Source organism: Thalassorhabdus alkalitolerans (assembly GCF_042656525.1).
Lineage (GTDB): Bacteria > Bacillota > Bacilli > Bacillales > Marinococcaceae > Thalassorhabdus > Thalassorhabdus alkalitolerans.
On record NZ_JBHSOZ010000005.1, the window covers coordinates 285,897 to 341,773 of the forward strand.

The window sequence follows — 55,877 nt, forward strand, 5'->3', positions numbered from 1 at the left end:
TGATTTCTCATTTTCAATGGAAAGAGCTGCGCAACAATTTAGTTAGAAGAGAATGGGCCTTTTCTTTCTATTATAAAGGTACTTTTTATAAAGGCACGTATTATAAAGACGGCACAATTGAATGGACACTAAAAGAACCTGAAAACGAGAAAGAAAAAGTCGAACAACAAATTCATGACCTTATGCTGTATCACATTTACGAAGACCATAACCCCATTTCTTAAAATATAAACATAATTACCTCCCTGTCTGACATACTAAGCCTATCTAATTCTAGGGGGCTTTTTTATGGACAAAAAACAAAAAGGGCAAGTACAAGGAAAAAACTATTCAATAGATGTTGACCGAATGATTAGTGAGGGCATGGCAGGAGGAGTAGTAAAGACGGACCACGACTTCCCGCAAATTGAAGGGGCTCGTGAATTAGACAAAGAAGAGAAACCTGGTGAAAATTAATCTCATACTGGCAGAAAGGCCAGAGTAATTCTTGAGGGATTCCCCCGGTTTGAAAGAAGTCGGGAGAGCATTCAGCTCGTTTTTTTCATAAGAATTGTTGCAGCAGGTGCTTCCAAGCTACCTGCTTTTTAGTGCTGAGATCGCTCACACAACGAGGCAGAGAAGAGCAAAGCCAGTCCCCTTAAAATAACTTACTACTCCAATCTTCATTATAATTTCCAAAGAAACAGGCTGCTGAGAATTCTTTCTCAACAGCCTGTTGCCAGCAAAGTCGTTTTATTTTTCTTTTATATAAATAATGGTTTCACGTTTACATTCAGGGCAAAAAAGAAGGTGAGGACAAATATGATTCACTAGATCATCCTTGATCCCATCTGATTTTTTTTGCATGTCAATATCTTCATATGGACTGTAATCGTCAAAACGGTCTATCACTTTGCCAATATCGTTCATTACATGAAAACAGCTCGGGCAATTTATTTTTTCTAATGGTTTTAATCCGTTGCACACAGGACATAATGACATAAGAAAAGAATGGCAAACAGCAAAATGATCAAAAGAAGAGACAGCTAATGCTGTCTCTCTCTAGCCATATTATTTAATTATTGCTGTTGGAAGCCGCCCATTTGCTGTTCAGCCATTTGAACAAGACGCTTAGTGATTTCTCCCCCAACAGAACCGTTTGCACGAGAAGTTGAGTCAGCTCCAAGATCTACTCCAAATTCTTGAGCAATCTCATACTTCATTTGATCTAGAGCCTGCTGTACTCCAGGTACAAGTAACTGGTTAGAGTTGCCGTTGTTGTTGCTTGCCATGGTTGTCACCTCCTCTTTCTTTGTACTCCTAGTTTGCATCGAAATTGCAACTCTATTCTTACCAATTTCAGTCAAATCGTCCAAAATAAAAAACCTCCGTTAAGGGAGGCTTTTATAATTGTTTCCCAAGTTTTCTTATCTCCTCTACTGCTGATGGATTCTCAAGTGAAGATAAATCTCCTGCTTCTTTATTTAGAAATGCAGCCTTAATCGCTCGACGCATCACTTTGGCATTTCTTGTTTTGGGAAGGTCACTGACAGAGAATATTAATTTAGGGCGCAGTGCTTTTCCAAGCTTCTCTCCGGCTAAAGCAACCAATTCTTTTGAAAGTTCATTAGTAAGCTCAGTTCCTTTTGTTAACACTACAAAGCAGACAGCGGATTCTCCCTTAATATCATCAGGTATGCCGATTGTGCCCGCTTCCACTACTGCCGGATGATCTACAAGCACTGATTCCATTTCAGCCGGACCAAGCCGTTTCCCGGCTACATTTAAAATATCATCCGAACGTCCAGTAATGGTCCAAAATCCTTCTTTGTCTTTCATTACCCAATCACCATGTACCCAGACATTCTCCCATCTGGACCAGTATGTGTCTTCATAACGCTGCGGTTCTTTCCAAAAGCCTTGCGTCATTCCGACCCATGGCTTTGTCAACACCAATTCTCCGACTTCTTCGGCTATGGGCTGTCCTTTTTCATCATATACATAGGCAGCCATTCCCGGAAGAGCAGAATTAAAGGTCACAGGACCAATAGGCTTAATAAGAACGTTCCCTAAAATGCCTCCTGAAATTTCTGTTCCGCCGGAATAGTTAAATATAGGGATTTGCTTCTTTCCGACCTTTTCAAAGAGCCATGTCCAGGGCTCAGGATTCCAAGGTTCACCGGTAGAACCAATCACGCGAAGGGTTGCTAAGCTGTGCTTGCTAACCCACTCTTCCCCTAACTTCATAAAAGAACGAATTAACGTGGGAGAGATACCTAGATGTGTAACTGAGTGATCCGCCACCAATTTCCATAAACGGTCAGGCTCAGGGAAATCTGGCGTTCCTTCATACATAACCATGGAAGCACCATTGATTAAAGCTCCATATACAAGAAAAGGCCCCATCATCCAACCCATATCGGTAAACCAGAAAAGTGTTTCTTTTTTCTTCAGGTCCATTCCGATTCCAGCATCAAAAGCTGCTTTAACCGGAAACCCAGAATGAGTATGGACGGCTCCCTTTGGTTTACCTGTTGTACCTGAGGTATATAAAATCATTAAAGGATCTGAGCTTTCCATTCTTACTGTTTCGGTAATGGGAGGAGCTTTTAGCATGTCTCCCCACTCAACATCCTGATTCATATTCCAATTTACCTCACGGTTTAATCTCTTTATAACAATTACCTTTTCCACTGACGGGCATAATTCCACTGCTTTATCGGCTTCCTCCTTCATAGGAACCTCTTTGCCCCTGCGTAGAAAACCATCAGCAGTGATCAGGAATTTAGATTCGGCCGCATTCATGCGAATGGCTACTGCATCAGCCCCGTATCCCGAAAAAGTTGGTGAATAAATTCCCCCCAGTTTTGATATAGCCATCATGGCGATAACTGTTTCTGGAACCATCGGCATGTATATGGAAACTATATCGCCTTTTTTCAGTCCAAGATTACGAAGGCCCCCGGCAGCACGAGCCACTTCCTCCGCAAATTCTTTGTAAGTATAATTTATGACTTCCCCGGTTTCACTTTCCCATATTAAGGCTTTTTGCCCTGCCATATCAGGATCCTTAGCCCATTTTTCGATGGAGAGGTGAACAGCGTTCACTTCTCCATCAACAAACCACCGAGGCCACTTTGTTCCTTTTGAATCATCCAGAACCTTTGAATAATTAGAATACCAGTCTAAATCCAATGCCTTTTCTGCTTCTCCCCAAAACCAGCTGACATTATCAGTAGAATCTTTTAGGAATGTGTCATAATCTTCATATCCTAATTTTTTTATCCATTGATACAACCGCGTTGCTTCTATTTGAGATTTTTCCGGAAACCACACTGCGTCTGAAGACATGGATTCACTCTCCCTTCTTATACCGGATACACTGGATGCTTTCTCTCTGAAAATACCATATACTTACTCATATAAGCTTCAAGGCGAACGGAAAGCTCTTGGCGCAAATCATTTCCGCGAACAATATCATCAATCACCATCTCTGAAGCAAGTCGGTAAATATCGATATTTTCCTTGTATTCTTTTCGTTTTTCTTCAATAAAAGCTGGCCTTTCTTCTTCTGGCAGCTCAGCAATCTTATTTGCGTACACAGCATTCACTGCAGCTTCAGGTCCCATTACTGCAATTTGCGCACTAGGCAGTGCCAGGCAGCAATCAGGTTCAAATGCGGGACCGGCCATAGCATATAACCCAGCTCCGTATGCTTTTCTCACTACAACAGACATCTTTGGCACAGTTGCCGAAGACATTGCTGCAATCATTTTTGCTCCGTGCCTGATTATTCCGGCTTTTTCTACTCTCGTTCCAATCATGAATCCAGGAATATCAGCCAAAAATAATAATGGAATATTAAAGGCATCACACAATGTAATAAAACGTGCTGCTTTATCGGCTGAATCATGGAATAGAACGCCGCCTTTTGCTCGAGGCTGATTAGCAATAATCCCCACAGCCTGGCCTTGCAGTCTGGCAAATCCTGTGATCAATTCAGGAGCAAACAGCTTTTTCATCTCAAAGAAGCTGTCTTTGTCAATTACCTGCTCAATAAACGTATACATGTCAAAGGGTGCATTTTGGTTGGCAGGTATTAGTTCCTCAATTGTTTTTTCAAACGTCTCTGGTTCAAGGGGGAGGTTCTCCGGAGGCAGCTCACGGTAATTGGCCGGGAAGTATGAGAGGTATTCCCTTGCCTTTTGAATCGCCTCTTTTTCACCTTCAGCAAGAATATCTCCGCAGCCCGAGACGGAGCAATGCATTTTTGCCCCACCCATTTCCTCAAGTGAAACTTTTTCTCCTATAACCATTTCAGCCATCCGAGGAGAACCTAAATACATTGAAGCATTTCCGTCAACCATAATTACTACATCACAAAAGGAAGGGATGTAAGCACCTCCTGCTGCCGAAGGTCCAAATAAGAGACAAACTTGTGGCACCCTTCCCGAAAGCTTCACCTGGTTATAAAAAATTCTACCGGCTCCTCTTCGTCCTGGAAACATTTCAACCTGATCTGTAATTCGAGCTCCAGCTGAATCGACAAGATAAAGCATGGGGACGGCAAGCTTATCTGCCGTTTCTTGTATTCGTATAATTTTTTCCACTGTTCTAGCTCCCCAGGACCCAGCTTTAATGGTCGAGTCGTTTGCCATAAAGCATACAGTCTGCCCATTCACTTTGCCGGTCCCAGTTACCACTCCATCTGCTGGAAGCCCCTCGGCATTACAATTTGCAAACTTTCCGTCTTCAAATTTCACTCCATCGTCAAACAGAAGCTCAAGACGCTTCCTGACAAACATCTTTCCTTTTCCTTCATTACTAACATGGTATTTTGGTGCACCGCCTTTTTCTATCTTTTCCATTCGATCCTTCAATTCCGCTTCCCAAGTCATAATCCTTCCTCCCTTATTTCCCAGAGTATTGTGGCTTGCGCTTTTCCTTGAACGCTTTCAGTCCTTCCAACCTGTCTTCTGTTGGGATGATTACCTCGTAACACTTTTCTTCTAAAGTAAGCCCTGTATTAAGGTCCGTTTCAAGACCTGCATTTACAGCTTTTTTTGCCTGCTTTAAGGCCACCGGACCATTCTCTGCTATTTTCCCCGCTATCTCTTGAGCTACAGATAGGACTTCTGCAGATTGGGCACTGCAGGATACCAAACCTATTTGCTCTGCTTCCCGCCCTGAAATTTTTTTGGAAGTAAAAATTAGTTCTTTAGCTTTTTCTGCTCCTATCAACCTTGGAAGTCTTTGGGTCCCACCGGCCCCTGGAATAATCGCAAGGGAAGTTTCGGGCAATCCGTATTTTCCGTCTTCTGCTGCCACTCGAATATCACAAGCGAGCGCCAGTTCCAGTCCTCCTCCCAAAGCACTGCCGTTCATGGCAGCAATCACTGGCTGTGGAAGCTTTTCTACAGCCTCGACTGTTTTCCGGATAAGAGCGACCGTCTTTTTAACTTGCACTGGATCCATCCCCGCTCTTTCCTTTAAGTCAGCGCCTGCACAAAAGACCTTGTCTCCCGCTCCAGTAAGAATAAGAGTACGGACTGAATCATCAAATGAGAGATCCTGAAAATAATGATTCAGTTCTTGAAGCATTTGCAAAGAGAGTGCATTAGCTGCCCTTGGGCGGTTCAGTGTAATGATTGCTACATTGCCCTTCTTTTCTAAGGTCACCTGGTTTTCCATTTTTCTAACCTCCTTAAGTCAATGGCTTTCTTCTCCTTTTCTTGCCTGCAGGACCCTGCTCGGCAAATTTTTGCCTAATTTTTCTTCAATAAACAAGGAAGCATGGAGAAGCTTATCCTCCTCTACTCCTGTCTCAATTCCCATCCCATGAAGCATATATAATAAATCTTCAGTAGAGACATTTCCTGAAGCACCTGGTGCATAGGGGCAGCCTCCAAGACCTCCGCAGGCACTGTCAAAAGTAGTAATTCCTGCCTGTAAGGAGGCCAGTACATTAGCAAGAGCAGTACCACGGGTATCGTGGAAGTGCATGGCCAGCTTATCTTTAGGAAGGTTTGCAACCAGGTGACCTAAGACATCCTGAACCTGCTTAGGATTAGCTACACCAATTGTGTCACCAAGAGACAGCTCTTCAATTCCCATGTCAAACAGAGTATGAGCCACTTTTAATACTTGTTCTGTTTCAACCATTCCTTCATATGGGCATCCAAACACCGTCGAAAGGTAGCCTCTTACAGACTTTCCTGCACGCTCTCCTTCTTTTACGACTTCTTGTAATACCGTAAATGTTTCGTCTATGGATTTATTGATGTTTTTCCTGTTATGTGTTTCGCTGGCTGACATAAAAATTGAAATTTCATCAATATTTGTTTCAAGCGCCCCTTCCAGTCCTTTCATATTTGGTACCAGCGCAGCATAGGTAACTTCTTTCTTTCTCTTAATGCCTTTTGCCACTTCTTTTGCATCGGCTAATGCTGGTACCCACTTTGGATGTACAAATGAAGAAATCTCTATATAAGATAGTCCGCTTTCTGTCAATTGATTGATCCATGAAATCTTATCTTCAGTGTTAACAAAAGAAGATTCATTTTGCAGGCCGTCTCTTGGTCCGACTTCTTTTATTTGAACCTTTTCAGACAACATCCTCACCTCCTCTTTCTCTTTTGTCTATTCAAATATCAGGAGGTCTTCGCCTTCATTAACAAAGTCTCCTTCCTGCTTAAGGATAGTCTTCACACTTCCTCCCTGTTCAGCCGTTAACGGGATCTCCATTTTCATAGATTCCAAGATCATAATATCCTCACCCGCGTTAACTATATCTCCTTCTTTCACTAAAATCTTCCAAATATTCCCTGCCATATTTGCCGAAATCTTACTCATCACAAGCCTCCTGAACTTTTATTGTTTAGTTCGAGCAGAAACACCCTTTGTTTCCGCTCGAACTGAGCTCTCTGTTATACCGAAGGTGCTCGCAGCACATCTTGAATAAAAGCGGTTGTTGCTTCTCCTTTTATAAATGATGGATGTTTCACTACCTCTAAAAGCATGGAAATGTTTGTTTTGATTCCTTCTATGCGGTAATTTTCCAAGGCTTTTTGAAGTTGTTCAATCGCTTCATCTCTATTTGTACCGGTAACAATTAACTTTGCAAGCATTGGATCATAAAAAGGAGTCACTACTGAACCCTCGCTCACTCCGCATTCGTGCCTTACAGCTTTTCCTGAAGGCATTTCAAAGACTGTGATTGTTCCAGGGGATGGGAAAAATGTCTTTGGATCTTCAGCGTATATCCTTACTTCTATCGCATGGCCACTTAAGCTGATTTCCTGTTGGGTTAAAGGAAGCGGCTGTCCTGCTGCTACTGCTAGCTGCCATTCAACAAGATCAGTTCCAGTTACTTCTTCGGTTACTGGGTGCTCTACTTGCAATCGAGTATTCATCTCTAAAAAATAGAAGTTCTTTTCCTCATCTACTAAAAACTCAATAGTACCTGCGTTCTGATATCCCAGTGCTTTCGCAGCTTTTACTGCTGTTTCTCCCATCTCTTTTCTTAAGGAATCACTGACAAAAGGAGATGGAGATTCTTCAACAACTTTTTGGTTTCTCCTTTGCACAGAACAATCCCTTTCACCTAAATGAACGCAGTTTCCTTGTTTATCGGCAAACACTTGAATTTCAATGTGCCGTGGATTTTCTACAACTTTTTCCAAATACATGGCTCCATTGCCAAAGAAACTTATAGCCCTTTTTTGGTTTCCTTCATATACCTTTCGCAGTTCTTCTTCTGTCTCAGCTCTCTGCATCCCTATTCCACCGCCTCCTGCCGAGGCTTTGAGCATGACAGGGTAACCAATTCTTTTCGCTGTTTCAGCCGCCTCATCTACATTCTCAATCGGGCTGCTCACACCTGGTACCACCGGGACTCCTGCTTTTTCCATTTCAAGGCGAGCTTCGATTTTACTTCCCATCTTTTCCATTACCTCAGGAGTCGGGCCAATAAATGTAATGCCTTCGGCTTCGCATTTGCGGGCAAAATCACCGTTTTCTGAAAGGAGGCCGTATCCCGGGTGAATCGCATCCACTCCCGAATCCTTGGCCGCTTGAAGGATAGCATCTATATTCAAATAGCTTTCATTCACTTTTGGAGGGCCGATGAAATGAGATTCATCAGCCATCCCTGCATGAAGAGCATTCTTGTCTGCTTCTGAATAAACGGCAACCGTTTTAACCCCTAAATTCCGGCACGTTCTTATCACCCGGCAGGCAATTTCTCCACGATTTGCAATCAGTACTTTTTTGAACATACAGCCACCTCTATTCCTCTTTATATTTCAAATGATGACAACGCTTTCAAAATCATTATCAGCTAGACGTAGAAAATGTGTCTTTTGCCTGTTCCCTCAGTTTAAACTTTTGAATTTTTCCTGATGCAGTCATTGGATATTCATCAACAAATGTAATGTAGCGAGGAATTTTAAAACGTGAAATTTGTCCTTCACAATAATTACGTATTTCTTCAGGAGTGCAGCTTTCTCCTTCTTTTAATCTAATCCATGCTGATACTTCTTCTCCGTATTTCTGATCAGGTATTCCTACAACCTGCACGTCTAACACTTTAGGGTGCTGGTATAAAAACTCTTCTATTTCTCGTGGGTAGATGTTTTCTCCACCGCGAATAATCATATCTTTTAATCTTCCTGTAATCCGGCAGTATCCATGTTCGTCCATCACTGCAAGGTCCCCGGTGTGAAGCCACCCGTCTTCTGTCAGCACTTCTTTAGTGGCTGCTTGATTATTATAATAGCCCTTCATTACATGGTAGCCCCTCGTGCACAATTCTCCTTGCGTACCTGGCTCCACTTCCTTGTCCGTCCCAGGCTCGACTATTTTCACCTCGACATTCGGCAAGGCTCTTCCTACTGTTTCAACCTTTCGTTCAATGGAGTCATCTACTCTTGTCTGGGTTATCACAGGGGAAGATTCAGTCTGACCATAAGCAATGGTTATTTCTTCTGCTCCCATTTTGTTCATTACATTCCTCATTACTTCTATAGGGCAGTTTGTTCCTGCCATAATACCCGTTCTCAGACTTGAAAGGTTATACTTATTAAAGTTTGGATGATTCAGCTCAGCTATGAACATTGTCGGCACACCGTGCAGAGCTGTGCACTTTTCCTGTTCTACTGCCTGGAGAACTTTTTCAGGGTCAAACTCCTCTACTGGAACCATGGTTGCCCCTGTGGTTACACAAGCCATTGTACCTAGAACACAGCCAAAGCAGTGAAAGAAAGGGACCGGGATACATAATCTGTCTTTACTTGATAGATTCATACATTCACCAATGTTAAGACCATTGTTTGTTATATTATAATGAGTCAGCATGACCCCTTTTGGAAAGCCAGTGGTCCCTGATGTATACTGCATGTTAATCACATCATGGGGATCCAGACTTGCCAGCCTTTTATCGAGGGCTTCGTCTGTTACTTGATCGCCTTTTTCCATAACATCCTGCCATGTATACATTCCAGGCAGCCGCTCTTCCCCAAGAAATATGACATTTTTCAAATGAGGAAGTGTTTCAGACTTTAGGTTTCCAGGCTCTGCATCTTTAAGTTCAGGCACAATTTCATAAAGCATCTCCACATAGGAAGATCCTTTAAAGCTTTCTTGAAGAATGACAGTTGAGGATTCTGATTGCTTTAATAAATATTCCAGCTCTGATGTCCGGTAATTCGTGTTAACCGTAACAAGAACCCCTCCCATTTTCCCTGTGGAAAATTGAGAAATAAGCCACTCTGGTTTGTTAGTGCCCCAAATTGCCATGTGGTCTCCTTTTTCAATTCCAAGGCTCATAAACCCTTTTGCAGCCTGGCGGCACACCTCTTCAAATTGAGCATACGTATAACGGAGGTCTCTGTCAGGATAAACGACGGCCTCAACTTCCGGCTGTGTCTTTGAGACATTCTTTAAAAGCTCCCCCACCGTCACGTTAAGAATATCTGCCATGGTTCTTCCCCCTTATTAATAAAGTTAGAATTAACAGCCAAGTTCCCTGGCAATGACAAGACGCTGAACTTCAGAAGTTCCTTCTCCGATTTCCATAAGCTTTGTATCGCGAAGCATGCGCTCAACTTCATACTCTCTCATGTATCCATAACCGCCATGGATTTGTATCGCTTGATTACACGCTCTCGTGGACATCTCTGAAGCAAACAGCTTTGCAAAGGATGCTTCTTTTTTGAATGGTTTGCCTTGATCCTTCAGCCAGGCAGCTTTTAACACCATTGTCCGTGCCAGATCAATTTCCATCGCCATATCTGCAAGCTTAAATTGAATTGCCTGGAAGCTGGAAATCGTTTTGCCGAACTGCTTTCTTTCTTTTGAATATTGAAGAGCTCTTTCGAATGCTCCTTGTGCAATACCTACTGCTAAAGCAGCAATAGAGATTCTTCCACCGTCAAGAGTATATAAAAATTGCTTAAAGCCGCCTTTCGGGTCTCCTAAGATATTTTCCTTTGGTACTCTTACATCCTCAAGAATTAACTCTGATGTATTAGAACCTCTCACTCCCATTTTTTCGTAAGGACTTGTAATGGTAAAACCTTCAGCATCAGTTGGAACAATAAAAGCTGAAATAATATTTTTTCCTCTTTCATCTTTGCCTGTCACCGCAGTCACCGTTACTGTTCTTGCATACTGGGCATTAGTTATCCAGCATTTTTCACCGTTAATTACATATTCGTCTCCATCAAGAACTGCTCTTGTCTGGGTTCCGCCGGCATCTGAACCAGCATTCGGTTCAGTTAGACCAAAAGAAGCTAATGATTTACCAGAAGCCAAAGGAATTAGATGTTCCTGCTTTTGTTGTTCAGTCCCAAAATAATAGAGGGGACTTGCTCCCAGAGATACAGCTGCAGCATAACTCAATCCTGTGCTTCCGCAAGCTTTCCCAATTTCTTCTACCGCCAGGGCATAAGAGATGGTATCTCCCCCAGATCCTCCATATTCTTCAGGAAAGGGGATACCTAACAAGCCCAATTCTCCCATCTTTTTAAATGTTTCCTCAGGGAACCTTGCTTCACGGTCGACTTCTTCTGCTTTCGGGGCTACCTCTTGTTTAGCAAAATCCCTTACCATATTTCTTATCATTGTTTGTTCCTTAGTCAATTCAAAGTTCATTCTTTATTCCTCCTTTATTTATAGCAGCGTGTACACTGAGCAAATGCTCAGAATTCATAAGAAAAATGATCCTAGATAAGGAGTGGTCCCTCCTAGGAATATATGCGGGGAAGCGTCCCACTACACCGGACGCTTCTTTTGTCTGTAAGTTTTTGTGTTTCGGTAATTGTTTCTCCCATTACTTCCTCCGCCTAAGTACAAATCTTTCACTTCGTCGTTATCAAGCAGTTGAGCTACCTTTCCTTGGAGAACAATACGGCCGTTTTCCATGATATAGCCGTAATCAGCAATGGAGAGTGCTACATTGGCATTTTGTTCAACAACCAGAATAGAGGTCCCTTCTTCCTTATTGATTTCTTTAATATTGTGGAAAATTTCTTTGACTAACAAAGGAGCTATACCTAAAGATGGCTCATCAAGCAACAGAACTTTTGGTTTAGCCATGATTCCCCTGCCAATGGCAAGCATCTGCTGCTCCCCGCCAGAAAGGAATCCTGCAGCTCTTCCTTTCAAGGCTTTAAGCTTCGGGAAATAGTGATACACTCTTTCCAGGTCTGGTTTCAACTGGTTACGGTCTTTTCTTGTATAGGCTCCAGCCAGCAAATTTTCTTCTACTGTTAAATGCTTAAACACCCTTCTTCCTTCAATACATTGAAAGATTCCTTTGCTTACTACTTGATCAGGCGTCAGTCCATTGAGTGACTCATTGTTAAAAGAAATGGAACCATTGACTATCTGTCCCCCTTCACCTTTAAGGAGACCAGAAATCGACTTTAGGGTTGTGGATTTTCCGGCACCGTTGCTTCCCATCAACGCCACAATTTTCCCTTCTGGTACCTCAAGAGACACCCCTTTTAAAGATACTATTATCTTTGAGTAGACCGTTTCTAAATTATGAACGCGAAGCATATCAACACTCCGTTCTTTAAGTAAGATAGATGATAAAGACATGAGGAACACAGTAAGTTATCCCTATGTTCCTCTGCCGATATTCTATTCGTAATCTTCGTGACTGAAGTAGTCTTCAATAATCTCAAACTGACCATCTTTCACTTGAGCCAGCCTGATATCCTTCGTTCCCGCATGATCATCAGCTGAGAAACTCACCGGTGCTGCCAAACCGTTAAGATCCAAATCACTAATCTGTTCAATTCCTTCTTTAATGCCGTCTCCTGTTAAGTCAGGGGCATTGCGGATTCCTTCTGCCATTATGCTTGCAGTTACCCATCCCTGGACAAATTTCTGGTCAATATCTTCTAATGTTTTTCCTTGAGTTTCTAAATATTCTTCAATTTCGCCCAATCCTTCCAGGTCCTCATATGGAAAGGCATGAGTTACTACTCCAATCATCCCTTCAGCAGCATCCCCTGCAATATCAATGACACCTTCACCTGTAGCCCAGTTTAATCCGATAAATTGTGTATCAATTCCAAGTGTCTGTGCTTCACGAAGTATAGTTGATGTTGCTCCCCAGGTTTGTTGGATAATAGCATAATCGGGGTCTTTACTCTGCATATTAAGCATTTGAGATTGTGCCTCTGTGGCTGCTACATCAATGACCTGCTCATCCACAACCTCTACACCATGCTCGGCAGCATATTCCTTAATATCTTCAACCGGAGAGCGACCAAAAGCTGTATCGTTATATAATAGTGCTAATGTAGGATCACCGTCTCCTTCATGGTTTTCTTTAATCCATTGGACAACTGCTCTTCCTTGATCAGAGTAAGTAGCTGCAGTTAAGAAATTATAAGGGCTTTCATCCATATCTTTTAAATTTTCTGAATAAGCAGCTGAGAAGTATGGCAATTGATCATTAGCAACCTGCTGCCTAAGTGCTTCTGTATCAGCTGTTCCCCATCCTAATACGGCGGCTACTTCGTGGCGGTCTCTCAGGGTTTGATAAATCCTTTGTCCCTCTGAAATATCATAAGCGTAATCCTCGCCAATTAACTCCACCGTAACACCATCAATACCGCCGTTTTCATTTAGCCATTCCACATATGCCTCCTCGCCGTCAGCGTATGGAGAACCAACATCTCCTGTTCCTCCAGTAATATCGTAAAGAGCACCGATTTTCACTGTATCGCCGGCTTCTGCTACGTCAGCTTCTCCTTCAGCGTCCTGAGTACTGCTGGCTCCTTCCTCACCGCCTCCACATGCTGACAGTGCTCCTGCTAATAGCATGCCTGTACCTGCTGCCCCAACCCATCTTTTCCACTTTATTGTCATTTGATCTCCCCCATGTTTTCTTTTATCAGGAACAGACAAAACGTCTGGTATCCTCATTAATAGGTAAACGGCCAAAGCTTGAAGTAATTTCTTATATTGCTCCAGATATGGGCAAGCCCTCCTGGTTCAAAAATAAGAAACAAAATAATGACTGCCCCAAAAGCAATTTCCTGAATCGCTGCTAACTGGTGGCCGGCATTAGGCAGAAACACAGATAAAACTTCAGTGAAATAGGAAAGGCCAACGGGCATCAATGTGATAAAAAAGGCGCCTAGAATTGCTCCTAGAATGCTCCCAAGTCCGCCGACCAGGATCATTGCTAAGTACTGAATTGAAACATCAATACTGTAAAGCTCAGGACTAACAATCATGGTGTAATGTCCCATTAAAGCCCCTGCAATTCCAACGAAGAAAGAACTGATGGCAAAAGCAATTACTTTATAGTTGAATAAATTAATTCCCATAATTTGAGCAGCAACATCCTGGTCTCTGACCGCCATGAAAGCCCGGCCTGTTCTTGTCCTAAATAGATTGAGAGAAAAGATGGTAGTAAACAGCAGGATGACCAGGCAGAGATAGTAATAACTGGAGGCCGACATTAAGGTATACCCGCCAATTGAGGGGCGTTGCAGCACCATACCGGAAGTTCCTCCTGTTAATCCGTCCCATCTGCTGATGACAAAAAGAATAATTACTTGAGCTGCAAGTGTGGCGATGGCAAGATATAAACCTTTCAGCCTAAGTGACGGAATTCCAAATATTCCTCCGACAAAGGCTGTAACAAGTCCTGCGGCTGGAACCGCCAGCCAGAAACTTAGACCAAGACTCGTTGTTAAAATAGCCGACGTATATCCCCCTACCCCTAGAAAAGCCCCCACTCCGATGGAGATTTGGCCAGTAAACCCAGTTAAGATGTTAAGACCGATTGCCCCTATGGAGGCAATTAAACAAAGGGTCGCCAAACCTACTACGTAATTTGATGTAAACAGCGGCACTAAGGCAAAAAGGGCAATAAGCAAAATCATTCTCATCTTCACTCTCGGTATCGTGAAGAGTGCCATATCATGATTGTATTTTGTTTTATAATTACCGCATTCCATGACAAAAGGATTTCTCATTTTCTCCCATCACACCCTTTCTATACCGCCCTTACCGAACAATCCATGTGGTCTAAGCATTAAAATGAAAACTACAAGGATAAACGGGACTACTTCTTTTAACCCTCCTCCAACCATTGGATCCAGGTATCCACCCGCCATGCTTTGGAAAATCCCGATTGTAAAGCCGCCAACTATAGCTCCCGGAATACTGTCAAGTCCACCTAATATGACAACTGGCAAGACAGTCAGGCCAATAATAGCCATGGTTGCATTTACACCATTGATGTTTCCTAACAAGACTCCCCCTACAGCAGCTACGATAGAAGCAATGGCCCAGGTTACAGCAAAGACCTTTTTCACACTTATCCCCATAGACTGTGCAGCCATTTGGTCATCGGCAACAGCCCTCATCGCAAGGCCCATCTTTGAGTATTTGAAAAACAGCGTAAAAAGAAGAAGCAGTGTCATAACAATGACAAAGGACCAGAGATACACCGGGGTAATGACTAAATCCCCGGCTCTAATTGGTGTGGCTGGAAAGATTTGCGGATACGTTCTTGTTTGATGTCCCCAAATCAGGTGAACAATCCCCCCGAGTAAACTTGCAAGTCCTATGGTTGCCATTATCACTGAAATAACTGGAGCATTCTGTAATGGCCGAAGAACGGTCTTCTCAACTCCCAGCCCTATAACGGCGTTTACCGCCAAGGTAATGGCTAATGCGAGTAGAAACGGGATTTGAAAAATAGTGATAAGAGTTAAACATACATATGCCCCGATTAAGACAAACTCACCGTTGGCCAGGTTCAAAGCATCACTAGCCTTATAAATTAGAACAAATCCTAAAGCTACCAGCGCATAAATACTGCCGACTACGATGCCGCTAACCAGCATTTGCATAAAAAACGTCACCTAGGCAACCTCCCTCTTTTCACCTAATGAAATAACAGGAATGATTTGTTCGTTTACATTTCCTTTTGTAAATGAAACCCTTTCATCAGAGGAATATAAAGAATCAAGCAACTGTTTATATTTTTGTTCTACGTAAGGCCGCCTAAGCTTGTACGTTGGAGTCATTTCATCTTCTGAAGCATTAAGCTCCTTTGGAAGAATAATGAATTTCTTAAAATCAATGCTTTCTGGCAAGAGAGCGGTGATCTGAGATACTTCTTCATGTATCAGCTGGATAACATCCGGATTCGTAGACAAATCCTCATAGGTAGTGTAGGAAAGCTGCTTTTTGTCAGCCCATCTCCCTACATTTTCCATACTGATATTAATTAAGCCAACCATATAAGGCTGCTGTTTTCCATAAAGCAAAGCTTCTTGAATATAAGGACTCATCTTCAGCTTGCTCTCTATCGAGCTTGGAGCAACTGCTTGACCTTGTACTCCAGTAATGACTTCTTCTTTCCTTCCAGTCAGACGAACCTGGCCGTCTTCCAGCTTTTCCCCTGTATCTCCCAGGTTTATATATCCGTCTTGATCAAGGTTCAGTGCTTCCCCATTAAGATAACCAAGACACTTTCCAGCGGATTTTATAAGGATCTCTTTATCCTCTGTAATCTTAAGGTCTACATGGGGCAGAGGTTCTCCCACACTTTCTGCATCTAGCTTTCCGTCTCTTTGAACAAGAGAAATACCAGAAAGCTCAGTGGCTCCATATGTTTGTTTCACATTTACTCCAATGGAATGAAAGAAATGCATCCCCTCATTACCTAAAGAAGCTCCATTTATATAAGCCCTTTTGATTCTTGCTAATCCCAGGTGATCTCTTATTGCACTAAACACTAAGTAGTCGCCAAATTTGTAGATGACTTTCTCTTTTAAAGATAGAGGTTTTCCTCCAAAGTCTGCTTCTGCTTTTCGTTTTCCATAGCGGTTGAAAAAATTGTACACTTTCTTCTTGAAGGACGAGGTATCATTGATGCGGAGATTGAATCTAGCTATGATATTTTCGTAGGTTCTTGGAGTTGCCATCAAGAGATGGGGACCTATTTCCCTTAAGTCCTGCAAGGCTGTTGATGGTTCTTCTGGGAAATTAATTGTTAATTTTTGCTGGAATGATAATGACAATACAATCAATTGTTCAGACGCCCATGCCAAAGGCAAGAATGATAGATAGTCATCTTTAGAAGAGACCGGGTCCACTTCTTGAAGAGCTGTACCAGTAGCCAGTAAATTATAATGGGATAATAAGATTCCTTTAGGATGTCCCATGGTTCCCGGAGAGTAACACAGGAAGGCTGGATCTTCACCATTCCCCTGTTCAATTTCTTTAACGATGTTTATTTCGCTGCTCTCATTTGCAGCTTTTTGAACATCATCCCAAAAAATGAGCCGGTGATCAGAATAGTTTTTTAATCCTTTTGGGTTAATAAAAATAATTGTTTCCACTAAAGGAAGATGGTCTATGATCTTTAACACTTTATCTACCTGTTCCTGGTCTTCTGCTACTATAATCTTAGCTTTACAATCGTTGATCAAGTGATCAAGCTGTTCAGGAGTGCTTTCTTGAAACAGCCCCGTTGAGACCCCCCCAAGACTTTGACAAGCAAGCTCAGCATAGATCCACTCCGGCCTATTGTCACTTAAGATGACCATCCGGTCACCTTTTTGAAATTCAAATAAGTGCTTTATAGCAAGAGCGAAAGATTCAACGTTATCTTTGACTTCTTTCCATGAAATTTCTTTCCAAATGCCAAGGCTTTTTTTTCTGAAAGCCGTCCTTTCTGGCTCACTTTCTGCAAGTTCTAACAGAAGCTTTGGAAATGTGTCTTTTCCCATTTATAAGAATCCTCCCCTTGTCAGCTTACTTCTTCATCTTCTTCCTCTCCTAAATAAGCACTGATCACCGCTTCATTTTCTTTTATCTCTTCAGGTGTACCAAAGCCTATAAGCTTTCCAAAATCAAGTACGGCTATATGGTCGGATAAATCCATTACCACACCCATATCATGTTCAATCAGCACTACCGTCATGTCCTGGAGAGCATTCATATCAAGGATAAAACGAGCCATGTCTTGCTTCTCTGAGCTGTTCATACCAGCCATGGGCTCATCAAGGAGAATAAGCTCAGGCTGTAATGCCAGGGCCCGTCCTACTTCTACTCTTTTTTGCAGCCCGTAAGGAAGCCTTCCTACTGGAGTATGGCGAATATCCTTAAGCTCTAAAAAGTCAATAACTTCCTCCACAGCTTTTCTGTGAGCTACTTCTTCTTTTTGAGCAGCTCCCCAATAGAATCCCCCAGACAAAAGTCCTGACTTCATTTTTGTGTGCCGGCCCAGCTTTAAATTATCAAGCACAGACATTTGTGAAAATAAAGCTATGTTCTGGAAAGCTCGGGAAATTCCTAAGTTTGTTCTTTTATGGGGTTTCATGTTGATAATATCCTTCCCCATAAATTTAATTGAGCCTTGAGACGGACTATACAATCCGCTAATGCAGTTCAGCATACTTGTTTTCCCTGCACCATTAGGCCCAATAAGAGAAAAGATTTCTCCTTTTTCAATATGATAAGTAACGTCTACCAAAGCCTTAACTCCCCCAAATTGAAGTGAAACGTTTTCCACTTCTAATGCTGGCATCCTCTTCCCTCCTCTGATGTAAGCGCTATCATCTTTCTAAGATTGATTATAAGGATGAGCTATCACTCAAGTCAACAAAATTTTGATAATTTTTAGAAAATTATCAAAATTATTGTTGGTTTGTCTTTTGTAAGTAATATGGAAATTTTTTAAAGAACAAGAGATCAGAAGGAATAGGAAATAAGATACTCGATGAGACCAGTCAGAAAGACACAATTTTCATGAATTGCAGGTAATTTTATTTCAAGTATAGAAAAACAATTACAGCCTTCTAAATCAATATTTGATGTAAGGATATGCTTTTATGACAAAAGCACTGTTTCCTGAAGCCAGTCGACCTTCTTTCTATATGGAAGGGCGTAACCTTTCACTCTTATTTACGTTCCAAATTTATTTAAAGATTCCAAATATTTGTCAGGAAACCATGATATAATGACTTATAGGCTATTGCTATAAGGATTAGACAACATTAAGAAGTCACACTAAAGGGGTGTTATGTCCATTGACTTTTGCCATTATATTAGGTGTCATACTTGTCGTTTCGATCATTTCCTGGATCATCGGCTATAACAGTCTAATTAAGTGCTTAAATTGGGTGGAAGAATCATGGGCCCAAATTGACGTGCAATTAAAGAGAAGATATGAGTTGATACCAACTCTCGTAGAGACGGTAAAAGGATATGCAGCCCATGAAAAAGAAACGTTAGAAAAGGTCATAGAATTACGAAATCAAATCACAGCACCTTCAAATGATAGAGCTGAACAAATGGAGGCAAACGATCAATTGAGCGGAATGCTTGAAAACTTATTTGCCTTGGGAGAGGATTACCCGGAATTAAAGGCAAATGAAAATTTTAAAGCTTTGCAGGAAGAATTAATCCAAACGGAAAACAAGATTGCCGATGCTCGTCAACTATACAATGATACCGTTAAAAAGTATAACTCACGCATCCAATCTATCCCTACCAACTTTGTAGCAAACATCCATAATTTTAACAGACGAGACTTTTTAGAGACTCCGGCAGCAGAACAAGAAAACGTTCAGGTATCTTTTTAAGCAGGAGCATAAAAGGAGGTACGACTGCTCCTCTTTATTTTTCTGATCGGTTAAGAAAGAAAGTTTCAAGCCTCCCGGTCCTGAGCAACCACCCGCTTTTACGAAAGAATCCACAGTATATCAGTAATGTAACGATACCTATAACAATTTACGATTTCTTCACTTTTAAAAAAATTCTTAGAGTTATATATAATGACCAATTGCCAATAAGAAAAGAAATAAAGGAGTTTATTTTTCTCTCATTCCATGTAACAAGAAACGAAGAAATATTACGAATTTGATATAGTAGTGACAGAGGGAGGCGCTTTGGTTCTATTCCAAACAGCAAGAGATATCCTTTTTCGACAATTTTAGATCATCTCAACCTGCCTCTGATACGTACGATACCATTTTGGGTGGCTGCATGCCGCCTCTTTTTTTTGTCTTTTTTATTTAACATATACCGGCAGACTTTCACCTAATTGAACGTGTTCCAGTGTCAGTATACAGCGTCTCCCCAGCAATGTTACTCCTCTTTCTTTTGCATCAAGAAGAGCTTTTGCAAAAGCAGGATCGATATGGTCTGCAGGACTGATAGACATTACGTCATTTCGCTGAGCCACAAATAAAACACTGGTTTCTATATTTTCTCTCTCTTGAAAATGAGATAACTCTTGTACATGGCGTGCTCCTCTTTTAGTTACAGCGTCTGGAAACAGGCCCCGTTCACCTTTTGCAAGTGTCACACTTTTCACTTCTAATAACATCTTTTTATTGTCCTTGCTTTCAAGGAGAAAATCCCACCGGGAATCACCGAACTTATACTCTGCACGCTTAAATTCCCAGTCACATAATTCCTCTATTTTTTTCTCTTTTAAGGCTGTTTCAATTAAACGATTGGGCAAAGTGGTATTAATTGAAACAAGCTGTCCTTCAGAAGAAGAGGCTAAAACTGCGCTCCATTGTGTTTTTCTTGCAGGCTTATTTATGTACTGCAACCACACTTTTCTCCCAGGTATGAGCAACTCCTTTAACCTGCCTGGATCAGGAAGATGAACGGTAACCACCTCACCTGTCGGCTTGTTTAGTTCTTTATTAATAAGCTGGCAGTGAATAATAAACCGATTGGTCCTTTCGACAAAAATAGCTGGGTGCAATGGTTCACCATAGTAAATCACTGGCTTGTCAGACATTTTCTTTCTCACCCTTCACCAGGAAATGAACTAATGACTGGGGTTCAGCAAAAACAATAATTCTGTCAGCCACTTGTTCTGATAAAAAACCTTCTTTCACCATATGTTTTATGAGTGTAAGTAAAGGATCATAATAATGATCAGTATTAAGAAGTGCACAATACTTTTCATGCTGCCCTATTGCATACCAGGTGAGAACCTCTACAAATTCCTCCAGCGTTCCTATGCCCCCAGGAAGAGCAATAAATGCATCAGCATACTCATACATTTTTGCCTTTCTTTCATGCATTGTCTTTACGGTGATCAATTCTGTTACATGCTGATGAGCGATTTCTATATCCTTTAACGTTTCAGGCACAATCCCAATCACTTCTCCTTGCCTTCCTAACGCCCCATCTGCCACAGCTCCCATCAACCCGCTGCTTCCTCCTCCATAGACAGTGATGACCTTATTTTTGGCCAGCTCCTCTCCAAGCTTTTTAGCTTCTTGAAGGTAGAGGGAACGATTTCCATTTCTTGAACCGCAAAAAACTGTGATATGCTTCATTCAATCAGCCATTCCTTTCATTGAATCTTTGGATTAAAGCATCAACTTGAAGTTCACGAGTGGAATCAACAAACCAATCTGCTTCTCTCGCAGCTTGTTCTTCTCCGACGCCAACGGAAAAGATACCAGCCGCTTGAAGGGCCCTGATTCCTGCCTCACTATCTTCAATTCCTGCACATTCTTTTGGACTTACCCCCGCCATTTCCGCCCCCTTTAAAAATATTTCAGGATCAGGCTTGCGATTGGAAATGGTATGTACATCAACAATGTGGTCAAAATAGTTTTTAATCCCGACATTGGAAATGACCGTTCTTGCATTAGTACTTGAAGAGGTTAATACTGCTTTGAAATCGGCAGCTCTGGTCTGTTCTAGAAAATCTTTGACGCCAGGTAACAAGTCTTCCGGGCTAAGGTCCTCTATTAAAGCCTGGTAATATGTATTTCTCTGCTCTCCAAGCTTTAGCTTTTCGTCGTAAGAATAGCTCCCTTCCTTTTGTTTCAAAAGAGCTTCTATGGCATCCATACGGCTTCTTCCCTGGAGTTTCATGTTCATTTCATGGTCAAAAAAGACACCAAGATCTTCAGCGAGCATTTTGTTCGCCTTGTAATGAAGAGGAACTGTATTGGTAAGGACTCCATCAAGGTCAAATAAAACAGCTTTTAAACTAGAATTCAAAAAAAAACCTCCTTTTATGCTTTATTATTTTATCACACCTCCTTTCACTCTAGGGTCAGCAAAAAACGTGCCATTTTTATCAAGAAAAGTTTCATTGCCAATACCTACCTGATAAAATGAAGGCTAAGCATAAGTATGAATTAAACACTACAATCGTTTAAATGAAAAACTCACAAAGGAGAATGTTTATGACAGACTTTGAGAAAAAGCTAACGAATTATGCAGAGCTTGCTGTGAAAAAGGGAGTAAATATTCAAGAGGGACAAACCCTTGTCATTAATGCTTCACTAGAACTCGTCGAGTTTGTAAGACTGGTAGCAAAGACAGCATATAACGCCGGCGCAAGGAATGTTCATGTGGAATGGAGCGATGATAAGCTGACAAGGATAAAATACGACATGGCTCCTGAAGAAGCCTTTGAGGAGTATCCTGAATGGAAAGCGAGAGGGTTTGAAGAGCTTGCCGAAAAGGGAGCTGCTTTTATGACCATTAAAGGAACAGACCCTGACCTGCTTAAAGGAGTAGATCCAAAACGTATTTCAGCGGCCAACAAAGCAGCTGGAAAAGCTATGGATACATTCAGAGATTACATACAATCTGATAAGGTAAGCTGGCTTGTCATCGCTGCCCCCACCAGGGAATGGGCCCAAAGAGTGTTCCCGGATTCAACTGGAGAGGAAGCTGTCAGCCATCTGTGGGAAGCTATTTTTAAAGCTGTCCGTGCAGATGTGGATAATCCGGTACAGGCATGGGATGAACATGACCAGAAGCTTCAGGACAAAGCAAAGTTCCTAAATAACAAGCGGTTCCAAAAGCTTCACTATACTGCCCCGGGCACTGACTTAACGATCGAGCTTCCAGAAGAACACATGTGGATTGGCGGTGGAAGCCCTAATAAAAAAGGGGTTCACTTTATTGCCAATATGCCTACTGAAGAGGTTTTTACGGTACCTTTTAAAACGGGAGTAAATGGATATGTAAAGAATTCCAAGCCGCTTAACTACAGTGGAAATTTAATTGATAATTTCACTATCCACTTTAAAGATGGAAAAATCGTGGATTTCTCTGCGGAAGAAGGAGAAGAAACGTTAAAGCATTTAATTGAAACAGATGAAGGCTCTCACTATTTAGGTGAAGTAGCTTTGGTTCCCCACAGTTCGCCAATTTCTCAAACAGGCATTCTATTTTATAACACCCTCTTTGATGAAAATGCATCTAATCATTTAGCGATTGGCAGCGCATATGCTTTTTGTGTAAAAGACGGAGACAAAATGGATAAAAGGGAAAAAGAGAAAAATGGATTAAATACAAGTATAACTCATGTTGATTTTATGATTGGTACTGGGGACATGAACATCGACGGAATCTCCAAAAACGGAGAGAAAGAACCTCTTTTCAGGAATGGAGAGTGGGCTGTCTAGTCTCCTGGAAATGGAGAAGAACTGCTGTAATAGATAACAGCAGTTCTTTTTTCACATGCAATGTTTCGGAGTAGCACAACAAGGAAATGTATTAACCATAAGTACAGGTATGAGAAAGGAGTTGTCACTTTTTATGGGTTTACCAAGGGTATTAACAATCGCTGGCTCTGACACAAGCGGTGGAGCAGGGATTCAGGCTGACTTGAAAACCTTTCAAGAGCTTGGAGTATACGGAATGACCGCTTTAACAACCATTGTTGCCCAGAATCCTTTTAAAGAATGGCAGCATGATGTATATCCTCAAGAACTTTCTGTTCTTGAAGCACAGCTGGATACAGTTTTATCCGGCATAGGAGCGGATGCTGTGAAAACAGGCATGCTCGGTTCCAAAGAGGTGATTGACCTTGCGGCAAAAAAAATAGACGAGCACAACATTGAAACAGTAGTAGTGGATCCTGTCATGGTTTGCAAAGGGACTGATGAGCCTCTTAACCCGGAACTTGACCAGTATTTGAAAGAAGTCCTCGTACCTAAGGCCTTGCTGGTGACACCAAATCTATTTGAAGCTGCCCAGCTGTCCGGCTTGAACCAAGTAAGCACACTTGAAGACATGAAGAAGGCTGCTGAAATCATTTATGAGTCAGGCCCAAGTTTTGTCCTTATAAAAGGGGGAAACGATATCGATCCTGACACTTCAATTGACGTCTTTTATGATGGAAAAAGCTTTGAGTTTGTGGAATCTGAACGCATAAACACAGAGTATACTCATGGCGCAGGCTGTACTCATTCTGCTGCAATTACGGCACAACTGGTCAAAGGGCGGCCAATGAGAGAAGCTATTGAAACAGGTAAGCAATTTGCATCATCTGCCATAAAAGAATCCTTTAAGCTTAATCAATACGTTGGGGCAGTGAATCATACGGCATACCGGTATCATTCAGTGACAAAAGATTAATAGAAAAAGCACCCTGTTTTCCAGCTATTCTCCTCAATTGTTTTTAAACAACTGAGCTGCAGCTACTCACAGGGTGCTTTTTATTTGTAGAGTGGTAATTTAATCAGGGGCTTGAGGACACTGTAAAATTATGAAAGAACTTTGCTTAGAAAGCTTTGAGTACGGGGATGCTGGGGATTATCAAAGACTTCTGCCGGAGTTCCTTCCTCCATAAAAACACCCTCATCAATAAAAAACACTCTGTCCCCTACTTCCTTAGCAAATCCCATTTCGTGTGTGACAACTACCATAGTCATTCCCTCTTGGGCCAGCTCTTTCATTACACTAAGGACATCTCCGACCAGCTCTGGATCTAATGCAGAAGTCGGCTCATCAAACAGCATCACTGTTGGATTCATGGCCAGCGCTCTGGCAATGGCAACCCGTTGTTTTTGCCCCCCTGACAGACTGTTCGGATAAGCAGAAGCTTTGTCAGCCAGCCCTACTTTCTCGAGCAGAGACTTTCCTATTTTGTCAGCTTCCTGTTTTGCCATTCCTTTAACCTTTTGAGGAGCCAAAGTTACATTCTCTAATACTGTTTTGTGAGGGAATAGGTTAAAATGCTGAAAAACCATTCCTACTCGTGAACGAACATCATTAATGTCAGTAGTAGGATCAGTGATGTCGTCCCCGTCTACAATGACTTGCCCTGATGTGATTTCTTCCAGCATGTTCAGGCAGCGCAGAAATGTACTCTTCCCTGAGCCCGATGGGCCTATAACACACACTACTTCTTTCTCCCTGATTTCAGTAGTAATCCCCTTTAACACTTCTGTGTCACCAAAGGACTTTCTTAAATCTTTAACTGTAATCATTCTCGTTCCAGCCTCCGTTCATAGCGGCGTAATATAACCATTGACGGAATTGTGATTATGAGGTAGAACACACACACCATGAGGTAGGGCTCAAAGTAAACAAAGGTTCCGCTGGCATATTGCCGGCCTTGGTAAAGAATGTCTGTCACTGCAATAGCTGAAAATAAAGATGTATCTTTTAAACTGATAATGAACTGATTTCCAAGCGGTGGAATCATTCTTTTTAAAGCCTGGGGCCAAATAATGTAGCGCATTGTCTGGGAAGAAGAAAGTCCCAATGAACGCCCTGCCTCGGTCTGACCTTTTTCTACAGATTGAACAGACCCTCGTACAATTTCAGCAATGTAGGCTCCAGCGTTAAGGGCAATTGCCAAAATGGATGCTGTCAGCTTATCCAAATTAACCCCCAGCAGTTCTGGAAGACCAAAATATAAAAAGAAAATCTGTGCCAAAAGAGGAGTACCCCTTACAATTTCAACATAAACCGTGGCTATTCCATAAACCAGTTTATTATTTGATATCCTCATTAATCCAAATATAGCACCAATAATAAAACCAAAAAATACCCCGACAAAGGTAATTAACAAGGTATATTGCAGACCCTGCAATAAAAAGGGCATAACGTCTATGTAATGATTAGCTGTATAAAGATACATGACGGAATATTTCATTCCTTCCTTTTCTAAGTGGTAAAAAGCGTGACAAGTAGATACCTGCCACGCTCTTTTTCCTTATAATCCTTCTGGACGGTCACCGAACCATTTCTCGTAAATATCTCCAAATGTTCCATCTTCCTTGAGTGCATCAATTGCTGCATCTACTTCATCAACCAGCTCTGAACCTTTAGGAAAAGCAATTCCGTATTGCTCTCCCGTAAGCGTATCGCCTACGATTTGAAGCTCTCCGCCTGTCTCGGTTTCAGCATAGTATTGTACGTTTGGAAGATCATAAAGAACTGCATCTGCTCTTTCTGTTAATACAGCTTGGTAAGCCTCTGGAATTTCTGGAAATGCTTCAATGTTTGCTTCTGTGTTTTCGTTTAAGTAGTCTTCGCTTGTTGACCCAACACGAGTCGCTACTGTTAAACCATCCACATCATCAATAGATTGTATATCTGATCCGTCTTTTACAGCCAGCACGAGCCCGGCATCATAATATGGCTGAGAAAAATCTATGTTTTCTTGACGTTCTTCCGTAATTGTCATACCTGCAATACCCATATCAAAACGTTCTGATGGAATAGCAGCAACAATTCCTGAGAACTCCATTTGTTCAATTTCAATTTCAAATCCAGCTTCATCTGCTATAGCGTTAATTAAGTCGATATCAAATCCAACTAATTCACCATCTTCAAGAAACTCAAATGGAATGTAATTGTTATCAGTCGCCACAGAATAGGTTTCTGTCTCTCCGTCTGAAGCTGCTTCTTCACTATCTTCCTCTGTGCCTTCAGTTTCTTCTTCAGCAGCATCCTCCGTCTCTGCATCTACACCAGTATCCTCATCCCCGCCAGTATCCTCTGCTTCGCCACAGGCTGCTGCGAACATGAGAATAAATGACATAAGAAGAAATAATAATACCTTTTTCATGCGTTATCCCCCTTTTGTACTAATCTATTTCTACTTACAAAGTGGATTATATCATAAAATTACATATAATTTATTAATTTTCAAAAAATTTTACTTGTGAACTCGAAATTTGAAATTATTCAATAAAACACTTTTTTCGTAGAAACAAAGCGATTTTTATAATTATGCAAATAAGGTTAATATTTACCTCTTCCTCTCATATATAGGGAAAAGAGACTATATACGTTTTACTCGCTCTCTAACTAAATATTTTGAATATTTGATTTTGTCTGGTATGATAAACATGCAACAATCATATACGAAAGGATGACTTTCATGCACCGATACTCTTCAACGTTTATTTCTGATGTTACTTACGAGTCTGAGGTCTTTCATGACATCCCTTGTCGTTTTTCATTAACTGTTGCCTTTAACCGGCCCAAAGGCCGCCACCTTTCTTTGATATTGTCGAATCCCTTTACTTATGAAGAAGACCGGGGAGACCCTGCTTTAAAACAGCTGGAAAACCTGGCCGTCAATCATCTTCATGATGTTTCTTCGATGACCATTATCAGCCTTCTCCCTTTTTGCGGAGACTCTGAAGAAGTAAAAATCCATACCCAGGAATCCATGCATAGAAGTACGTATGAAACAATTATAAAAAGAAACCAAAGCACCATCAAAAAAGCTGCTGCCTTGTCAGATGGTTTAGTAACAGCCTGGGGGCCACCTCCTTACAATGTTAAAAGAGATCTTGTCGGGCGCTTGTATCAAAAAGAGAAAAGGTGGCTTTTGAAATTCCTCAAAGCTGAAGACAAGCCGCTTTTCGTGCTGGACAAAAATGAAGAACAGCCATTGACAAAAGGATCCCATCCCCGTGAACCTCACAGAGGTAATTCGTGTGTCGGGCTGATTCCTTCGCTTATCATAAGCAGCACCCGTGTAGGTATAGCCGAAGCATAACAGCTAACAAATAAGAAGAACCCTCTTGGAGGAGCCTTCGGTGGCTGTTGAGAAACTCTTCTCAACAGCCTTTTTCATGAGCTGAAAAAAATTAGAACTGTAAATGATTTTGCTTGAGAACACTTAGCTTCCCTTGAAAGCACAAACTCGTAATGGTTCAAGCAACCTCAAAAAAATGAATCCTTCAAAGAGGATCTTCTTTTTTATGTTTCTTACCAAAGCTTTTATGAGGGCACTTCAACAATAGGTAAATAAATAGTAAAAGAGGTCCCTTTATTCACTTCACTTTTCACTTTAATTTCTCCATTCATTGCCTTAATAATGCTGTAAACAACCATCGTGCCTAATCCAGTGCCTTTGTCTTTAGTGGTATAAAAAGGCGTTCCTAATCTTTCAATCTGTTCATCATTCATCCCTGACCCTGTATCTTCAACCTGTATGACTCCTATTTGCTCTTCTCGTCTTATGGAAATTGTAATCTTGCCACCTTCAGGCATGGATTCTATGCCATTTTTTATTACATTAATCAGACATTGATGAAACTTTTCCCCTTCTCCTGCCACATGAACTTCTCCTGTTTTTTTCACTTCAATCTTCACATTATTCATAGAAGCAAATGGGCTGACTACTTTTAAGATGTATTGTATCTCCTTATTGATGTTCAAGATTGTTACATCCTCAATTGTCGGCTTGGCAAAAGTAAGATAATCACTAATTGTTCTCTCCGCTCTGTTAAGCTCCTCTAAAGCAAAGGTAATATAATATTGCTTGGTATCCTCTGTAATATCCGAATCTCTTAATAGCTGAATAAACCCCTTTGTTACTGTTAACGGGTTTCTCACTTCATGAGAAATACTAGCTGCAATCTCGCTGACCGTTTTAAGCTTTTCAAGCTTTCTCAGTTCTTTTTCAAGAGCCTTGTCTTTTCTCCCTTTTTCAATAAAATTAATAAACGAGAAAATAGCAGCAGTCTGAACGATTAGAAAGAGAATTATAAAGCTGATATACCTTCCGCTTACTATTTCCGGATAGATCAAAAATGTAACCAAAAGCATGGTTAGAATCCCTGCAGAAGAAACAGTTAATGACAGTGTTACTTTTTTCTTTATACTAGGAGCATTTTTATACCGTGGAATGATATACAGAAGAAGACCTAATATCATAATGTTTACCAAAAGTGCCCCGTACACTCCCTGCCCTTCCATTGATAAACGATATGCTATAAGAATAATAAATAATGAAACCGCTACCTTCCTTCCTCCGTATAAGGCGCCCAGAATAAATGGCACTTGCCGTAAATCAAAAATATGGCCAGTATCGCTGAAATTAACTGTAAAAGTCATACAAAGAATAATAGAAAGTCCGGAAATAATGACAAGAAGCAACTTGTTTACTGAAACTGAAGTCTTATCTTCTATGAATTTTTGATAGATAAAGAAAAAAGTAAAAACGAAAAATATATTTAAAAGAAATGTTTGCAAATCATCAATTATATACTGAATCTTAATCACCCCAAACTTTCACTTAACGCCTAAGCCCACACTAAACCAGACAACTATTGAAAGTCACATTTATGTAAATAGCATCTGTAATCCTTGAGCCTACTCAATGATGGAAGTGCTGCCAGTTACGCATACGTCATTACAAAATGCAGTACAACAGTAGAAGACGTTGAATTTATATACGTATGATTCCTGTCTCCGTTAAATTTTATGGAATCAAACTCTGATAAAGAAAACGTCTCATTTTCGATAACTAAGGAAAGCTCTCCTTTCATTACTGTTACATATTCAATAACACCAGGCTGGTGAGCGCCTGGAGAATATATACTGTTTGGCTTTAAGAAAGCACGGTGTATTTCGCTCGTAGCAAAGGCAGGCATGTTAAACATCGGTTCCAGGGTGCATGCCTTATTTTCGCTCACTACTTTATTCCCCACACCTTTTCTGGAAATTTCCACTTCCTCTGGTTCCTTTACTAACAAGGAAATGGGGATAGATAAACCGTTTGCTATTTTCCAGATTACCGAAAGGGAAGGGTTTGCTTCTCCTCTTTCAATGTTTCCTAAAGTCAACTTGCTTACCTCTGTTGCCTCAGCCAAGTTCTGGAGACTCATTCCTCGTTCTCTGCGAATTGACCTTAACGTTTCCCCTACCTGTTTGGCCAGCCTGGCTGCGTCAAAGTGGTGATTGTCACGACTCAAAACATTTCCTCCTTTTTATAGTATTAAACAATGTAGTATAATATATTTTATTAAAAGTTAATAATATTATACTAACAAACACGGAGGTACGTATGAGAGAAATAGTAATCGGTTTTCTTGCTTCCATGTTCTTTGCAGTTACCTTCATTTTAAATCGATCTATGGAGCTGTCGGGTGGAAGCTGGCTGTGGAGCTCCTCTCTTCGCTTTATTTTTATGTTTCCATTTTTTTTGCTCATAGTATTTTTTCGCCGTAACGGAAAACAAGTCCTCCAGGAAATTAAAAAACAGCCCCTTCCCTGGATTATGTGGAGTTTTGTAGGGTTTGTCATGTTTTATGCCCCCTTGACGTATGCAGCCTCCTACGGACCTGGGTGGCTTATTGCCGGAACCTGGCAGATCACTATCATAGCCGGGGCATTGTTGGTTCCCTTTTTCTTTACTGAAAAAGTAAAAACAGCAAAAGGGATGAAAACAGTTCGAAAAAAAACTCCTAAAAAATCCTTAGCTATCTCATTATTCATTTTAGCCGGGGTATTGCTTATTCAGCTCCAGCATGCCAGCTCACTCCCTCTTCATACATTCATAGCTGGAATACTTCCGGTCCTTATCGCAGCGTGTGCATATCCCCTCGGCAATCGTAAAATGATGGAGATAAGCGGCGGGCGCCTGGATACGTTCCAACGGATATTTGGGATGACATTGGTAAGTCTTCCTTTCTGGCTGCTGCTCAGCTTCATTGCTTTTATCGATTCAGGAGCTCCTTCAACCGATCAAGTGGTTCAAACCTTTATTGTAGCTGTTTTTTCTGGAGTCATTGCAACAACCTTGTTTTTTGTTGCTACAGACAGAGTAAAACATAATCAAGGAAAGCTTGCTGCTGTTGAAGCAACACAATCAACACAGGTTTTATTTGTCTTAGCTGGCGAAGTCTTTTTATTGTCATCTCCTTTACCAAATGGCCTGGCTATAGGCGGATTATTCATTATCATGCTTGGTATGCTTTTGCACAGCTACCTTTCAAAACTCAGCTCCCCGTCCCAGCGTACTCCCTTTCTTTTTCATAAGAGCAAAGGTGAAAAACTTTAATATTAATTTTTCTTATAGTGGTTATTCTAAGGAAAAACACACAAGAAGGAGCAGAGGTATGGATCATAAAAAGGAAGAGCAAAACAGCGAAGAAGCATACACGGATTTTGCCAATGTAGAAACACAGAGGAACTTTTTAACGAGAGAAGACCTTATTGAAGGCCCTTATGGGTCTCCGATAAATAGAGACGAGCCAGTAAAAAATAAAACCACTCCATGGGAAAAGGACCAACAATACTACAGCGCCTTCACCTACGAATTTAGAAACCTTCACCAAAATCTTCCGAGACAATTCCCTGGCGCCCATCCACCCCATGACGAAAAAAAGAAAAAGGAAGAAAAACCTTACTCTACTCCCGAATCAGATTGATAGTTATCTAAGAGGTTTTTTATGATGTAGATGAATAAAGCTCCCTCCTTTTGTGAAGCACTCGTATCCTGATTTTTCGGGCTTTATTCATCATCTTCCTCTGAATTGTTTAACGCTTTTAAGAAAATGATTGTTGGAAGCAAAAAGCCCAGGGCGGCCTGCATGAGTGCAAAAAACCTTGCACTTCCTACCGGTACCAGGTCACCGTAGCCCACTGACAGGATCGTAACCCCGCTGAAATATAAAAAGTTTAAAAATGTTGGTTCTGCCGGATCCTCAGTAGGATCATTTATTACTAACACCGTTTCCTGAAAAGACAGCAAATAGTAAAGGAAAGCAAACCCTAACGTAAGCCCTAATAAAACAAAAAACAAATTATAAAATAAGACAGAGTCATAGCCTGCTTTCTTAAATGTCTTGTTTGTGAAAAAATAAAAAAGATTACCAATTAAAAATAAAATTGTTAATAAAATTAATATACCTGCAAACATAGACTCTCTCCCCTTTCCCTACTGCTTACTACCCCTCCCTTTTTCAAAAAAAACGTTTTTCATTTTTTATACCTTATGTGATAACGGGAAATCAAATTGTTCCTTTAGAAAAAAACAGAGCAGCAGAAAATGTTTGATTACTTAGGGGGACTCTCATTTAACGCAGCAATTGATGAGGTTGGAAACATTAAGGAATCAGGGTAAAAACAAATAAAAGAGTTACAAAAAAGATGGTGCTGCCAAGAGCTTTAGGACACCATCTTTATTATTATTTTATTCATTCTCCAATACGATTCTGCCATTGATCCTGCCATCCCTTAAATTTACAAGGGGCATATTCATTATGTAGCTTTATTAGAAGCCTTTTGAGCTGAATCTGAAATTTCATAGGACTTGAATTTAACCATTGAAATAATGCCTAAAACAGGACCAATGCTTAACAGGCTGAATACCCACTGCCAGCCAACTGTTCCTTGAAGCAAAGGAATGAGGTTTATAGAGAAAATAGTAATAAGAAAACCGATGCACATTTGAAATGTTAAGGCCGTACCCACATACTCTACGTCCGCAAACTCAGAGACAGCTGCCGAAAATTGAGCTGAATCTGAAATAACAAAAATTCCCCAGATGACAGCAAGAGCAAAAGTAAGCCAAATCGATTGACCAAACGTAAACCCTATTAAAATAGCACACACTCCACTGACTCCCATTGAAATAATGGTTAAATACGCTCTGCCGATTTTATCTGCTACCAGTCCTCCCACTACACAGCCGACTCCACCAGCTATCCCAATAGAAATAAAGGAGGCCAGAGCAATAAACCACGTGCTTACTTCTGTCGTTTGTGCGGTAAAGCTGGCTGTAAGAAACACGGGAAGCCAAGTCCACATAGCATACAACTCCCACATGTGACCAAAGTAACCATAATTCGCAAGCATTACTGGTTTATTTTTGACTACTTTTCGTATTAACTTAAAGGAAAAAGGAGTTTTGCCTGGTGAGCCAGGTGCATCTTTAAGTAAGAAATAAACTATAAAAGCCGCTGTCAAAGCGAGAATCGAACTTGTCACAATAACCATTTGCCAATTGACCGCCAAGAAAAATATAACAATAAAATGAGGAAGAGAAGACCCGAGGGTCAACGCTGCAATCAGGATGCCAATAGCCACCCCTCTTTTTTTGGGAAACCACTGGGACAGCAATTTTACTGCTGTAGGATACACCCCAGCAAGCGTGACACCGGTCAATATTCGAAGTGCAATCCCTATCCACGCACTTTGAGAGAAAATTAACAATAAATTTAATAGAGCCCCTGCCAATGCTGATACTGCAAATACCTTTCTCGTATTAAAACGGTCAGCTATACCTAAATAGGAACTAAATAAAGCACCGATCACAAACCCTATAGGAACAGAAGCTGTAACCCATGCTTCTGTAGCCGGGGTCAAAGCCCAGAGATCTCTAAGTTCCTGGACGATAACGGAAGCACTAAACCACAAACTTAAAGCAAATAACTCAGCAACAGCAATTAAAAATAAAGCCCACCACTTTCCGTTTTTCACGAACATCTTCCTCCCCCGGGACGGCAGCTTCTCTTAATAAATTACTTTGTTAAAGTCCAATGTTGTCTTAAAAGCGCATGACGCCTTCAGGAAAAGCCTTAGCTGAAGAGACCATGCCTGAGGCATAGAAGATACCGGAATGAATGGATCTCCCACTGGTACCTTTAGGTGTAAATGAACCTCTTTTAAACAAACATCAACCATAAAGTAACAAAGCCCTATTGTTTAGCCATCGCTATATTTCCATAGTAAAAAGTATAAGGTGTCTTGTAAACCTTTTCAAAATATTCTTACTTTATGTTTCGAAAAAATTTCTATACAATAAAATAAACCAAACAAATTGTGAGGTAATAAAACATGGAGAAATTAAGAGAAAAGAACCTGGAATTTATTAAAGAAATAAAGAAAGAAGATCCTTCTTATTTCGACCGCTTAAAAGAAGGACAGTCACCAGAGTACTTCGTCATTGCGTGCAGTGATTCCCGAGTCTGTCCTTCTGTTATTACCCAGATGCCTTTAGGCAATCTTTTTATTCAGCGGAACATTGCAAATCAAGTAAATGAAAATGATGAAAGTCTTACAGCAAGCTTATATTATGCTTTAAAGCACCTGAAAGTAGAGAAAATCATTATTAAAGGTCATACTGGCTGCGGCGGGGTGAAAGCAGCAGCTGACGGAAATGATGAGCCTGAGCTAAAAGACTGGATTGAAAGCATTCAGAGTTCTCTTCCGGCTGAGAAAACAGACCACTCTCTTGATGACTTAGCAAAGATGAATGTTTTGGCTCAAGTGGAAAAGCTGAAACAACACCCTACTTATATCAAACACGGCAAGGGAGTGCCCGTTATCGGCTGTATGTTCCATGTGGAAACAGGAGAATTAGAAGAGCTTGAAACAGTTATTGCGTCTGCCGGAGATGTAGAAGAAACAATATAATAGCAAAAGAAAAGGCAGGAGTTTTCCTGCTTTTTCTTTTTGCCCTTCTGTTGCCTTTTTTCAACAAACTCCCCCATATTTTTTATTTACTGAATATTTCTTTATATTTACTGCGTTCCATCATCTTCCTGTGATACATTAAATACGACAATTACTACATAGGAGCAAAAAATGAAAAAACAATTGTGGCTTTATATTGCACTTTGCATCAGTTCTTGTTTATTTTTAGTATTTTTTATTTTTTATTTGATGGAAAAAGAGCAGCCGTACCAATGGTTCACTGGGATGGGAGAAGACATTGCTATTTCTTCAGACGACTCTGCCATTGCTTTTTCCTATTATGTAGATGGCTGCCGCTCAATTTATACGGCAGATCCCAGCGGCTCCATACAGGGGAAGGTCACAAAAGATAAATGTGCTCAGGAACACGCGCCCGCTTTTTCATCCGATGGAAACTATATCTTATATTTAGCGGAAGGTGATCCGTTAGTCAGTTCATTGTTTTTATACTCTAAAGAGGATAGAGAAGTAACCCGTGTAACTGGTGATTCTTTACATGTCAGAGACGCTGTGTTTTCCAGGGAAGGAGATACCGTTTATTTTATAGGAATAAAAGCAGAGGATTGGCTGGCTGAAGAACATGAGGATGCTGGAGGGTTTGATTTATATTCAGTGGATTTAGAGGATGGCGAACTATCGAAGCTGACGAATCGAGATGATTTTCTGATGAATGATTTATCGATAAGTTCAGATAGCAGCTCACTTCTTTTTACTGCTTATGAGGACATGGAAGAAACTATTTTTCTTCACTCCTTAAAAGAAAGTGATCAGGAAACACCTTCTCCATTAGATAACCTGCCATCCGGACTCTATTCTCCAGAACTTTCACCTGACGGAGAATGGTTTGCCTATACCACAGTCACCGATTTAGCCAGTGAAGATATTTATACATATGAATTATTCCTATACAACAAAGAGAGCGGACAAAGTCAGCAGCTCACTGACAGAGGCTTGAATGTAGATCAGCCTACCTTTTTTAATCAAGATAACCAACTTGCTTTTTTAACCCAGAAAAACTGGCCAGAAACACCAGCTAGTTATAAGCTTGAAACGATCCATCTTGACTCAGGGGAAACCAGTCAAATACACCTGGACACATACGAAATTATTGAAAACAATTGGTCTGTTACTCTTATTTTAGATCAAATAGTCAATGATTACACAACTGGATCCCTTTACCTGCTTACGATTCTGTTTATTACTTATGTCCTCCACCAAAAAAATAAACGTCCGATTGTAGCTATGTTAGTTAGTGCAGGTCTGGGCGTCATTGTTTATGCAACCTGTTATACGGCTGTTTATCTTTATCCCTGGATGAGTCTTTCTATTTTTACTGTAGGTGTTTTTTTAGCTTTATCTGCTATTGTTGCCGGAACAGCTGCCATTTTTTTAGAAAAGTATAAACAACCACCCCTCTCTAAATAATTGAAAACGAAGGCTCAGCTGTTACAAGGAGCCTTCGTCTTAAGGAGTTGTTCTGAAGAATTATTTTTCCCTTGTATTTTTTTCATGATTGATTTCACTTAACTCCTCAGATAATTCTTCGTCAGTCAAGATGTCTTTTTTTGGAGTCTGTGACAGCCTTGCTTTATTTTTATGTTTGTTGTTTCTTGATTGTCCTCTCGTCATGCTATGCGCCCCTCTTTCTCAAATGTGTGGTTATGGTTTGTTTTGAAAAGACCTGGCTCGTTCCTGAGCTTGCTGAAGCTTTGACATGGCTTCCTCCACATCCCGCTGTTCCTGCTTAACCTGCTGCTGTGCATGAAAAAGCTGCTGTGTCTCTTTTTGTACTTGCTGTTGAGCTTGCAATAATTGATCATTTTCATCCTGCAGCTGCTGATGGGCTTGTTGTACTTCCTGCTGAGCTTGCTGCAATTGCTGTTCTTCTTCATGGTTAAAAGCCTGAATAGTTTGAAGCTGCTGCTGAGCCTGTGCCACTTCCTGCTCTGCTTGTTGGAGAAGTATACTATCCTTTACTTGTTCAATGCCTTCCTGAGCAAATTCAACATCCTGCTGGGCCTGGTTGTAGTTCAAGCTAGCCTGTGTATTTTGCAGAGCCTGCTCAGCTTGCTGTACATCCTGCTGAGCCTGAGTATAATTCATGCTCGCCTGAGTATTCTGCAAAGCCTGTTCAGCTTGCTGTACATCCTGCTGAGCCTGAGTGTAATTCATGCTCACCTGAGTATTCTGCAAAGCCTGTTCAGCTTGTTGTCTATCCTGCTGGGCCTGATTATCAAAGTCTTCAATTACATCCTCGAAACTGGCCGTCACTTGAGAACTAGACGCAGTTTGTGTATCTTCAGCTAATTGTTCAGCTTCCTGAATATCTTCCAGAGCAGTGTGCAAGCCTTCCACTTCTTCCTCTTCCTCTACTTCCTGTATAGCTTTTTCTGCAATTTCTTCAGCTTGTTCTTCAAAATTATCCTTATGCTGATCCATTGAGCAACTGCCTCCCATCCATTATTGGTGTAACGCTTCTTGATAGTTATACTGCTCATAATCAATTTTTCTATGCTATAAAGCATTGGTTGGATAGGTTTATCTGCTTTTTCCTACAACCTTAGAACCCAAAAATATATTCAAGCCAGGTTCTTGGCCGCTGATGATTTGCTTCTTCCATCCTTCTTTCAGTGTCAGCCTCTCTTTGGCCTCCTTCTGGCTGAAATCCAGCCTCCTCACCGTCGATTAACTGCTCTAACGTTCTCTCTATATTAATTAATCCAAATCCGTAGTACTCATCATGACCAGCAGGACCTATATCTTCTGTTGTATTTCTTAGTAATTCCATTACTTCTTCGTTTGTTAGTTCTGGGTTGATTGAACGCACAAGTCCTGCAAGCCCTGCAACGTGAGGACATGACATTGAAGTACCTGACATAAATACGTATTCGTCTTGAAGGAAGGTACTTGGAATATGCTCTCCAGGTGCGGTGACATCCATGTACTCTCCGTAATTTGAAAAAATTGCTTTCTCTCCACGCTCATTTACAGCAGAAACAGCCAGAACTTCATCAAATGCAGCCGGGTACATAGGTACGTTTGTATTGTCGTTTCCAGAGGCTGCAATCAGCATCACATCATTGTCATATGCATATTTCACCGCTTCATGAAGCATAGAGGAAGGATGTGCATCCCCGAGGCTTAAATTCATTACATCTGCCCCCTGATCGGTTGCCCACGTAATCCCTTCAACCAATTCATAAAGTGTTCCTTCCCCGTCATCGTCCAAGACTTTTACAGGCATGATTAAATTATCCCAAGAGACACCGGCAATACCTGACACATTGTTTGTAATCGCTGATGCAATGCCAGCTACGTGTGTACCATGCCCGTTGTGATCTTCATAATCATTGTTTCCTGTAAAAGCATTAAAACCGTCCACTAATTTCTCAGCCAAATCAACATGATCCGGATCTACCCCTGTATCTAATACAGCAATGGTTACATTTTCACTTCCCTCAGATATTTCCCACCCTTCAAGGGCCTGGATCATCTCCAAATTCCATTGGTAAGGTCCAAAAAATTCATCGTTTGGAAGAGCTGAGTTTATCTGCTGATCAAATACATAATTGGGCTCTACTTCTGTAATTTCAGGTTCCTTCTTAAGCTCTTCCATCATGTCTGCGGTAGACATTTCCTTGTGCTTAAGTAAATAATACTGGTTACAATGTTTTTCCTCTTCAAATTGTGTATTGTTTTCAAGCCACTGTTGTCCTGCTTCTTCATTGGTGAACTTCACCATTACTTCCCCTTCTTTGTATTCCCTCTCTACTTCCTGTGTCTCTTTTGAATGGACGGAAATTTTCCATCCTACCTCAGGGATGACTTCCTCCGAAATATCATCAGGCACCTCCCCTTCTTCCCACCTGACTTCTGGCTTTTCATCTCCGTTTCCATTTGAAATAAAGAGATTACCTTCACCGTCTGCCACTTCGGCAACCTCACCAACGTACGATTGCACAAATCCAAGATCAATCTCCCCGGCGATCCACTCATCTGACTCTCTCTCATACGCCATTAACATATAGGGAGAGCCTTCCCGGCTGTAGGGATTTGAATAAAAGAGATGTCTATCTATATTACGAGCCAGCACTTCATTACCGGTCGGAGCATAAATATCACGAAGCTTTTCATCTGGGAAATTTCCTGCTTTGTATTGCAGGTCCCCATCTTTAATAAATGCAAACGAATGAAAGTATTTATTTTCTTCGTCCTCTAATTCTTCAAGAAATAACTTCTCCATTTCCGTGCCTTCCTCAACATCTGTCCAGCGTTCCAGCTGTAAAGCCATTTTGTTAATAAACATGGACGTTGTGAATGAAAGATCCTCCGCTAATAAACTGTCCATTTGTGCCTGTATATCTTTCTCGTCAGGGCCTGGAGAATAGCCAGCACCCTCTATATTTTGACAACCAGTGAACAGAAGTAAAATAAGTAACCCGCTAATGTAATGTCTTCTCATTCTCCACACTCCTTACTGATTCTTTGTTTAGAGTGTGCTACTCGTTCTAAAATCAATCCCCTTTTTCCAAATTAACGAACAGAACAAGAAAAAAGCTGAACTTTCACAAGTTCAACTTACCTGTCTTATTATTTTTTTTACGAGAACTACGAGTTGGCTGAACCCTTACTTGTGAATTCAAAGCTGTTACTGGTTTGTCGTTGAAACAATCAACCAATACATTACTGAAAACAAAAACAGAGCTCTCACCGATTGAACAGCCTCCATTTTTTATCTGTCATATGCCTGAAAATACACTTTACTCATACAAAGCCGTTATCTCTCTAATCATTTCCAGGTCTTCTTTCTCTCACTTTTGCTTTTTCTAAAAGCAGAGTAATCCTTGTAATAATTTGTTTTCTTTCCGAGTCAGATTGACTATATTCTAATTGGGACTGAAGAACATGCAATTCTTTTTGTTCCTCTTTATTTAAATAGTTATAGTCGTTCACTAGGCATTATATCCTTTCTTCTCCAACTAAAATTCTTTGGCAAAATAAGATCCACCTATATCATACCACAGGTATTTTATAATTAGGCTTTGTTGCATTCTGGCATTGATTTTCGATCTTTCATCTTCCTCTTTCTTTTTGAAAATCCCTGAGAAATAAAAAAAGCTATAGAAGCTGATATGATAGCTGCCAATACAGGATAATCTCTCCTTTCCCCAAAGCTCACTTCAGAACTGGCATACCCAGCTTCGATCATTGCAGGATCAGGAGAATACATAGCTGTAAGAATCATTCCAGTAAGTATTTCTACAGCGATGAAAATAAACAAGAAGGCTGTGAGAAAAATAAAATAGTTTTTCATTCTTTTTTCACTCTTTCTGTGTTTGGTACTCTCTTTTTACCTTAACATAATCATCCAGTGACTTCCTCTGTTGCTGGTCCCATTCGTTTGAATAGACCAGCCCCCTATACTGGTTAAAGTAGTTATCTTTTGGTAGTGTGGGAAGGAGACTATATTTTGTTTCATTTGAGGGGGCTCTTTTTAGTGAAAAGTAACTTATTACAATCTCTTCCCACCATGGAGTTATTGACACAGGCCATGGATTACACTCGCGTAGGTGTAATTATCACTGATCCAGAACTGCCAGATAACCCAATTATTTACGCAAACAAGGGGTTTATAAATGTAACGGGGTATTCCAGGGAGGAAATCATTGGGAAGAATTGCCGATTTCTACAAGGGGAAAAGACAAATCCAGAAAAAATAAAAGCCATGAAAGAAGCAATAGCACAAAAAATATCGATTTCTATTGAGTTGTACAATTACAGAAAAGACGGAAGAGGATTTTGGAACGAGCTAAACATAGATCCAGTCTATGTAGAAAAAGAGGACAAGTATTATTTTGTAGGCGTTCAAAAAGATATTACACAAGAAAAAGAGTATAGAGAAAGCCTTCAAACCTATTTAGAAGAAATTAATATGCTGTCAACACCTCTTGTCCCCATTTTAGATCATGTTTATGCTATGCCGTTAATCGGAAATGTGGACAAGGAAAGGTTCACCATGATCCATAGCACCATTACTCAGTCAATATATGAATCAAGCATAGAAACCCTTATTCTTGACCTTTCAGGCCTGAACAGTTTTGATGAAGACGTAATCAGTGAAATCTTTTCCTTTCACAAATTACTGAATCTGCTTGGTACTGAGCTGATCGTTACCGGGATTACTCCTCGACTTGCTTTAACTTCCCGAAAGCTTAATTACGATCTGACAACACTGCAAACTTTTGGAACAATTAAAGATGCAATAAAAGAAAGAAGAAGATAGGGCTATCTTCTTCTTTCTTTTATTATTGAAACAGCCTTTTAATATTGATTACAGAAATATATTTTGTTATAAAGCTTAACAGTTCCGCTTTTACCGAAATATCCAGTATTATTTCCTCAACCTTTATATCTCCTTCGCCCATAGGAGGAGTATGATCAACTTGTATGTAGCTGCCTTCTTCAAAGTCTGTGTCATTATGATCTTTAATATCTTTAGAGAAACGCTCTTTAATGGCCGTGAAAATTTCATTTAAATTCTCTACTTTATAAAAATAGGATTTACTAGGATCTCCATTTTCATATGTCCACACATTTAAATTATTCATGGATTATCCTCCTTTTCTGTCATCGTGATGAGTATAATTACACCCTAACAAAGAATAGGAAGAAAATCTATTCAAGACAAAGGCCTGCGCATTCGTAACGCAGGCCAGATTAATCTGTCCCTTATAGCTTTACATTGTCTTCCTGGTTGGTAACAACGACCAGAACCTTCCCCTCATCAAGCTCTTCTTCCAGCTCGGCAGCTTTTGACTCTTCAATTCCAATCTCAGCCATTTTCGACCTTAGTGCGTCACCAGCTTTTCTGAAGACATTTTTTGTTGAAGTACCCAATCCTGTTACACTGGGTCCAATTTTACTGGCATCTGTTTCTTTTTTCATACGCTTAGTATGACCTCGGTCGTGAGAAAGGACAAAAATATCATCATCACTGACACCGTTGCTTTTAAGCTCTTCGATCGTATCAATCACATTTTGGTCGTTTTCAAATAGCTTATAATTCGGTTCCATTGATATCGCCTCCTCGGAATTTCGATACCCTTTTTCACAAGCTTCTAAAACCGGGAGAATGAGAAGATAATGAGCAAGAAAATTTATCAGATAGATCGAGGTATGTTCATAAGGAATGTCAGTTCTTTAGACAGGCTAAACGGCAAGTGAAGAAAACAAAAAGCTGACTCAGAATCGATGTTTCTTGGAGTCAGCTTCTTCTTTTTCAATATTTCCATTATGATTGTATTTCCAGTTTACCTGTTGACCTTTCTTGCGCGATTTTTTGCGATAAAGCCATCTTACATAAACAAAAAAAGCCAGAACGACAAGGGCAAGAAAAACAACTGACAGGCAAATAACAAGCAGGGTACTTAAAGTCAGAGAAACTACACCATCAAAGACAAAAATGCTACCACTCCTTATCTGTGTCATAGTGGCGGCCGCGACAAGCTGGAAATAGATAAGTAGTTAGTCTATAGCCACGTAATGCACAATTTAATGAGTAAGTGGTGTGACTGTTCCATTGAGGTCACCTTACGTGAGGTATTCCTTCATCAATGAGTCTGTAAACTTTGCCTTTTTCATTTTTCTCCCTTTATACAGAGTAACGCCTGAAAAACATCTTCCTTTCTGATAGATTGAACAGCCGAAATGGAGAGGATAAGTCTTTGGCTGACGCTTGGGATTCCTTATATTTTCCTTTTTTCTTGGCAATGATTAAGTAATAGCCTAAAGATGTTTGGAGGACAGGAAATGCTCTTTATCTTTGACCTGATAAAAATAGCTGTAAAGATAAGAAAACTAACCTTGTTTTTAGTGACCATTGTCTTTTTCATTGCCAGTTCCTTCATCATTCACTGGTTGGAGCCAGCTATATTTCCAAACCCCTTTATTGGTTTTTGGTATGTAATGACGACAGTAACTACGACAGGGTATGGGGATTTTGTTCCAGAAACGACTATTGGCAAGGTGTATGGATTGTTTTTATATTTTTTTGGAATTGCCTTGATAGGAGTAGTCATTGGTAAGATTGTTGAAAGCTTTGGGATCTATCGAAAGTTAAAGGAGGAGGGAAAGTTGAATTATAACGGGCACGGTCATTATGTCATAGTAAAGTGGTCAAATAAAGCCAAGCATACAATGAACGAAATCCTAGAAATTGATGAGAAAGCTAAAATAGTTCTAATCGACTCCTTATCTCAAACACCCTTTGAACACGAAAGACTTTACTTTATACAAGGAAACGCGACAGACACGGAAGTACTTGATAAAGCAAATGTATTAGGAGCCAAGGCTGTCTTAATTTTCACGCAGGATAATGAGGTAAATCACGTTAGTGCTGATGGCACCTCATTGCTGACTGTTTCGGCAATTGAAGGCTATGCAGCAGAGAAAAAGAAAGACATTTACACTATTGTAGAAATCCTTAAAGAAAAACATATTCCTAATTTCAAACATGCCAATGTAGATGAGTTTGTCATTGCTGATGAAGCACTTTCCGATTTAATGGCCAAATCAGCCGTAAATAAAGGATCCAGTAGAATAATTATGAACCTGTTGAGCAGAAAAAGTGGAGTTGATATATGGAAACTCCCCAGACATTCGTCCTGGACAACCTACAATGACGCTTTTGATGATCTGAAAAGGAAAGGTGCGATTTTAATTTCTGATCGAAATGACTTTACAATTGTCAGTAAGCTGTCCAAATCAATACCAGAGGATGCAGAATTCTTCGTTATCTGCAGTAAGGATACCCTCAAAAAACTGAAACAAAGTACGAATTAAAATGATTGATAGACAACCTCCTTTTTTGCCATTCATTAACTTGCCTTAAGGGGTTTTTGTTTGTTCTTGCGTTCCCTTTTCGAAGAAGACTCTTTCCCTAATGCCAGCATAAATATCATGCCGATAATGCAAGCAGTTCCTATCCATTGAAATAATCCAAATGGTTCTTGTAACCAAAAGACAGTGGCCAAAACCGCTGCTAAAGGCTCCAGGCTTCCTAAAAGGCTTGTTTCTTTAGGCAAAAGGCTTTGTAAACTCTCAATATAAAACCAAAAGGCAATCATTGTACCAAACAGAATAACAAACCCTAAATAAATATACCCTTCAAGCGTCAGACTTACATCGCCCATTTGCCAAGGGGGATGAAAAGTGCTTAAGGCAAGTCCTCCGATAAACATGGCCCATCCAACAATGACAAGGGAATCAAATTGCTTTAACAGGGGCACAGCGTACAATGTATAAAAAGCTAACGCTACACCCGAGAGCACGCCCCAAATAATAGCAAGAGGAGGTACTGCTAACTGAGATATGGAACCATTGGTTAACAGCAAGAAACATCCTCCTAAGGCTAGCGAAACCGTTAGGATGTCTTTTCTGGTTAAGATCATTTGCCTGCGTAACAGTAAATAAAAAATAATCATAATGGGAGCTAAATATTGTAATAGCGTTGCTACCGCTGCGTTACCATGATGAATGGAAGCCATATATGTATATTGCACTGCAAGCATCCCAAGGAGTCCGAAGATGATTAATGGAAAAGCCGTCCTTCGTTTTTTCCAAACACCAATAATTTGTGCTCGGTCTTTCAACAAATATTGAACTGTCAATAACAACAAACCAGCAATAAGCAACCGTATTGCCACAAGCCAGTTCACATCAACCGAGTATTGTTGAAAGAGTTTCTGTGATACTGTGCCGCCAAGCCCCCACAGTGTCGCTCCTATGATAACAAGAAGCAGTCCTGTTTTTCTCTTCGGTCTATCCATTTCCGCTCCCCCACTTATCTTTTATCCCATTATAATTAGGTAATCTAAACTTACCATAAACTGCTTTTTAAACAATAGGCTTTGTTCATTATTGCGTTAAACCGATAGGAAAACCTAGAGGAGACCTTATAATGCATTCCACGTTAGCCTATTTATAAAGGTACAAGATAATTTGATTATTTGACTGCATAGAATGATATTCAACTATGGCTGATTGCCTATATAGGGAGGCTGATTCATGAGCCCTTTTTATGTGAACTCTCACTACTCACATGGTGACGGATATGAATATACTTCAGACTTATTGAACACATCTCAAATGCAGGAACAATATGCTGACCATGATAGACAATTTATACCGCCTTTTGGACCGCCAAGACCACCTTTTGGACCTCCTGGACCGCCTTTTGGTCCACCTGGACCGCCAGGAGCCCCAACCTCACCACCTCCAGCATTTACCCCCTCTCCACCAGCAGAGATTGGCGTATTTGCAGTTGACCCAGGAGCGATTCGTCGATGTTTGTTTAGATACACTTACGTATGGCTAACGAATCGACAGCAGTTTTGGTTCTACCCGGTGTTTGTGGGAAGAACGTCTATTGCAGGATATCGCTGGACCGGATTCTTCTGGGTTTATTTTGGAATAGACTTAAGACGGATATCTTCATTTCAGTGTTTCTAAATGAAAAAAGGGATGCTAACAGAGGGATTTTTTGAATATCCCTCTGTTTTTTCTAGACTCCTTTTCCCACTATGCTTTTTTCCCACCTTCAACCTGAATCAAAATACTAAAACAACATCCAAGGCTGGCGCTGCTTTTTTCATTTTTGTTTTTACATAAGGATGGCAGGGGTACAATATGAGTAACTTACTTAAAAAAAGGAGAAGGAGCAATGAGCACCAAAAAAATGAACGAGTCACGCGTCGTAAAGACCGACTTGGTCCTCCCAAACGATACGAACAATCATAATACTCTTTTCGGCGGAGTATTAATGAAGCACATTGACGGAGTAGCTGCGATTTCTGCCAGACGTCACTGTCGAATGGAAGTTGTCACGGCTTCCACAGATTCCGTTGACTTTTTGGAACCCATTAAACCGAGTGATTCCGTGTGTTTGGAGGCATTTGTCACCTGGACAGGAAGAAGCTCTTTGGAAGTTTTCGTAAAAGTTATTGCAGAGGACTTGCTGGCAGGAGACCGGCGTATCGCCGCCACAGCCTTTTTAACTTTTGTAGGCTTGGATGAAACCGGAAAACCGTCTGCAGTGCCCCAGGTTACACCTGGGACCGATGAAGAGAAAAAGCTTCATGAAATGGGAGAGGAACGAGCAAACGTGAGAAAAGAAAGGCGCAAAAAAAGCAAGGAGCTGGCTTCCTTTCTCACTTTAAGAAAACCGTGGGAATAAAAGGCTTTGACCCATAAAATAGTTATAACAGTTACAGAGACAATGGCTTTCTCTTATTGATCAGGCCTTCTTCTTAAAAAATAAGCTGCAGCAAAGCTAATCCCAACAAGATTAAGAATGACCATTACAATATTATAAGCAGTGATGTCTCCCCCAATCAGGGCATACAAATAACGTATTAAATTAAAAAAAATAATGATAGCCAGAATGATATATAAAACTTTAGATTTAATAGTCGCTTCTCCTTTCATGAGGGTTTTACAAAAAAGATTAATATGTATCCTATATAATTACACTTCTCTCCGTCGTTGGGCAAGATAATAATTATAAATGGTTTACTAAATTATTAATAGTAATTCTTATTTCATTACTAAAAGCAAAGAACATGAGTAGCGAAATTACAATGAGTAGACTTACATCATAATTACTTTTTTCTTTCTTAGGTTCTTTCATGTTTGTTTCCCTCCTACCCTTTATCGTATCAAAATAAGGTCATAAAAAAAGTACTTACATCAAATTCATGTAAGTACTTTCAGATTGTAAAGTAACCCGTTTCTTATCACCCTGTCAGCATCTGCTGTCACACTATTTTAGAATCATCTTTACCTCTACTTCTTTAATCTCGTAAGACTCTTTAATTCCCATTTCCTTTGCCATACTTTGGGCTTGTTCTTTTAAGAAAAACATTCTTGCTTCATCAAGAGTGTTTGTGCGGCCTGCCTCGGTTACTTCCCCTACGATCGACAGCAGCCCGTAAAATTCCCCATGTCTCAAAAACATTCCATCCTTAAATTGAATCACATACTTGGAACCTTGCTTCCCCATCTAACTCCCCCTTTTTAACTTTCTATTCTGAATTATTTCACTTTTATTTTACACCAAAGAAAGAATTATACATACAGGAAACAAATATTTCCAAGGGATGAAAAAAGTACTTGAAACCTGTATTGATTTCTAAGAAGCATTACACCCTACCCTATTTATTTCTTCTATTAAACGACGCTCGAACATATCGCTTTATGTTACATAACGGTATGATATAATAATAATATGTTACATAATTGAGGTGATCTAATGGAGTACGTCGCCCCTATCAAGGACATTCGGAAAATTCGTTTAATGAAACAAGTAATTAAAAAAAAATCGTCTAGAGATTTTTTACTATTTGTAATGGGAATTAATACAGGCCTGCGTATCGGAGAACTATTGGAGTTAAAGGTTAGAGATGTTATGGAGCCAGATGGGAATTTTCGTTTGTATCTCGACAGTCCTAAAGAAAAGAAGCAGATTATTTATCTTAATGATCAAGTCAGACGAGCTTTACAACATCATTTTCAACTCCAGGTTCCATCATTGAATCGTTTTTTGTTTCAATCCTCAAGGGGAGATCACTGCATAACAAGGCAGCAAGCTTACCGGATTATTAATGATGCAGCTAAACAGGTTGGAATTACCGAAAGAGTGGGTACTCATACTCTTAGAAAGACCTTTGGGTATCATGCTTATATAAGAGGAATTGCCATTTCTCTCATTCAACGAAGGTTTAACCAAGCAACCCCGTCCGACACCTTAAAATACATTGGAATAGATAAAACAGAACCTCAGAAAATAGACGTAAATTTATAACAGGAGGCTAAACATGTTTTTGGAGGCATTAGGAAATGATGCATTTGTTTTGGTGGCTGCTCTTCTGTTAATTAGTGGAGTGTTAGTGGCAAAGTTCTCAAACCGTTTAGGGCTTCCTGCACTTGTTCTCTTTATTCTTGTTGGTATGCTCATTGGAAGTGATGGGTTAGGACTCATTTATTTTGATAATGCCGGAGCTGCGCAGCTTATTGGTATATTAGCACTGGTTATCATTTTGTTCGAAGGGGGACTGCAAACAAAATGGTCAACTGTTAGATCAGTAGCAGTCCCCTCTCTTTCCCTGGCTACTCTGGGTGTACTATTAACCTCTGCCATTGTGGGCTTAGCAGCCATGTTAGTATTTGATATTACCTGGTTTGAAGCCTTCCTGTTTGGGGCCATTGTAGGGTCTACCGATGCCGCAGCCGTATTTGCAGCCTTAAAAGAACGGAACATAAAAGCCAAAATGGGAGCTACTCTCGAAGCAGAGTCTGGAACTAACGATCCCATGGCTGTCTTTCTCACACTTGGTTTCATCGAGTTAATTCTTGCCGAGGATATGAGTATATTTATGCTGATTCCCACCTTCTTTTGGCAAATGGGAATTGGTCTGGGACTAGGCTTTATGATAGGAAAATTAGCTTCATACTCCATTAACAGAATCAACTTAGAATCCAGCGGACTTTATCCGATTTTTTCAGTGGCTTTCGCATTATTAACTTATAGTGTCACAGCTTTTGTTGATGGAAGTGGATTTTTAGCTGTATACGTAGCGGCATTAGTAATTGGTAATTCAGAGCTCACCTACCGCTATTCCATTTTTCAGTTTAACGAGGGATTTGCATGGATGGCCCAAATTCTTATGTTCATCATCCTGGGGCTGTTAGCTTTTCCTGGTCAGCTGTTTACGCCTAATGTAATGGCTGCAGGATTATTCCTTTCCTTTGTACTCATGTTTGTTGCTCGTCCTTTTGCGGTTTTTCTTTCAACGTTAGGGATGAAATACACCCTAAAAGAAAAGACCTTTATTTCGTGGGCAGGCTTAAGAGGAGCTGTTCCAATCGTACTCGCAACCTTTCCAGTTGTCGCTGGATTAGAAAACAGTCAACTATTCTTCAATGTAGTCTTTTTCATTGTGTTAACCTCAGCTCTTGTACAAGGTTCTACAATTTCATACGTGGCAAAAAAACTTAAGCTTACCGGTCCTAAAAAAGATACGCCTCATCACTCAATTGAATTGATTTCGATAGGGAAAGCCAACGCTGAAATGGTGCAGTTCAAAACGAATGAAGAGACAGCGATTGTCGGCCGAAAGCTGCATGAGATTCCTTTTCCTAAAAAAGCAACAATCAGTGCAATTGTCAGGGATGAAACGTTGATTACCCCTTATGGTGAAACAGAGATACAAGCTGGTGACTTTTTGTACATTTTAGTATCAAGAAAAGAAAAGGATGCGTTGAAAAAGCTAATCGAAAAGAAGAAATGGGTAATGGAGAAACCTAAGGATAAGGGAAAGGATAAATCCAAATAGTAAGGGAGCTATCTATGATAGCCCCCTAGCATTAATTTTTTTATATTCTCCTTTTTCCGTGCAATCTGTTTCTTCGAATACATGCTAAGAATATTCCTGTCTAATACTATCTTCAGAATTTCGATTAGGAGATTGCCGTCAAGTACTCTATTTCTTCTATTTTTTCATTGCCTTATCGTCTTTTTGATTGACCGATTCTTGAAAGAGATCAGCGTAAGTTTTCGAACCTTCAATCAGCGCATCGCAGAAAGCAGCAACGTCTGTTCCTGTGACTTCAAGCACCCCCTTCCCAGCCGCTGCCCCTTCTTCAAAGAAACTTAGTATTTCCGAGAGCAGTCCAATATCTTCGTTTAGCTCAACAGGACCAACTTTAAAGAGATATTGTTGTATCTCTTTATAGACAATTTGGTAATCTTGTGGAAGTGCTTTGACACGAAAAACGTGGGCTCTCCATTCTCTTTTACCTTCGATGATTTTTTTAATACTCATTTCAGTCCTCCTAATTTTCTTGCTACGTTCTTGTTTAGTTGCTCACGCCATTTATCTCTATATGTTTTTGTCCCCTCGTCACCAACAAGCGCTTTGCAGAAGTCTTCGATATCCTCTCCCAGTACTTCTTCGACGCTCTGGCCGTCTGCAGAGGTAACTTCAAGCAGTTCAAGAGCACTTTCAAGAATTGGCATCAGATTACGTCCGGTGAAATCTGCTTGAATCCAAAGATGACTTGTAATGTCTTTCCAAGCTATTTGATATTCAGCTGGCAAAACTTTTGCTCGTGCTTCAAAACCTTTCATTTCTTTAGTCATATCGCTGCCGGTTATTTTTTCTAAAAAGTTCATTGTATTCTCCCCCTTTTAAGGAACTAGGCTGTTCTGAAAACCTATTATTTAATCGCACCGTTGAGTTTATGAAGTTGTTTATCAGCCACGATTTTGCGTCAATGACGCGAATATCACCGAAGGCTGCTACATCGTTGCCAGTAATCATCCATCGCCTTCAATTCGGCCTACGCTCCACACTCCCAAAAATTTATCAATAAAACTCACTTTGCCTTTTGATTTCTTTGGTTTTAAGTTCATTCATTTTGCTTGAAATGAAATCCCACTTCCCCCAAAAAATTTCAAGTTGCTTTTGACCTGCTTCGTTGAGTGTGTAAAATTTTCTTGGAGGTCCAACCGTGGACCTCTTTTTCTCGAAATCCACAAAATTGTTTTTCTCAAGCCTCATTGTAATCGTATAAACCGTACCTTCAACCACATCAGTGAAACCAAGTTCTCGCAGCTGTTGTGTGATTTCATAACCGTAAGTTTCGCCTCGGCTGATAATCTCAAGAACACAGCCCTCAAGCACTCCTTTCAGCATCCCTGTAATATTTTCCAATTGTACCCCTCCGTTTAAATTTACTCCTGCAAATATCACAGTTAGTCTGCACCTCTTGTATATAGTATTACTAATTACCGGTATATAGTATTACATACTAGATGAATTTGCAATAATAAATTCATAAAAAAATATTATTGACATCCGCAAAAATCAGGAGTAAATTTTAGCTGTAACAACTTCATACGACGCCTTTTTAGATCGCTGAAACTGTTTGGCCAAACAGTGCGGGGGAACCAATTTTTTGATGAATGTAAATTCGTCTTGGGGTGAATCTTACTTAAGTAAGAGGGGATACTCTCGATCCCTAATCCGACAGCTAACCTCGTAAGCGTCATGTGAAGAGAGAAAGGGTCTTCTAGAGACCATTTCTTTGTAATGGTTTTTTTTAATGCAAAGGAGTGGAAAAAGTTGAAAAGAATGAAAAAGCAATTCGCAGTTATTGGATTAGGTCGTTTTGGAGGGAGTATTTGCAGAGAACTATACAGCATGGGGCATGATGTTTTGGCTGTCGATAATGATGAAGAGAAGGTTAACGAGTATGTGACTCTTGCTACTCATGCAGTGCAAGCAGATGGAACAGATGAAAAAGCCTTAAAGTCTTTAGGAATTGGAAATTTTGAACACGTGGTTGTGGCGATTGGTGATAACATTCAGGCAAGTATTCTCACTACGTTAGTATTAAAAGATTTAGATATTCCTAAAGTTTGGGTAAAGGCTCAAAACCATTACCATCAAAAGGTGTTGGAAAAAATAGGAGCCGATCAAATTGTTCATCCTGAATATGACATGGGCATTCGGATTGCGCAAAACATGGCTTCGGAAAAAGTCATTGATCATATTGATCTTTCTGATGAATACAGTATTGTGGAATTGCTGGCCACGTCAAAGGTTCATAATAAAAGCTTAATAGATCTAGATGTTCGTGCTAAATACGGGGTAACGATTCTTGCAATCAAGCGGGGGGAGGATGTCAACGTCTCGCCAATGCCTGATGACCTAATAAAAAAAGAGGATATGATTGTAGTCATTGGACATAAAAACGATGTTAGACGGTTTGAGAATGAGGGGTTGTAACGATGAACAGCTTTCATTTCAAAGTCATCAATATGTCTCCTCCTCAGACATTGGCCCTTTCATTTCTTGCTGCGATTTTCGTCGGTACATTACTCCTCCTTCTTCCGATTGCAACCACACAACCAATAAGTCTGCTTGACGCAATGTTTACAGCCACATCAGCTACAACGGTAACCGGGCTGGTGGTTCTTGATACGGGTACAGATTTTACGATGTTTGGGCAGGTCGTGATTATGATCCTCATCAAAGTTGGAGGATTAGGATTAATGACTTTCACGATTATGATTATTCTGGTGTTAGGGAAGAAAATCGGGTTGAAGGAAAGAATTCTTATTCAGCAGTCATTTAACCAAACCTCTGTTGGCGGCATGGTTCGTTTGGTCAAAGTATTATTTCTTTTTGCCTTAGCCATGGAACTTATTGCCACGCTTATACTAGCCATACGCTGGGTTCCTGAATACGGCTGGGGCTTTGGATTATTTACAAGTCTCTTCCATGCGGTTTCAGCGTTTAATAATGCAGGGTTTTCCCTTTGGTCAGACAGTTTATCCTCCTACGTAGGAGATCCCACGGTTAACCTTGTGATCACTTTTCTTTTTATTACAGGAGGCATAGGGTTTACTGTGTTATATGACTTATTTTACACAAGGAATTTTCGACACTTATCCCTGCACTCTAAAATAATGTTGGTGGGAACGCTCATAGTCAATATTTTTGCAATGTTCCTTATTTTTGTGCTGGAATACGTGAACCCTGAAACGCTTGGAATGTTAACAATGGGTGAGAAGCTGTGGGCCGCCTATTTTCAAGCGGTCACTCCAAGAACGGCTGGATTCAACACCCTGGATATTGGCAGCATGGAGCCGGCTACTATTGTCTTTCTTTTGCTATTAATGTTTATTGGGGCAGGGAGTGCTTCTACAGGCAGTGGAATCAAACTTACTACCTTCCTCGTTATTGTGCTGGCAGTAATCACATATCTTAGAGGAAAAAACGATTCTGTGGTCTTTTCACGAACGATTCCTCCTCATATTGTGACACGATCACTTGCGATTGTGGTAATCAGCTTAATGGCAGTATTTGGAGGGATTTTTCTTTTATCAATTACGGAACAATCTCCCTTTATGATGATTGTGTTTGAATCCTTTTCTGCCTTTGGAACGGTAGGCTTATCGATGGGACTCACCGATGAGCTATCGGCTTTAGGTAAGCAGATCATTATGGTGTTAATGTTTGTTGGAAGAATTGGGCCAGTAACCTTGGCTTTCGCTTTAGCCAAAGAGTTTAAAAGCAATGTACGTTATCCAAAGGGGGACATCTTTACAGGATAAAACATGAAAAGGTAATAGGTTTATCCACTCTATATAAGCTAATTAATAAGGCCCCACACCTATACGTGGGTCCTTTTTTTAAATTCACATACTGCGCGGTCATATACTATTGATTAAATTATTCTATTGTTCTTCATAGTAAGACATGGGAATCCAAGTCCTCGATTAAATTACAAAATTGATTCCTTTTTCATTCTTTACAAAATCTTAACCGTAGAGATTTTTTGTTTTTTGTTACAATATCAATAAACGATATCGGTAATTGATTAGTAAGGAGATAAAATGCTAAGAGATTTTTTCCTAGGAACCATTAAGATTCATAGGTTATATCATGCTTCAAAAGAGCCCATATATGGTTCTTACATGATCGAAGAACTGAAAAACCATGGTTATGATATGAGTTCCAGGACGATCTATCCTACACTTCACCAGCTTGAAGAAAAGGTGGTCTGCGGAAGGATTCGAATGTACTACACCACCACAGAAAGTGGTAACAATTTATTGAGAGCCTGGAGACAAATCAGAGAGCTGGCAGAAGAAGTCCTCTATGAAAACAAGGAGTGAATTAAGATGGAGAAACAAAAACGAGGAACACTGCTGGAAATTTTAGGAGTCTCCACCAGGTTAGGCTTCACTTCCTTTGGCGGTCCTATTGCACACTTGGGCTATTTTCATGATGAATATGTCAAGCGAAGAAAATGGTTTGACGAGAAAGCCTACGCTGACTTAGTTGCACTTTCCCAATTTATCCCAGGTCCTGCCAGCAGCCAGGTTGGAATCGGGATTGGGGTAATGCGTGGGGGCTTGGCTGGTGGAATTGTATCCTTTCTTGGCTTCACTCTTCCCTCAGTTATTGCCCTTGTCCTCTTTGCCTTTCTGTTGCAAGGGTTTGATATAGGAAATGCCGGCTGGATTAATGGCCTGAAGATCGTTGCTGTTGCGGTGGTCGCTCACGCCATATTAGGGATGGGGCAGAAGCTGGCTCCCGACCGAGAAAGAGCAACCATTGCTATAGGTACGCTCATCCTTGTCCTCCTCTGGCAAACCGTATACAGTCAAGTTGCTCTAATTTTGTTAGCTGCTGTCATCGGTTTATGGCTATACCGAGGAACAGAGAAAAAATATGTTGAAGACATGCCTATTCCACTTACATACCGTTTTGCGTCCATTTGTTTAGGATTGTTTTTTGGATTACTCATCCTTTTGCCTATCCTTCGTCAAATATTTTCCTTTCAGTGGCTTGTCTTATTTGACAGCTTTTACAGAGCCGGGGCTCTTGTATTTGGCGGAGGCCACGTTGTACTCCCCCTTCTTGAAAGAGAGGTAGTGCCTGCAGGATTAGTAGGCGAAGAAGCGTTCTTAGCAGGGTATGGGGCTGCCCAGGCAGTACCTGGACCCCTGTTTACCTTTGCTTCCTATTTAGGTGCAATATCTGATGGCTGGATGGGGGCAATGGTGGCAACAGCCGGCATTTTCCTGCCCGCCTTCTTACTCATTCTTGGGACGCTTCCCTTCTGGAATGTCTTGAGGCAGAATCGAAGAATTCAAGGGGCGTTGTACGGGGTCAATGCAGCTGTTGTCGGTATTCTTGCAGCAGCTTTATACCATCCTATCTTTACTACCGCCATTCAATCCTCTGTGGACTTTGCCTTAGCCATTGGTTTATTTGGCCTGCTTGTCTTCTGGAAGCTTCCGGCCTGGATGATTGTGATCATAGGAGCAGCAGGAGGTACAATGATTCAGTTAATGTTTTAATAAAAAGTTGTAAAGAAAGGGAACCTCCTCTTTAGTAGATTCCCTTTCTTTTGGAACTACCGCTGCCCACTATTTCCAAAAAACAATTTGAAAACCACTTTGCTTTGTCATTTATACTAGTACAGACATTGTTACTTCTCCCTTTTTTCCTCCCAAAGCCGTAGACGTTCTTCATGACTGACCTCTTTATGTACTTGGTGCAGCATCCAAATATAACCAAAAGTGTCCATGAATATGGCGTTCGATACCCCGTAGCCAGAAACCTCAGTCACGGGCTGCACCTCTGTACACCCTAAATCCATCGCCTTTGCATAGGTTTCCTTAATGTCTGGAACAGTCACATTCACCCAACTAGTTTTAGGATCGTCAGGTGTGGGTGCGATCAAATGGAATTCTGGGTTTTCATCTAACATATGGAATTGAACGTCGTATAGGATAAAAACGGCCTCATTTTCACCACGAGGGAAGTTTGAAACCTCCACCCGCTTGACGTCAAATATACTTTCGTATAACTCCAATGCTTTTAAGCTGTCTTTGACAACCATATTAATTTCTACACCAACCATCATAAACACGCTCCTTTTATGAATTCTTCCACTACCATTTTCCCCATTTTTAAACTAAAGTTCCACATTCAATGTAATTTTTACGGTGTTAGTCATAGGGAGAACAAGTTCGATCCAAGCAGGAGAAGAAAATGTTAGCCAGGTTCGTCCTCAAGTCTCTCTCCAAACTTTCGTTTTCTTTTTCCTTTTCATCAAAAACGTAATACATATTGAAGGATTAGAATTGCAAAAGGAAAAACCATTAAAAAACTGACTCAATAACGATGTTTCTTTGAGTCAGTTTTTTCGTTTTCAATATCATTCTCATTTTTATATTTCCATCTTGTGTCTTGGTTTTTTACCCTTTTTTCTACGTAACGACCGTACATAAACCACAAACGCAAGCACAATCAGGGTAAATAGTATACTTATTAGACAGATGATTAGAATTGTAGTCAGTGTGATGGTGAGTATACCATCAAAAAGAAAAATCTTCCCTTTCCTTTTAAAAAAAGGGACATAGACATGCACCATATCTATGTCCCGCTCCTTCTGCTTTACAAATACATGAGTAAAGAAGTTGCAATGGTAAAGTAAATAAGCAAGCCTAGAATATCGTTCACCGTGGTAACAAAAGGTCCTGAGGCAATGGCAGGGTCTAATTTCAGTTTGTTAATAATAAGGGGAAACAAAGCTCCAGTGACGGTAGCAATACTTAAAGATAAAAAGATGGATACGGCTACGACACCCGCTAAAACCAAATTCCCGTACAGTATGGTAATCAACCCGACAAGGACAATAGCACACGATAAACCTATTAATACTCCCGTAGAAAATTCTCTTCGGATGGTCTGCCATAGTCCTTTCTTTTCAAAGGATCCTGTAGCAAGGCTTCGAACAACAACAGCAAGTGACTGTGTTCCCGTGTTTCCAGCAGAGTCCATAATGAGTGGAATAAATGCTGCCAGAATAACAATCTCTTCTAACGTTCCTTCAAACTGATCAATCACACCAGCTGTAATCATCCCAAAAAACATCAACAAAATAATCCAGGGTGCCCTTTTTTTTGCTGCTTGAAAAGCAGAGAGGTTAACGTCAGTTGCTCCTCTCGTGGCGGAGATTTCACCGATGTCTTCTGTGACTTCTTCCTCGATAATGTCGATCACATCATCGACTGTCACAATACCAACCAGGGCACCATCGTCAGTTACAACAGGAGCTGCAAGCAAGTCGTACCTTTGAATGAGCGATGCTACTTCCTCCTGGTCAGTGGTGACTTTCGTTGAAACCACCCTTGTCCCCATAATATTCTCCACTTTTTCCTCTGTAGGAGAGACAATAAGGTCCCGCAAAGACACTACGCCAACCAGCTGATCTTCCTGATTGGTAACATATAAATAGTATACCGTCTCTGCATCTGGCCCTTC

Annotated in this window: 62 protein-coding genes and 1 riboswitch (2 of these 63 cut by a window edge); of the genes, 20 read left to right on the plus strand and 42 right to left on the minus strand. The window is 40.5% G+C overall.

The window, feature by feature from the left end; genetic code table 11:
* A protein-coding gene (locus ACFPU1_RS12285) for a YheE family protein (protein WP_100398180.1) crosses the window boundary here: on the plus strand, positions 1 to 224 show its 3' portion. It extends 1 nt beyond the left edge of the window; 224 of the gene's 225 nt are visible here — the last part of the coding sequence; its start codon straddles the left edge of the window (only 2 of its three bases are visible, at positions 1 to 2); the stop codon is at positions 222 to 224.
* 64 nt (positions 225 to 288) lie between these two features.
* The gene (locus ACFPU1_RS12290; protein WP_198153415.1) at positions 289 to 456 is read left to right on the plus strand and encodes a hypothetical protein; all 168 of its coding nucleotides are present in this window, start codon (positions 289 to 291) and stop codon (positions 454 to 456) included.
* Between the two features lie 276 nt (positions 457 to 732).
* Here ACFPU1_RS12290 and ACFPU1_RS12295 read toward each other — a convergent pair whose 3' ends face one another.
* From ACFPU1_RS12295 to ACFPU1_RS12370, 16 genes are all read right to left on the minus strand, one after another.
* Complete coding sequence (locus tag ACFPU1_RS12295) at positions 733 to 909, minus strand: hypothetical protein (RefSeq protein WP_385941553.1); 177 nt, start codon at positions 907 to 909, stop codon at positions 733 to 735.
* A gap of 149 nt (positions 910 to 1,058) precedes the next feature.
* Positions 1,059 to 1,271, minus strand: coding sequence for an alpha/beta-type small acid-soluble spore protein (locus tag ACFPU1_RS12300; protein WP_054635587.1), 213 nt, complete (start codon positions 1,269 to 1,271; stop codon positions 1,059 to 1,061).
* 112 nt (positions 1,272 to 1,383) lie between these two features.
* Entirely contained in the window at positions 1,384 to 3,330 is a 1,947-nt protein-coding gene (locus tag ACFPU1_RS12305; protein ID WP_385941555.1) for an AMP-binding protein, read from the minus strand.
* Positions 3,331 to 3,347: 17 nt separating this feature from the next.
* On the minus strand, positions 3,348 to 4,877 hold the full coding sequence (locus ACFPU1_RS12310) for an acyl-CoA carboxylase subunit beta (protein WP_385941558.1): 1,530 nt from the start codon (positions 4,875 to 4,877) through the stop codon (positions 3,348 to 3,350).
* A 13-nt stretch (positions 4,878 to 4,890) separates the two neighbouring features.
* Complete coding sequence (locus tag ACFPU1_RS12315) at positions 4,891 to 5,670, minus strand: enoyl-CoA hydratase (RefSeq protein WP_385941561.1); 780 nt, start codon at positions 5,668 to 5,670, stop codon at positions 4,891 to 4,893.
* A gap of 18 nt (positions 5,671 to 5,688) precedes the next feature.
* Positions 5,689 to 6,591: a hydroxymethylglutaryl-CoA lyase gene (locus tag ACFPU1_RS12320; RefSeq protein WP_385941562.1), complete on the minus strand. Its 903-nt coding sequence runs from the start codon at positions 6,589 to 6,591 to the stop codon at positions 5,689 to 5,691.
* Positions 6,592 to 6,618: 27 nt separating this feature from the next.
* A complete protein-coding gene (locus ACFPU1_RS12325; protein ID WP_385941565.1) occupies positions 6,619 to 6,831 on the minus strand; it encodes an acetyl-CoA carboxylase biotin carboxyl carrier protein subunit in 213 nt (70 codons plus the stop codon).
* A 74-nt stretch (positions 6,832 to 6,905) separates the two neighbouring features.
* Complete coding sequence (locus tag ACFPU1_RS12330) at positions 6,906 to 8,255, minus strand: acetyl-CoA carboxylase biotin carboxylase subunit (protein ID WP_385941568.1); 1,350 nt, start codon at positions 8,253 to 8,255, stop codon at positions 6,906 to 6,908.
* 58 nt (positions 8,256 to 8,313) lie between these two features.
* Positions 8,314 to 9,957, minus strand: coding sequence for an AMP-binding protein (locus tag ACFPU1_RS12335; RefSeq protein WP_385941571.1), 1,644 nt, complete (start codon positions 9,955 to 9,957; stop codon positions 8,314 to 8,316).
* Positions 9,958 to 9,987: 30 nt separating this feature from the next.
* Positions 9,988 to 11,130 (minus strand): acyl-CoA dehydrogenase, encoded by a 1,143-nt coding sequence (locus ACFPU1_RS12340; RefSeq protein WP_385941574.1) that lies wholly within the window; start codon positions 11,128 to 11,130, stop codon positions 9,988 to 9,990.
* A gap of 120 nt (positions 11,131 to 11,250) precedes the next feature.
* Positions 11,251 to 12,039, minus strand: coding sequence for an ABC transporter ATP-binding protein (locus ACFPU1_RS12345; RefSeq protein WP_100398168.1), 789 nt, complete (start codon positions 12,037 to 12,039; stop codon positions 11,251 to 11,253).
* Positions 12,040 to 12,123: 84 nt separating this feature from the next.
* Entirely contained in the window at positions 12,124 to 13,362 is a 1,239-nt protein-coding gene (locus ACFPU1_RS12350; protein WP_385941577.1) for an ABC transporter substrate-binding protein, read from the minus strand.
* 56 nt (positions 13,363 to 13,418) lie between these two features.
* A complete protein-coding gene (locus ACFPU1_RS12355; protein WP_054635592.1) occupies positions 13,419 to 14,480 on the minus strand; it encodes a branched-chain amino acid ABC transporter permease in 1,062 nt (353 codons plus the stop codon).
* Positions 14,481 to 14,489: 9 nt separating this feature from the next.
* Positions 14,490 to 15,374 carry a branched-chain amino acid ABC transporter permease gene (locus tag ACFPU1_RS12360; protein ID WP_054635593.1) on the minus strand — a complete coding sequence of 295 codons (885 nt, stop codon included), beginning with the start codon at positions 15,372 to 15,374 and terminating at the stop codon, positions 14,490 to 14,492.
* Positions 15,375 to 17,249: an AMP-dependent synthetase/ligase gene (locus ACFPU1_RS12365; RefSeq protein WP_385941581.1), complete on the minus strand. Its 1,875-nt coding sequence runs from the start codon at positions 17,247 to 17,249 to the stop codon at positions 15,375 to 15,377. It abuts the gene before it with no gap.
* Positions 17,250 to 17,269: 20 nt separating this feature from the next.
* Complete coding sequence (locus ACFPU1_RS12370; RefSeq protein WP_385941584.1) at positions 17,270 to 18,049, minus strand: ABC transporter ATP-binding protein; 780 nt, start codon at positions 18,047 to 18,049, stop codon at positions 17,270 to 17,272.
* 502 nt (positions 18,050 to 18,551) lie between these two features.
* Here ACFPU1_RS12370 and ACFPU1_RS12375 point away from each other — a divergent pair.
* On the plus strand, positions 18,552 to 19,106 hold the full coding sequence (locus tag ACFPU1_RS12375; protein WP_054635595.1) for a LemA family protein: 555 nt from the start codon (positions 18,552 to 18,554) through the stop codon (positions 19,104 to 19,106).
* Positions 19,107 to 19,534: 428 nt separating this feature from the next.
* Here ACFPU1_RS12375 and sfsA read toward each other — a convergent pair whose 3' ends face one another.
* From sfsA to pgmB, 3 genes are read right to left on the minus strand one after another with little or no spacing between them, the layout of a single operon-like run.
* The gene (sfsA, locus tag ACFPU1_RS12380; protein ID WP_385941587.1) at positions 19,535 to 20,278 is read right to left on the minus strand and encodes a DNA/RNA nuclease SfsA; all 744 of its coding nucleotides are present in this window, start codon (positions 20,276 to 20,278) and stop codon (positions 19,535 to 19,537) included.
* The gene (locus ACFPU1_RS12385) at positions 20,271 to 20,825 is read right to left on the minus strand and encodes an LOG family protein (protein WP_385941590.1); all 555 of its coding nucleotides are present in this window, start codon (positions 20,823 to 20,825) and stop codon (positions 20,271 to 20,273) included. Before ACFPU1_RS12385 ends, sfsA begins: the two co-directional genes overlap by 8 nt.
* A 4-nt stretch (positions 20,826 to 20,829) precedes the next feature.
* Positions 20,830 to 21,501: a beta-phosphoglucomutase gene (gene pgmB, locus ACFPU1_RS12390; RefSeq protein ID WP_385941593.1), complete on the minus strand. Its 672-nt coding sequence runs from the start codon at positions 21,499 to 21,501 to the stop codon at positions 20,830 to 20,832.
* A 188-nt stretch (positions 21,502 to 21,689) separates the two neighbouring features.
* Here pgmB and ACFPU1_RS12395 point away from each other — a divergent pair, with 188 nt between their 5' ends.
* Together ACFPU1_RS12395 and pdxK are read left to right on the plus strand one after the other, a co-directional pair.
* The gene (locus ACFPU1_RS12395; protein WP_385941596.1) at positions 21,690 to 22,922 is read left to right on the plus strand and encodes an aminopeptidase; all 1,233 of its coding nucleotides are present in this window, start codon (positions 21,690 to 21,692) and stop codon (positions 22,920 to 22,922) included.
* A 133-nt stretch (positions 22,923 to 23,055) separates the two neighbouring features.
* Positions 23,056 to 23,877 (plus strand): pyridoxine/pyridoxal/pyridoxamine kinase, encoded by an 822-nt coding sequence (gene pdxK / locus ACFPU1_RS12400; RefSeq protein WP_054635641.1) that lies wholly within the window; start codon positions 23,056 to 23,058, stop codon positions 23,875 to 23,877.
* A gap of 128 nt (positions 23,878 to 24,005) precedes the next feature.
* On the opposite strand, the gene ACFPU1_RS12405 is transcribed toward pdxK, so the two are convergent.
* From ACFPU1_RS12405 to ACFPU1_RS12415, 3 genes are all read right to left on the minus strand, one after another.
* The gene (locus tag ACFPU1_RS12405) at positions 24,006 to 24,731 is read right to left on the minus strand and encodes an amino acid ABC transporter ATP-binding protein (RefSeq protein ID WP_385941600.1); all 726 of its coding nucleotides are present in this window, start codon (positions 24,729 to 24,731) and stop codon (positions 24,006 to 24,008) included.
* Positions 24,728 to 25,387, minus strand: coding sequence for an amino acid ABC transporter permease (locus ACFPU1_RS12410; protein ID WP_385941957.1), 660 nt, complete (start codon positions 25,385 to 25,387; stop codon positions 24,728 to 24,730). Before ACFPU1_RS12410 ends, ACFPU1_RS12405 begins: the two co-directional genes overlap by 4 nt.
* 75 nt (positions 25,388 to 25,462) lie before the next feature.
* On the minus strand, positions 25,463 to 26,320 hold the full coding sequence (locus tag ACFPU1_RS12415; protein WP_385941603.1) for a transporter substrate-binding domain-containing protein: 858 nt from the start codon (positions 26,318 to 26,320) through the stop codon (positions 25,463 to 25,465).
* A 315-nt stretch (positions 26,321 to 26,635) separates the two neighbouring features.
* Between ACFPU1_RS12415 and ACFPU1_RS12420 the strand changes: the two genes are divergently transcribed.
* Positions 26,636 to 27,262, plus strand: a complete 627-nt coding sequence (locus tag ACFPU1_RS12420; protein ID WP_385941606.1) for a DUF1643 domain-containing protein — start codon at positions 26,636 to 26,638, stop codon at positions 27,260 to 27,262.
* Positions 27,263 to 27,486: 224 nt separating this feature from the next.
* Here ACFPU1_RS12420 and ACFPU1_RS12425 read toward each other — a convergent pair whose 3' ends face one another.
* Positions 27,487 to 28,773, minus strand: coding sequence for an ATP-binding protein (locus ACFPU1_RS12425; protein ID WP_385941609.1), 1,287 nt, complete (start codon positions 28,771 to 28,773; stop codon positions 27,487 to 27,489).
* Positions 28,774 to 28,889: 116 nt separating this feature from the next.
* Positions 28,890 to 29,465, minus strand: a complete 576-nt coding sequence (locus tag ACFPU1_RS12430) for a helix-turn-helix domain-containing protein (protein WP_385941615.1) — start codon at positions 29,463 to 29,465, stop codon at positions 28,890 to 28,892.
* 92 nt (positions 29,466 to 29,557) lie between these two features.
* Here ACFPU1_RS12430 and ACFPU1_RS12435 point away from each other — a divergent pair, with 92 nt between their 5' ends.
* On the plus strand, positions 29,558 to 30,553 hold the full coding sequence (locus ACFPU1_RS12435) for a DMT family transporter (RefSeq protein ID WP_385941618.1): 996 nt from the start codon (positions 29,558 to 29,560) through the stop codon (positions 30,551 to 30,553).
* Positions 30,554 to 30,611: 58 nt separating this feature from the next.
* The gene (locus ACFPU1_RS12440; protein WP_054635604.1) at positions 30,612 to 30,923 is read left to right on the plus strand and encodes a hypothetical protein; all 312 of its coding nucleotides are present in this window, start codon (positions 30,612 to 30,614) and stop codon (positions 30,921 to 30,923) included.
* Positions 30,924 to 31,006: 83 nt separating this feature from the next.
* Here ACFPU1_RS12440 and ACFPU1_RS12445 read toward each other — a convergent pair whose 3' ends face one another.
* Both ACFPU1_RS12445 and ACFPU1_RS12450 read right to left on the minus strand, forming a co-directional pair.
* Positions 31,007 to 31,414: a potassium channel family protein gene (locus ACFPU1_RS12445; protein WP_054635605.1), complete on the minus strand. Its 408-nt coding sequence runs from the start codon at positions 31,412 to 31,414 to the stop codon at positions 31,007 to 31,009.
* 341 nt (positions 31,415 to 31,755) lie between these two features.
* On the minus strand, positions 31,756 to 32,976 hold the full coding sequence (locus ACFPU1_RS12450; protein WP_385941623.1) for an MFS transporter: 1,221 nt from the start codon (positions 32,974 to 32,976) through the stop codon (positions 31,756 to 31,758).
* A 357-nt stretch (positions 32,977 to 33,333) separates the two neighbouring features.
* Here ACFPU1_RS12450 and ACFPU1_RS12455 point away from each other — a divergent pair, with 357 nt between their 5' ends.
* Both ACFPU1_RS12455 and ACFPU1_RS12460 read left to right on the plus strand, forming a co-directional pair.
* Complete coding sequence (locus ACFPU1_RS12455) at positions 33,334 to 33,912, plus strand: carbonic anhydrase (protein ID WP_054635606.1); 579 nt, start codon at positions 33,334 to 33,336, stop codon at positions 33,910 to 33,912.
* A 171-nt stretch (positions 33,913 to 34,083) separates the two neighbouring features.
* On the plus strand, positions 34,084 to 35,397 hold the full coding sequence (locus ACFPU1_RS12460) for a TolB family protein (RefSeq protein ID WP_385941627.1): 1,314 nt from the start codon (positions 34,084 to 34,086) through the stop codon (positions 35,395 to 35,397).
* A 60-nt stretch (positions 35,398 to 35,457) separates the two neighbouring features.
* Here the strand turns inward: ACFPU1_RS12460 and ACFPU1_RS12465 are convergent, their stop codons facing one another.
* The 5 genes from ACFPU1_RS12465 to ACFPU1_RS12485 form a co-directional block, all read right to left on the minus strand.
* Positions 35,458 to 35,601, minus strand: coding sequence for a YfhD family protein (locus ACFPU1_RS12465; protein ID WP_157049753.1), 144 nt, complete (start codon positions 35,599 to 35,601; stop codon positions 35,458 to 35,460).
* Positions 35,602 to 35,631: 30 nt separating this feature from the next.
* A complete protein-coding gene (locus tag ACFPU1_RS12470; RefSeq protein WP_385941630.1) occupies positions 35,632 to 36,411 on the minus strand; it encodes a coiled-coil domain-containing protein in 780 nt (259 codons plus the stop codon).
* A 121-nt stretch (positions 36,412 to 36,532) separates the two neighbouring features.
* Entirely contained in the window at positions 36,533 to 38,434 is a 1,902-nt protein-coding gene (locus ACFPU1_RS12475; protein WP_385941633.1) for a S8 family peptidase, read from the minus strand.
* A 323-nt stretch (positions 38,435 to 38,757) separates the two neighbouring features.
* Entirely contained in the window at positions 38,758 to 38,925 is a 168-nt protein-coding gene (locus ACFPU1_RS12480; RefSeq protein ID WP_157049756.1) for a hypothetical protein, read from the minus strand.
* Positions 38,926 to 39,007: 82 nt separating this feature from the next.
* Entirely contained in the window at positions 39,008 to 39,286 is a 279-nt protein-coding gene (locus ACFPU1_RS12485; RefSeq protein WP_385941635.1) for a hypothetical protein, read from the minus strand.
* A gap of 183 nt (positions 39,287 to 39,469) precedes the next feature.
* On the opposite strand from ACFPU1_RS12485, the gene ytvA reads away from it, so the two are divergent.
* Entirely contained in the window at positions 39,470 to 40,255 is a 786-nt protein-coding gene (gene ytvA / locus ACFPU1_RS12490) for a YtvA family blue-light photoreceptor (RefSeq protein ID WP_374701199.1), read from the plus strand.
* 22 nt (positions 40,256 to 40,277) lie between these two features.
* On the opposite strand, the gene ACFPU1_RS12495 is transcribed toward ytvA, so the two are convergent.
* Positions 40,278 to 40,580, minus strand: a complete 303-nt coding sequence (locus ACFPU1_RS12495; protein ID WP_054635612.1) for a hypothetical protein — start codon at positions 40,578 to 40,580, stop codon at positions 40,278 to 40,280.
* A 121-nt stretch (positions 40,581 to 40,701) separates the two neighbouring features.
* Complete coding sequence (locus ACFPU1_RS12500) at positions 40,702 to 41,046, minus strand: YflT domain-containing protein (protein ID WP_054635613.1); 345 nt, start codon at positions 41,044 to 41,046, stop codon at positions 40,702 to 40,704.
* A 735-nt stretch (positions 41,047 to 41,781) separates the two neighbouring features.
* On the opposite strand from ACFPU1_RS12500, the gene ACFPU1_RS12505 reads away from it, so the two are divergent.
* A complete protein-coding gene (locus ACFPU1_RS12505; protein ID WP_385941640.1) occupies positions 41,782 to 42,813 on the plus strand; it encodes a potassium channel family protein in 1,032 nt (343 codons plus the stop codon).
* A gap of 35 nt (positions 42,814 to 42,848) precedes the next feature.
* Here the strand turns inward: ACFPU1_RS12505 and ACFPU1_RS12510 are convergent, their stop codons facing one another.
* A complete protein-coding gene (locus tag ACFPU1_RS12510; RefSeq protein WP_385941642.1) occupies positions 42,849 to 43,799 on the minus strand; it encodes an EamA family transporter in 951 nt (316 codons plus the stop codon).
* A 238-nt stretch (positions 43,800 to 44,037) separates the two neighbouring features.
* On the opposite strand from ACFPU1_RS12510, the gene ACFPU1_RS12515 reads away from it, so the two are divergent.
* Both ACFPU1_RS12515 and ACFPU1_RS12520 read left to right on the plus strand, forming a co-directional pair.
* Positions 44,038 to 44,481, plus strand: a complete 444-nt coding sequence (locus ACFPU1_RS12515; protein ID WP_385941645.1) for a transporter — start codon at positions 44,038 to 44,040, stop codon at positions 44,479 to 44,481.
* A 211-nt stretch (positions 44,482 to 44,692) separates the two neighbouring features.
* On the plus strand, positions 44,693 to 45,205 hold the full coding sequence (locus ACFPU1_RS12520) for an acyl-CoA thioesterase (RefSeq protein WP_385941648.1): 513 nt from the start codon (positions 44,693 to 44,695) through the stop codon (positions 45,203 to 45,205).
* Between the two features lie 324 nt (positions 45,206 to 45,529).
* Here the strand turns inward: ACFPU1_RS12520 and ACFPU1_RS12525 are convergent, their stop codons facing one another.
* On the minus strand, positions 45,530 to 45,658 hold the full coding sequence (locus ACFPU1_RS12525) for a hypothetical protein (protein WP_385941651.1): 129 nt from the start codon (positions 45,656 to 45,658) through the stop codon (positions 45,530 to 45,532).
* A gap of 132 nt (positions 45,659 to 45,790) precedes the next feature.
* Positions 45,791 to 46,030: a hypothetical protein gene (locus ACFPU1_RS12530; RefSeq protein WP_054635618.1), complete on the minus strand. Its 240-nt coding sequence runs from the start codon at positions 46,028 to 46,030 to the stop codon at positions 45,791 to 45,793.
* Positions 46,031 to 46,279: 249 nt separating this feature from the next.
* Between ACFPU1_RS12530 and ACFPU1_RS12535 the strand changes: the two genes are divergently transcribed.
* Positions 46,280 to 46,831 carry a tyrosine-type recombinase/integrase gene (locus tag ACFPU1_RS12535; protein WP_385941655.1) on the plus strand — a complete coding sequence of 184 codons (552 nt, stop codon included), beginning with the start codon at positions 46,280 to 46,282 and terminating at the stop codon, positions 46,829 to 46,831.
* Between the two features lie 13 nt (positions 46,832 to 46,844).
* Complete coding sequence (locus tag ACFPU1_RS12540) at positions 46,845 to 48,362, plus strand: potassium/proton antiporter (protein ID WP_385941658.1); 1,518 nt, start codon at positions 46,845 to 46,847, stop codon at positions 48,360 to 48,362.
* 156 nt (positions 48,363 to 48,518) lie between these two features.
* Here the strand turns inward: ACFPU1_RS12540 and ACFPU1_RS12545 are convergent, their stop codons facing one another.
* From ACFPU1_RS12545 to ACFPU1_RS12560, 4 genes are read right to left on the minus strand one after another with little or no spacing between them, the layout of a single operon-like run.
* The gene (locus ACFPU1_RS12545) at positions 48,519 to 48,851 is read right to left on the minus strand and encodes a DUF1048 domain-containing protein (RefSeq protein WP_385941661.1); all 333 of its coding nucleotides are present in this window, start codon (positions 48,849 to 48,851) and stop codon (positions 48,519 to 48,521) included.
* On the minus strand, positions 48,848 to 49,201 hold the full coding sequence (locus ACFPU1_RS12550) for a DUF1048 domain-containing protein (protein ID WP_385941664.1): 354 nt from the start codon (positions 49,199 to 49,201) through the stop codon (positions 48,848 to 48,850). The genes ACFPU1_RS12545 and ACFPU1_RS12550 overlap by 4 nt, the downstream gene beginning before the upstream one ends.
* Positions 49,161 to 49,349: a hypothetical protein gene (locus ACFPU1_RS12555; protein WP_385941667.1), complete on the minus strand. Its 189-nt coding sequence runs from the start codon at positions 49,347 to 49,349 to the stop codon at positions 49,161 to 49,163. Before ACFPU1_RS12555 ends, ACFPU1_RS12550 begins: the two co-directional genes overlap by 41 nt.
* Before the next feature lie 45 nt (positions 49,350 to 49,394).
* The gene (locus ACFPU1_RS12560; protein WP_385941670.1) at positions 49,395 to 49,742 is read right to left on the minus strand and encodes a PadR family transcriptional regulator; all 348 of its coding nucleotides are present in this window, start codon (positions 49,740 to 49,742) and stop codon (positions 49,395 to 49,397) included.
* A 192-nt stretch (positions 49,743 to 49,934) separates the two neighbouring features.
* A riboswitch (cyclic di-AMP (ydaO/yuaA leader) is annotated at positions 49,935 to 50,092 on the plus strand.
* Between the two features lie 61 nt (positions 50,093 to 50,153).
* Between ACFPU1_RS12560 and ACFPU1_RS12565 the strand changes: the two genes are divergently transcribed.
* From ACFPU1_RS12565 to chrA, 4 genes are all read left to right on the plus strand, one after another.
* Positions 50,154 to 50,819 carry a potassium channel family protein gene (locus ACFPU1_RS12565; protein ID WP_385941673.1) on the plus strand — a complete coding sequence of 222 codons (666 nt, stop codon included), beginning with the start codon at positions 50,154 to 50,156 and terminating at the stop codon, positions 50,817 to 50,819.
* 2 nt (positions 50,820 to 50,821) lie between these two features.
* Positions 50,822 to 52,150, plus strand: coding sequence for a TrkH family potassium uptake protein (locus tag ACFPU1_RS12570; RefSeq protein WP_385941676.1), 1,329 nt, complete (start codon positions 50,822 to 50,824; stop codon positions 52,148 to 52,150).
* A gap of 282 nt (positions 52,151 to 52,432) precedes the next feature.
* On the plus strand, positions 52,433 to 52,714 hold the full coding sequence (locus ACFPU1_RS12575; protein WP_385941679.1) for a PadR family transcriptional regulator: 282 nt from the start codon (positions 52,433 to 52,435) through the stop codon (positions 52,712 to 52,714).
* Positions 52,715 to 52,720: 6 nt separating this feature from the next.
* A complete protein-coding gene (gene chrA, locus ACFPU1_RS12580; protein WP_385941682.1) occupies positions 52,721 to 53,905 on the plus strand; it encodes a chromate efflux transporter in 1,185 nt (394 codons plus the stop codon).
* Between the two features lie 131 nt (positions 53,906 to 54,036).
* On the opposite strand, the gene ACFPU1_RS12585 is transcribed toward chrA, so the two are convergent.
* Both ACFPU1_RS12585 and mgtE read right to left on the minus strand, forming a co-directional pair.
* Positions 54,037 to 54,471 (minus strand): VOC family protein, encoded by a 435-nt coding sequence (locus ACFPU1_RS12585; RefSeq protein ID WP_385941960.1) that lies wholly within the window; start codon positions 54,469 to 54,471, stop codon positions 54,037 to 54,039.
* A gap of 536 nt (positions 54,472 to 55,007) precedes the next feature.
* Positions 55,008 to 55,877, minus strand: the 3' portion of a protein-coding gene (mgtE, locus tag ACFPU1_RS12590; RefSeq protein ID WP_385941685.1) for a magnesium transporter. Its footprint extends 492 nt past the window's final position; the window shows 870 of its 1,362 coding nt (coding positions 493-1,362); its start codon lies beyond the right edge, outside the window; its stop codon occupies positions 55,008 to 55,010.

What these genes read in the sequence shown, in the direction of transcription:
- ACFPU1_RS12290 (WP_198153415.1), top strand. Translation starts at nt 289, where the DNA reads ATGGACAAAAAACAAAAAGGGCAAGTACAAGGAAAAAACTATTCAATA.
- ACFPU1_RS12295 (WP_385941553.1), bottom strand. Translation starts at nt 909, where the DNA reads ATGAACGATATTGGCAAAGTGATAGACCGTTTTGACGATTACAGTCCA.
- ACFPU1_RS12300 (WP_054635587.1), bottom strand. Translation starts at nt 1,271, where the DNA reads ATGGCAAGCAACAACAACGGCAACTCTAACCAGTTACTTGTACCTGGA.
- ACFPU1_RS12305 (WP_385941555.1), bottom strand. Translation starts at nt 3,330, where the DNA reads ATGTCTTCAGACGCAGTGTGGTTTCCGGAAAAATCTCAAATAGAAGCA.
- ACFPU1_RS12310 (WP_385941558.1), bottom strand. Translation starts at nt 4,877, where the DNA reads ATGACTTGGGAAGCGGAATTGAAGGATCGAATGGAAAAGATAGAAAAA.
- ACFPU1_RS12315 (WP_385941561.1), bottom strand. Translation starts at nt 5,670, where the DNA reads ATGGAAAACCAGGTGACCTTAGAAAAGAAGGGCAATGTAGCAATCATT.
- ACFPU1_RS12325 (WP_385941565.1), bottom strand. Translation starts at nt 6,831, where the DNA reads ATGAGTAAGATTTCGGCAAATATGGCAGGGAATATTTGGAAGATTTTA.
- ACFPU1_RS12330 (WP_385941568.1), bottom strand. Translation starts at nt 8,255, where the DNA reads ATGTTCAAAAAAGTACTGATTGCAAATCGTGGAGAAATTGCCTGCCGG.
- ACFPU1_RS12335 (WP_385941571.1), bottom strand. Translation starts at nt 9,957, where the DNA reads ATGGCAGATATTCTTAACGTGACGGTGGGGGAGCTTTTAAAGAATGTC.
- ACFPU1_RS12340 (WP_385941574.1), bottom strand. Translation starts at nt 11,130, where the DNA reads ATGAACTTTGAATTGACTAAGGAACAAACAATGATAAGAAATATGGTA.
- ACFPU1_RS12345 (WP_100398168.1), bottom strand. Translation starts at nt 12,039, where the DNA reads ATGCTTCGCGTTCATAATTTAGAAACGGTCTACTCAAAGATAATAGTA.
- ACFPU1_RS12350 (WP_385941577.1), bottom strand. Translation starts at nt 13,362, where the DNA reads ATGACAATAAAGTGGAAAAGATGGGTTGGGGCAGCAGGTACAGGCATG.
- ACFPU1_RS12355 (WP_054635592.1), bottom strand. Translation starts at nt 14,480, where the DNA reads ATGAGAAATCCTTTTGTCATGGAATGCGGTAATTATAAAACAAAATAC.
- ACFPU1_RS12365 (WP_385941581.1), bottom strand. Translation starts at nt 17,249, where the DNA reads ATGGGAAAAGACACATTTCCAAAGCTTCTGTTAGAACTTGCAGAAAGT.
- ACFPU1_RS12370 (WP_385941584.1), bottom strand. Translation starts at nt 18,049, where the DNA reads ATGCCAGCATTAGAAGTGGAAAACGTTTCACTTCAATTTGGGGGAGTT.
- sfsA (WP_385941587.1), bottom strand. Translation starts at nt 20,278, where the DNA reads ATGTCTGACAAGCCAGTGATTTACTATGGTGAACCATTGCACCCAGCT.
- ACFPU1_RS12385 (WP_385941590.1), bottom strand. Translation starts at nt 20,825, where the DNA reads ATGAAGCATATCACAGTTTTTTGCGGTTCAAGAAATGGAAATCGTTCC.
- ACFPU1_RS12395 (WP_385941596.1), top strand. Translation starts at nt 21,690, where the DNA reads ATGACAGACTTTGAGAAAAAGCTAACGAATTATGCAGAGCTTGCTGTG.
- pdxK (WP_054635641.1), top strand. Translation starts at nt 23,056, where the DNA reads ATGGGTTTACCAAGGGTATTAACAATCGCTGGCTCTGACACAAGCGGT.
- ACFPU1_RS12405 (WP_385941600.1), bottom strand. Translation starts at nt 24,731, where the DNA reads ATGATTACAGTTAAAGATTTAAGAAAGTCCTTTGGTGACACAGAAGTG.
- ACFPU1_RS12410 (WP_385941957.1), bottom strand. Translation starts at nt 25,387, where the DNA reads ATGTATCTTTATACAGCTAATCATTACATAGACGTTATGCCCTTTTTA.
- ACFPU1_RS12415 (WP_385941603.1), bottom strand. Translation starts at nt 26,320, where the DNA reads ATGAAAAAGGTATTATTATTTCTTCTTATGTCATTTATTCTCATGTTC.
- ACFPU1_RS12420 (WP_385941606.1), top strand. Translation starts at nt 26,636, where the DNA reads ATGCACCGATACTCTTCAACGTTTATTTCTGATGTTACTTACGAGTCT.
- ACFPU1_RS12435 (WP_385941618.1), top strand. Translation starts at nt 29,558, where the DNA reads ATGAGAGAAATAGTAATCGGTTTTCTTGCTTCCATGTTCTTTGCAGTT.
- ACFPU1_RS12440 (WP_054635604.1), top strand. Translation starts at nt 30,612, where the DNA reads ATGGATCATAAAAAGGAAGAGCAAAACAGCGAAGAAGCATACACGGAT.
- ACFPU1_RS12445 (WP_054635605.1), bottom strand. Translation starts at nt 31,414, where the DNA reads ATGTTTGCAGGTATATTAATTTTATTAACAATTTTATTTTTAATTGGT.
- ACFPU1_RS12455 (WP_054635606.1), top strand. Translation starts at nt 33,334, where the DNA reads ATGGAGAAATTAAGAGAAAAGAACCTGGAATTTATTAAAGAAATAAAG.
- ACFPU1_RS12460 (WP_385941627.1), top strand. Translation starts at nt 34,084, where the DNA reads ATGAAAAAACAATTGTGGCTTTATATTGCACTTTGCATCAGTTCTTGT.
- ACFPU1_RS12465 (WP_157049753.1), bottom strand. Translation starts at nt 35,601, where the DNA reads ATGACGAGAGGACAATCAAGAAACAACAAACATAAAAATAAAGCAAGG.
- ACFPU1_RS12470 (WP_385941630.1), bottom strand. Translation starts at nt 36,411, where the DNA reads ATGGATCAGCATAAGGATAATTTTGAAGAACAAGCTGAAGAAATTGCA.
- ACFPU1_RS12475 (WP_385941633.1), bottom strand. Translation starts at nt 38,434, where the DNA reads ATGAGAAGACATTACATTAGCGGGTTACTTATTTTACTTCTGTTCACT.
- ACFPU1_RS12485 (WP_385941635.1), bottom strand. Translation starts at nt 39,286, where the DNA reads ATGAAAAACTATTTTATTTTTCTCACAGCCTTCTTGTTTATTTTCATC.
- ACFPU1_RS12495 (WP_054635612.1), bottom strand. Translation starts at nt 40,580, where the DNA reads ATGAATAATTTAAATGTGTGGACATATGAAAATGGAGATCCTAGTAAA.
- ACFPU1_RS12500 (WP_054635613.1), bottom strand. Translation starts at nt 41,046, where the DNA reads ATGGAACCGAATTATAAGCTATTTGAAAACGACCAAAATGTGATTGAT.
- ACFPU1_RS12505 (WP_385941640.1), top strand. Translation starts at nt 41,782, where the DNA reads ATGCTCTTTATCTTTGACCTGATAAAAATAGCTGTAAAGATAAGAAAA.
- ACFPU1_RS12510 (WP_385941642.1), bottom strand. Translation starts at nt 43,799, where the DNA reads ATGGATAGACCGAAGAGAAAAACAGGACTGCTTCTTGTTATCATAGGA.
- ACFPU1_RS12515 (WP_385941645.1), top strand. Translation starts at nt 44,038, where the DNA reads ATGAGCCCTTTTTATGTGAACTCTCACTACTCACATGGTGACGGATAT.
- ACFPU1_RS12520 (WP_385941648.1), top strand. Translation starts at nt 44,693, where the DNA reads ATGAGCACCAAAAAAATGAACGAGTCACGCGTCGTAAAGACCGACTTG.
- ACFPU1_RS12525 (WP_385941651.1), bottom strand. Translation starts at nt 45,658, where the DNA reads ATGAAAGAACCTAAGAAAGAAAAAAGTAATTATGATGTAAGTCTACTC.
- ACFPU1_RS12530 (WP_054635618.1), bottom strand. Translation starts at nt 46,030, where the DNA reads ATGGGGAAGCAAGGTTCCAAGTATGTGATTCAATTTAAGGATGGAATG.
- ACFPU1_RS12535 (WP_385941655.1), top strand. Translation starts at nt 46,280, where the DNA reads ATGGAGTACGTCGCCCCTATCAAGGACATTCGGAAAATTCGTTTAATG.
- ACFPU1_RS12540 (WP_385941658.1), top strand. Translation starts at nt 46,845, where the DNA reads ATGTTTTTGGAGGCATTAGGAAATGATGCATTTGTTTTGGTGGCTGCT.
- ACFPU1_RS12545 (WP_385941661.1), bottom strand. Translation starts at nt 48,851, where the DNA reads ATGAGTATTAAAAAAATCATCGAAGGTAAAAGAGAATGGAGAGCCCAC.
- ACFPU1_RS12550 (WP_385941664.1), bottom strand. Translation starts at nt 49,201, where the DNA reads ATGAACTTTTTAGAAAAAATAACCGGCAGCGATATGACTAAAGAAATG.
- ACFPU1_RS12555 (WP_385941667.1), bottom strand. Translation starts at nt 49,349, where the DNA reads ATGATTACTGGCAACGATGTAGCAGCCTTCGGTGATATTCGCGTCATT.
- ACFPU1_RS12570 (WP_385941676.1), top strand. Translation starts at nt 50,822, where the DNA reads ATGAACAGCTTTCATTTCAAAGTCATCAATATGTCTCCTCCTCAGACA.
- ACFPU1_RS12575 (WP_385941679.1), top strand. Translation starts at nt 52,433, where the DNA reads ATGCTAAGAGATTTTTTCCTAGGAACCATTAAGATTCATAGGTTATAT.
- chrA (WP_385941682.1), top strand. Translation starts at nt 52,721, where the DNA reads ATGGAGAAACAAAAACGAGGAACACTGCTGGAAATTTTAGGAGTCTCC.
- ACFPU1_RS12585 (WP_385941960.1), bottom strand. Translation starts at nt 54,471, where the DNA reads ATGGTTGGTGTAGAAATTAATATGGTTGTCAAAGACAGCTTAAAAGCA.